The sequence below is a fragment of the Streptococcus sp. HMSC061D10 genome (genome assembly GCF_001808865.1).
Taxonomy (GTDB): Bacteria; Bacillota; Bacilli; order Lactobacillales; family Streptococcaceae; genus Streptococcus.
The window spans coordinates 75,553-132,123 of sequence record NZ_KV795027.1 but is presented as its reverse complement, the minus strand read 5'-3'; the positions used below and the strand labels follow the sequence as shown (position 1 = coordinate 132,123).

The 56,571-nt window shown below is 40.2% G+C and carries 60 protein-coding genes and 1 pseudogene (1 of these 61 only partly in view); 55 read left to right on the top strand and 6 right to left on the bottom strand.

Going from position 1 to position 56,571, the window contains the following annotated elements; genetic code table 11:
- A protein-coding gene (gor, locus tag HMPREF2728_RS09340) for a glutathione-disulfide reductase (RefSeq protein WP_075227746.1) crosses the window boundary here: on the bottom strand, positions 1-1,013 show its 5' portion. 334 nt of this gene lie to the left of the window's left edge; 1,013 of the gene's 1,347 nt are visible here — the first part of the coding sequence; it begins with the start codon at positions 1,011-1,013; its stop codon lies beyond the left edge, outside the window.
- 241 nt (positions 1,014-1,254) lie between these two features.
- On the opposite strand from gor, the gene HMPREF2728_RS09335 reads away from it, so the two are divergent.
- The 20 genes from HMPREF2728_RS09335 (at position 1,255) to HMPREF2728_RS09240 (ending at position 19,585) form a co-directional block, all read left to right on the top strand.
- Positions 1,255-2,442, top strand: a complete 1,188-nt coding sequence (locus HMPREF2728_RS09335) for an efflux RND transporter periplasmic adaptor subunit (protein ID WP_075227745.1) — start codon at positions 1,255-1,257, stop codon at positions 2,440-2,442.
- Complete coding sequence (locus tag HMPREF2728_RS09330; protein WP_060955929.1) at positions 2,426-3,127, top strand: ABC transporter ATP-binding protein; 702 nt, start codon at positions 2,426-2,428, stop codon at positions 3,125-3,127. Before HMPREF2728_RS09335 ends, HMPREF2728_RS09330 begins: the two co-directional genes overlap by 17 nt.
- Before the next feature lies 1 nt (position 3,128).
- Positions 3,129-4,388, top strand: a complete 1,260-nt coding sequence (locus tag HMPREF2728_RS09325) for an ABC transporter permease (protein WP_060955928.1) — start codon at positions 3,129-3,131, stop codon at positions 4,386-4,388.
- Between the two features lie 134 nt (positions 4,389-4,522).
- Entirely contained in the window at positions 4,523-6,520 is a 1,998-nt protein-coding gene (gene metG / locus HMPREF2728_RS09320) for a methionine--tRNA ligase (protein WP_075227744.1), read from the top strand.
- A gap of 100 nt (positions 6,521-6,620) precedes the next feature.
- Positions 6,621-7,547 (top strand): aldo/keto reductase, encoded by a 927-nt coding sequence (locus tag HMPREF2728_RS09315; protein WP_060955926.1) that lies wholly within the window; start codon positions 6,621-6,623, stop codon positions 7,545-7,547.
- A gap of 136 nt (positions 7,548-7,683) precedes the next feature.
- A complete protein-coding gene (locus tag HMPREF2728_RS09310; protein ID WP_075227743.1) occupies positions 7,684-8,502 on the top strand; it encodes an EbhA in 819 nt (272 codons plus the stop codon).
- Between the two features lie 180 nt (positions 8,503-8,682).
- Entirely contained in the window at positions 8,683-9,717 is a 1,035-nt protein-coding gene (locus HMPREF2728_RS09305) for a DNA/RNA non-specific endonuclease (protein ID WP_075227742.1), read from the top strand.
- 108 nt (positions 9,718-9,825) lie between these two features.
- Entirely contained in the window at positions 9,826-10,062 is a 237-nt protein-coding gene (locus HMPREF2728_RS09300) for a DUF2829 domain-containing protein (protein WP_033684947.1), read from the top strand.
- Positions 10,055-10,753, top strand: coding sequence for a 3-oxoacyl-ACP reductase (locus HMPREF2728_RS09295; RefSeq protein WP_075227741.1), 699 nt, complete (start codon positions 10,055-10,057; stop codon positions 10,751-10,753). Before HMPREF2728_RS09300 ends, HMPREF2728_RS09295 begins: the two co-directional genes overlap by 8 nt.
- Positions 10,754-10,789: 36 nt before the next feature.
- Complete coding sequence (locus HMPREF2728_RS09290; RefSeq protein WP_075227740.1) at positions 10,790-11,125, top strand: hypothetical protein; 336 nt, start codon at positions 10,790-10,792, stop codon at positions 11,123-11,125.
- Positions 11,126-11,144: 19 nt separating this feature from the next.
- Positions 11,145-11,564 carry an SMI1/KNR4 family protein gene (locus HMPREF2728_RS09285; protein ID WP_075227739.1) on the top strand — a complete coding sequence of 140 codons (420 nt, stop codon included), beginning with the start codon at positions 11,145-11,147 and terminating at the stop codon, positions 11,562-11,564.
- 18 nt (positions 11,565-11,582) lie between these two features.
- Positions 11,583-11,921 carry a DUF7716 domain-containing protein gene (locus HMPREF2728_RS09280; RefSeq protein ID WP_075227738.1) on the top strand — a complete coding sequence of 113 codons (339 nt, stop codon included), beginning with the start codon at positions 11,583-11,585 and terminating at the stop codon, positions 11,919-11,921.
- 53 nt (positions 11,922-11,974) lie between these two features.
- Complete coding sequence (locus HMPREF2728_RS09275) at positions 11,975-12,346, top strand: Imm51 family immunity protein (protein ID WP_075227737.1); 372 nt, start codon at positions 11,975-11,977, stop codon at positions 12,344-12,346.
- A gap of 48 nt (positions 12,347-12,394) precedes the next feature.
- Complete coding sequence (locus tag HMPREF2728_RS09270) at positions 12,395-13,000, top strand: DUF6707 family protein (protein ID WP_075227736.1); 606 nt, start codon at positions 12,395-12,397, stop codon at positions 12,998-13,000.
- Between the two features lie 39 nt (positions 13,001-13,039).
- Positions 13,040-13,540, top strand: coding sequence for an NUDIX hydrolase (locus tag HMPREF2728_RS09265; protein WP_075227735.1), 501 nt, complete (start codon positions 13,040-13,042; stop codon positions 13,538-13,540).
- Positions 13,518-14,417 (top strand): putative PEP-binding protein, encoded by a 900-nt coding sequence (locus HMPREF2728_RS09260; RefSeq protein ID WP_075227734.1) that lies wholly within the window; start codon positions 13,518-13,520, stop codon positions 14,415-14,417. Before HMPREF2728_RS09265 ends, HMPREF2728_RS09260 begins: the two co-directional genes overlap by 23 nt.
- Positions 14,362-14,802: an ASCH domain-containing protein gene (locus tag HMPREF2728_RS09255; RefSeq protein WP_075227733.1), complete on the top strand. Its 441-nt coding sequence runs from the start codon at positions 14,362-14,364 to the stop codon at positions 14,800-14,802. Before HMPREF2728_RS09260 ends, HMPREF2728_RS09255 begins: the two co-directional genes overlap by 56 nt.
- 122 nt (positions 14,803-14,924) lie before the next feature.
- Entirely contained in the window at positions 14,925-17,471 is a 2,547-nt protein-coding gene (locus HMPREF2728_RS09250) for a M1 family metallopeptidase (RefSeq protein WP_075227732.1), read from the top strand.
- Positions 17,472-17,586: 115 nt separating this feature from the next.
- Entirely contained in the window at positions 17,587-18,258 is a 672-nt protein-coding gene (locus HMPREF2728_RS09245; RefSeq protein ID WP_075227731.1) for a response regulator transcription factor, read from the top strand.
- Positions 18,251-19,585, top strand: a complete 1,335-nt coding sequence (locus tag HMPREF2728_RS09240) for a sensor histidine kinase (protein WP_075227730.1) — start codon at positions 18,251-18,253, stop codon at positions 19,583-19,585. The genes HMPREF2728_RS09245 and HMPREF2728_RS09240 overlap by 8 nt, the downstream gene beginning before the upstream one ends.
- Before the next feature lie 108 nt (positions 19,586-19,693).
- On the opposite strand, the gene HMPREF2728_RS09235 is transcribed toward HMPREF2728_RS09240, so the two are convergent.
- Positions 19,694-19,969, bottom strand: a complete 276-nt coding sequence (locus tag HMPREF2728_RS09235; protein ID WP_075227729.1) for a DUF3270 family protein — start codon at positions 19,967-19,969, stop codon at positions 19,694-19,696.
- A 138-nt stretch (positions 19,970-20,107) separates the two neighbouring features.
- Here HMPREF2728_RS09235 and HMPREF2728_RS09230 point away from each other — a divergent pair, with 138 nt between their 5' ends.
- The 9 genes from HMPREF2728_RS09230 to HMPREF2728_RS09190 all read left to right on the top strand — a co-directional run bounded on the left by HMPREF2728_RS09230 (position 20,108) and on the right by HMPREF2728_RS09190 (position 28,581).
- On the top strand, positions 20,108-21,037 hold the full coding sequence (locus HMPREF2728_RS09230) for a peptidase U32 family protein (RefSeq protein ID WP_075227728.1): 930 nt from the start codon (positions 20,108-20,110) through the stop codon (positions 21,035-21,037).
- A 105-nt stretch (positions 21,038-21,142) separates the two neighbouring features.
- Entirely contained in the window at positions 21,143-21,826 is a 684-nt protein-coding gene (gene rpiA, locus HMPREF2728_RS09225) for a ribose-5-phosphate isomerase RpiA (protein ID WP_075227727.1), read from the top strand.
- A 12-nt stretch (positions 21,827-21,838) separates the two neighbouring features.
- Positions 21,839-23,050: a phosphopentomutase gene (locus HMPREF2728_RS09220; RefSeq protein ID WP_075227726.1), complete on the top strand. Its 1,212-nt coding sequence runs from the start codon at positions 21,839-21,841 to the stop codon at positions 23,048-23,050.
- A gap of 1 nt (position 23,051) precedes the next feature.
- Positions 23,052-23,609, top strand: coding sequence for a DUF1697 domain-containing protein (locus HMPREF2728_RS09215; protein ID WP_060955907.1), 558 nt, complete (start codon positions 23,052-23,054; stop codon positions 23,607-23,609).
- Positions 23,609-24,418, top strand: a complete 810-nt coding sequence (locus HMPREF2728_RS09210) for a purine-nucleoside phosphorylase (protein ID WP_075227725.1) — start codon at positions 23,609-23,611, stop codon at positions 24,416-24,418. The genes HMPREF2728_RS09215 and HMPREF2728_RS09210 overlap by 1 nt, the downstream gene beginning before the upstream one ends.
- Positions 24,419-24,422: 4 nt before the next feature.
- Positions 24,423-25,658: a chloride channel protein gene (locus tag HMPREF2728_RS09205; protein WP_075227750.1), complete on the top strand. Its 1,236-nt coding sequence runs from the start codon at positions 24,423-24,425 to the stop codon at positions 25,656-25,658.
- A complete protein-coding gene (locus tag HMPREF2728_RS09200; RefSeq protein ID WP_075227724.1) occupies positions 25,655-26,365 on the top strand; it encodes a type 1 glutamine amidotransferase in 711 nt (236 codons plus the stop codon). The genes HMPREF2728_RS09205 and HMPREF2728_RS09200 overlap by 4 nt, the downstream gene beginning before the upstream one ends.
- Before the next feature lie 543 nt (positions 26,366-26,908).
- A complete protein-coding gene (gene deoD / locus HMPREF2728_RS09195) occupies positions 26,909-27,619 on the top strand; it encodes a purine-nucleoside phosphorylase (RefSeq protein ID WP_045763751.1) in 711 nt (236 codons plus the stop codon).
- 230 nt (positions 27,620-27,849) lie between these two features.
- On the top strand, positions 27,850-28,581 hold the full coding sequence (locus tag HMPREF2728_RS09190; RefSeq protein ID WP_075227723.1) for an NAD-dependent protein deacylase: 732 nt from the start codon (positions 27,850-27,852) through the stop codon (positions 28,579-28,581).
- A gap of 92 nt (positions 28,582-28,673) precedes the next feature.
- Here HMPREF2728_RS09190 and HMPREF2728_RS09185 read toward each other — a convergent pair whose 3' ends face one another.
- The 3 genes from HMPREF2728_RS09185 to coaA form a co-directional block, all read right to left on the bottom strand.
- Positions 28,674-29,180: a DNA topology modulation protein gene (locus HMPREF2728_RS09185; RefSeq protein WP_075227722.1), complete on the bottom strand. Its 507-nt coding sequence runs from the start codon at positions 29,178-29,180 to the stop codon at positions 28,674-28,676.
- 65 nt (positions 29,181-29,245) lie between these two features.
- Complete coding sequence (gene rpsT, locus HMPREF2728_RS09180; RefSeq protein ID WP_029689628.1) at positions 29,246-29,494, bottom strand: 30S ribosomal protein S20; 249 nt, start codon at positions 29,492-29,494, stop codon at positions 29,246-29,248.
- A 52-nt stretch (positions 29,495-29,546) separates the two neighbouring features.
- The gene (coaA, locus tag HMPREF2728_RS09175; RefSeq protein WP_075227721.1) at positions 29,547-30,467 is read right to left on the bottom strand and encodes a type I pantothenate kinase; all 921 of its coding nucleotides are present in this window, start codon (positions 30,465-30,467) and stop codon (positions 29,547-29,549) included.
- 201 nt (positions 30,468-30,668) lie between these two features.
- On the opposite strand from coaA, the gene HMPREF2728_RS09170 reads away from it, so the two are divergent.
- The 10 genes from HMPREF2728_RS09170 (at position 30,669) to HMPREF2728_RS09125 (ending at position 39,389) form a co-directional block, all read left to right on the top strand.
- Positions 30,669-31,073: a hypothetical protein gene (locus HMPREF2728_RS09170; RefSeq protein WP_075227720.1), complete on the top strand. Its 405-nt coding sequence runs from the start codon at positions 30,669-30,671 to the stop codon at positions 31,071-31,073.
- Positions 31,074-31,242: 169 nt separating this feature from the next.
- Positions 31,243-31,521, top strand: a complete 279-nt coding sequence (locus HMPREF2728_RS09165) for a 1,4-dihydroxy-2-naphthoate prenyltransferase (RefSeq protein ID WP_075227719.1) — start codon at positions 31,243-31,245, stop codon at positions 31,519-31,521.
- A 107-nt stretch (positions 31,522-31,628) separates the two neighbouring features.
- Positions 31,629-32,219 carry a class I SAM-dependent methyltransferase gene (locus tag HMPREF2728_RS09160; protein ID WP_148130306.1) on the top strand — a complete coding sequence of 197 codons (591 nt, stop codon included), beginning with the start codon at positions 31,629-31,631 and terminating at the stop codon, positions 32,217-32,219.
- On the top strand, positions 32,216-33,499 hold the full coding sequence (locus HMPREF2728_RS09155) for a pyrimidine-nucleoside phosphorylase (protein ID WP_075227717.1): 1,284 nt from the start codon (positions 32,216-32,218) through the stop codon (positions 33,497-33,499). The genes HMPREF2728_RS09160 and HMPREF2728_RS09155 overlap by 4 nt, the downstream gene beginning before the upstream one ends.
- 17 nt (positions 33,500-33,516) lie before the next feature.
- Positions 33,517-34,179 carry a deoxyribose-phosphate aldolase gene (gene deoC / locus HMPREF2728_RS09150; RefSeq protein ID WP_075227716.1) on the top strand — a complete coding sequence of 221 codons (663 nt, stop codon included), beginning with the start codon at positions 33,517-33,519 and terminating at the stop codon, positions 34,177-34,179.
- Complete coding sequence (locus HMPREF2728_RS09145; protein WP_000246080.1) at positions 34,166-34,555, top strand: cytidine deaminase; 390 nt, start codon at positions 34,166-34,168, stop codon at positions 34,553-34,555. Before deoC ends, HMPREF2728_RS09145 begins: the two co-directional genes overlap by 14 nt.
- A gap of 90 nt (positions 34,556-34,645) precedes the next feature.
- Complete coding sequence (locus HMPREF2728_RS09140) at positions 34,646-35,701, top strand: BMP family lipoprotein (protein ID WP_075227715.1); 1,056 nt, start codon at positions 34,646-34,648, stop codon at positions 35,699-35,701.
- A gap of 141 nt (positions 35,702-35,842) precedes the next feature.
- Positions 35,843-37,372 carry an ABC transporter ATP-binding protein gene (locus HMPREF2728_RS09135; RefSeq protein ID WP_075227714.1) on the top strand — a complete coding sequence of 510 codons (1,530 nt, stop codon included), beginning with the start codon at positions 35,843-35,845 and terminating at the stop codon, positions 37,370-37,372.
- Positions 37,372-38,430 (top strand): ABC transporter permease, encoded by a 1,059-nt coding sequence (locus HMPREF2728_RS09130; protein WP_075227713.1) that lies wholly within the window; start codon positions 37,372-37,374, stop codon positions 38,428-38,430. Before HMPREF2728_RS09135 ends, HMPREF2728_RS09130 begins: the two co-directional genes overlap by 1 nt.
- A gap of 2 nt (positions 38,431-38,432) precedes the next feature.
- Entirely contained in the window at positions 38,433-39,389 is a 957-nt protein-coding gene (locus HMPREF2728_RS09125) for an ABC transporter permease (protein ID WP_049509105.1), read from the top strand.
- Between the two features lie 30 nt (positions 39,390-39,419).
- Here the strand turns inward: HMPREF2728_RS09125 and plsY are convergent, their stop codons facing one another.
- Complete coding sequence (gene plsY / locus HMPREF2728_RS09120; RefSeq protein ID WP_075227712.1) at positions 39,420-40,061, bottom strand: glycerol-3-phosphate 1-O-acyltransferase PlsY; 642 nt, start codon at positions 40,059-40,061, stop codon at positions 39,420-39,422.
- 215 nt (positions 40,062-40,276) lie between these two features.
- Here plsY and HMPREF2728_RS09115 point away from each other — a divergent pair, with 215 nt between their 5' ends.
- The 16 genes and pseudogenes from HMPREF2728_RS09115 to HMPREF2728_RS09045 all read left to right on the top strand — a co-directional run bounded on the left by HMPREF2728_RS09115 (position 40,277) and on the right by HMPREF2728_RS09045 (position 56,485).
- On the top strand, positions 40,277-40,918 hold the full coding sequence (locus HMPREF2728_RS09115; protein ID WP_075227711.1) for an amino acid ABC transporter permease: 642 nt from the start codon (positions 40,277-40,279) through the stop codon (positions 40,916-40,918).
- A gap of 10 nt (positions 40,919-40,928) precedes the next feature.
- The gene (locus HMPREF2728_RS09110; protein ID WP_049504388.1) at positions 40,929-41,558 is read left to right on the top strand and encodes an amino acid ABC transporter ATP-binding protein; all 630 of its coding nucleotides are present in this window, start codon (positions 40,929-40,931) and stop codon (positions 41,556-41,558) included.
- A 9-nt stretch (positions 41,559-41,567) separates the two neighbouring features.
- Positions 41,568-42,410 (top strand): amino acid ABC transporter substrate-binding protein, encoded by an 843-nt coding sequence (locus HMPREF2728_RS09105; RefSeq protein ID WP_075227710.1) that lies wholly within the window; start codon positions 41,568-41,570, stop codon positions 42,408-42,410.
- Positions 42,411-42,558: 148 nt separating this feature from the next.
- On the top strand, positions 42,559-44,502 hold the full coding sequence (parE, locus tag HMPREF2728_RS09100) for a DNA topoisomerase IV subunit B (protein WP_075227709.1): 1,944 nt from the start codon (positions 42,559-42,561) through the stop codon (positions 44,500-44,502).
- Between the two features lie 18 nt (positions 44,503-44,520).
- A complete protein-coding gene (locus HMPREF2728_RS09095) occupies positions 44,521-45,522 on the top strand; it encodes a hypothetical protein (RefSeq protein ID WP_075227708.1) in 1,002 nt (333 codons plus the stop codon).
- 196 nt (positions 45,523-45,718) lie between these two features.
- Positions 45,719-46,465: a DUF6261 family protein gene (locus tag HMPREF2728_RS10855; RefSeq protein WP_075227707.1), complete on the top strand. Its 747-nt coding sequence runs from the start codon at positions 45,719-45,721 to the stop codon at positions 46,463-46,465.
- 26 nt (positions 46,466-46,491) lie between these two features.
- Positions 46,492-46,866: a GNAT family N-acetyltransferase gene (locus HMPREF2728_RS09085; RefSeq protein WP_075227706.1), complete on the top strand. Its 375-nt coding sequence runs from the start codon at positions 46,492-46,494 to the stop codon at positions 46,864-46,866.
- A 66-nt stretch (positions 46,867-46,932) separates the two neighbouring features.
- Positions 46,933-47,151 (top strand): annotated as a pseudogene (locus HMPREF2728_RS10455) (GNAT family N-acetyltransferase); the annotation flags it as partial.
- Between the two features lie 16 nt (positions 47,152-47,167).
- On the top strand, positions 47,168-47,986 hold the full coding sequence (locus tag HMPREF2728_RS09080) for an aminoglycoside 6-adenylyltransferase (RefSeq protein ID WP_075227705.1): 819 nt from the start codon (positions 47,168-47,170) through the stop codon (positions 47,984-47,986).
- 218 nt (positions 47,987-48,204) lie between these two features.
- Positions 48,205-50,682: a DNA topoisomerase IV subunit A gene (gene parC, locus HMPREF2728_RS09075; RefSeq protein WP_075227704.1), complete on the top strand. Its 2,478-nt coding sequence runs from the start codon at positions 48,205-48,207 to the stop codon at positions 50,680-50,682.
- Between the two features lie 124 nt (positions 50,683-50,806).
- Positions 50,807-51,829 (top strand): branched-chain amino acid aminotransferase, encoded by a 1,023-nt coding sequence (locus HMPREF2728_RS09070; RefSeq protein WP_075227703.1) that lies wholly within the window; start codon positions 50,807-50,809, stop codon positions 51,827-51,829.
- Positions 51,830-51,850: 21 nt separating this feature from the next.
- Positions 51,851-53,818, top strand: coding sequence for a peptide ABC transporter substrate-binding protein (locus tag HMPREF2728_RS09065; RefSeq protein WP_060955886.1), 1,968 nt, complete (start codon positions 51,851-51,853; stop codon positions 53,816-53,818).
- 34 nt (positions 53,819-53,852) lie between these two features.
- Positions 53,853-54,542, top strand: a complete 690-nt coding sequence (locus HMPREF2728_RS09060; protein WP_060955885.1) for a DUF969 domain-containing protein — start codon at positions 53,853-53,855, stop codon at positions 54,540-54,542.
- On the top strand, positions 54,539-55,462 hold the full coding sequence (locus HMPREF2728_RS09055) for a DUF979 domain-containing protein (RefSeq protein WP_075227702.1): 924 nt from the start codon (positions 54,539-54,541) through the stop codon (positions 55,460-55,462). The genes HMPREF2728_RS09060 and HMPREF2728_RS09055 overlap by 4 nt, the downstream gene beginning before the upstream one ends.
- Before the next feature lie 13 nt (positions 55,463-55,475).
- A complete protein-coding gene (gene pcp, locus HMPREF2728_RS09050) occupies positions 55,476-56,120 on the top strand; it encodes a pyroglutamyl-peptidase I (protein WP_075227701.1) in 645 nt (214 codons plus the stop codon).
- Between the two features lie 134 nt (positions 56,121-56,254).
- Positions 56,255-56,485: a DUF2969 domain-containing protein gene (locus HMPREF2728_RS09045; RefSeq protein WP_000037109.1), complete on the top strand. Its 231-nt coding sequence runs from the start codon at positions 56,255-56,257 to the stop codon at positions 56,483-56,485.
- Positions 56,486-56,571: the final 86 nt, after the last annotated feature.

The following is a 56,571-nucleotide window of genomic DNA, read 5'->3' as shown; positions in this document are numbered from 1 at the left end:
GGAATAGTCGTGTAGTCCATTTTGGCATTGGTTTTGCCGTTGAAGAGTCTTTCGGATAGAGTGCGGCCAGCCTTGATTGCGACAGGAGTAAGTTCTTTCTCACCTGTGACATCTCCAAGAGCGTAGATACCATCAACGACAGTGTTTTGATATTCATCAACCTGGATAAAGCCACGTTCATTGAGAGTAACACCAGCTTTTTCGAGTTGAAGTCCTTCAACATTTGGACGGCGACCAGTTGCCCAGATAACTTGACTGGCGGTATGGGTGCTCCCATCTTCAAAATGAATCCTAATGCCTTCTTCGATTTTTTCAAGTTTTGCTGGAACCTTATGGGTGTGGAGGTTTAATCCAGTATTTTCCATTTCTTGAACCAAGCTCTCAACGATATAGCTATCAAATCCACGAAGTGGACGTTCACGACGGACGAATAAATCAGTCTGTACACCAAGGGTATGGAGTACGCCAGCTAATTCGACAGCAATGTAACCAGCACCTAGAATAGCTACCGATTCAGGCAATTCTTCCCAGGCAAAGACATCATCAGAACTACCACCTAGTTCAGCACCAGGAATGGCAGGAATATGAGGATGGGCCCCAGTTGCAATCACGATATGCTTAGCACGGATCAACTCACCATTGACACTGACTGTATGAGCATCAACGAACTCGGCACGTCCTTCAATCAAATCAACTCCGTTACGCTTAAAGCTTCCACCATAAGAAGAACGAGCACGGTCAATATAGGCTTCACGATTCTTACGAAGCGTTGCATAATCAAATTCGTTCCCAGTGCTTGTGAAACCATAGTCAGGTCCATATTTGTGGATACTCTCTGCGATTTGAGCACCGTACCACATAATTTTTTTAGGGACACAGCCGAGGTTGATACAAGTTCCACCTAATTTCTTTTCCTCAATAACTGCCGCCTTAGCACCATGTTCACCAGCACGATTCATGGTAGCAATTCCCCCGCTACCTCCTCCAATGGCGATAATATCATATTCTCTCATAGAAAGCTCCTTTACTTGTTTTCTAGTCATATTCTATCTTTTTTTGGAGGTCAATGCAAAAATCTGCTACGCTTAAAATTTTTAAGAAAATGCTTGCAAAAATAAAAAAGAAAGTGTATTATATAACTAATACAACAATAAAAGATTTTAGCAAATGTTTTTGGATAATGAGAAATTAATTGTCCATTTTTAGGATGTGTGCTATAATCTTAACATATATATTTATAAAAGGGGTATTACTATGAAAAGAAAGTCAAAAGCTAAGAAATGGCCTTTATTTACTGCTATTGGAGTGGCGTCAGTACTTGTAGTGGGAGCAGCAGCTGTTCTTCTATTGAGACAACCAAATCAAGCTGCAGCAAAAGATGAATCTGCTAAGATTGTCCTTGCCAAAGAGGGGTCTGTGGCATCTTCAGTTCTTTTATCTGGTACAGTAACTGCTCAGAATGAACAATACATCTATTATGATGCAAGCAAGGGTGACTTGGATGAGGTCTTGGTTTCTGTTGGTGATCAGGTCAGCGAAGGACAGGCTCTCGTTAAGTATAGTAGCACAGAAGCCCAGGCTGCCTATGATGCTGCCAGTCGTGCTGTTGCTAAAGCTGACCGTCATATCAATGAACTGAATGAGTCTCGAAATACCGCCGCAGCAACACCTAGCCTTCCGCAAGCAGGTTTAGAAGGAGCAACTGGACAAGCGCCAGCTCAGTCATCCGGTTCTGCTACAGCTGCTATTGATTCTCAAATCAGCGATGCTCGTGATGTGCGTGCAGATGCAGAAGCGCAACTCGAAAAAGCTCAAGCCCAGTTGAATGCAGCTACAGTTTTGAGTACGGTAGAGGGAACAGTTGTTGAAGTGAATCGGAACGTTTCAAAATCTCCAACAGGAAATAGTCAAGTTTTGATTCATATCGTAAGTAACGATAACTTGCAGGTCAAGGGAGAGCTTTCTGAGTACAACCTTGCCAATCTATCTGTAGGTCAAGAAGTCACTTTCACTTCCAAGGTTTACCCAGATAAAACTTGGAATGGTAAGATTAGCTATATTTCAAATTATCCAAAAAATAACAGTGAAGCAAGCAGTAGCTTAGCTGGTTCAAACACAGGTTCTAAATACCCATATACAGTCGATGTAACTAGTGAAATCGGTGACTTGAAACAGGGCTTTACAGTCAGTGTTGAAGTCAAGAATAAGAGCAAGGCCTTGATTGTTCCAATTTCGAGTGTAGTTATGGAAGAAGATAAAAACTATGTTTGGATTCTTGATGAAAATCAAAAAGCCAAAAAAGTTGAAGTTGGATTGGGCAATGCAGATGCAGAAAATCAAGAAATCACATCTGGTCTGACAGATGGAGCAAAAGTCATCAGTAATCCGACAGCTTCCTTGCAAGAAGGAAAAGAGGTGAAGACTGATGAAGCAACTAATTAGCCTCAAAAATATTTGCCGTAGCTATCGTAATGGTGACCAAGAACTACTAGTCCTCAAGAATATTAACCTAGAAGTTCATGAGGGAGAATTTGTGGCAATCATGGGACCATCTGGTTCTGGGAAGTCTACCCTCATGAATACCATTGGTATGTTAGATACCCCTTCAAGTGGGCAGTATTTTCTAGATGGAAAAGAAGTAGCTGGTTTGGGTGAAAAACAATTAGCCAAGGTTCGAAATCAGGAAATCGGCTTCGTCTTTCAACAATTCTTTCTCTTGTCTAAGCTTAATGCTCTTCAAAACGTAGAATTGCCCTTGATTTATGCTGGAGTTTCAGCTTCAAAACGTCGCAAATTAGCAGAAGAGTATCTGGAAAAGGTTGAGTTGACTGAGCGTAGCCATCACTTACCTTCGGAGTTGTCAGGTGGTCAGAAGCAAAGGGTTGCCATAGCGCGTGCACTTGTTAACAATCCTTCGATTATCTTGGCAGATGAGCCTACTGGAGCTTTGGATACTAAAACTGGAAATCAGATCATGCAACTCTTAGTTGAACTAAATAAAGAAGGAAAAACCATCATTATGGTTACGCATGAGCCTGAAATCGCTGCTTACGCTAAGCGTCAGATTGTCATTCGTGATGGCGTCATTTCATCTGATAGTGGTTTCGTAGAAAAGGAGGAAAACTAAGATGCAGAATCTGAAATTTGCCTTTTCATCCATTATGGCCCACAAGATGCGTTCTTTCTTAACCATGATTGGTATCATTATCGGCGTATCATCCGTTGTCGTCATCATGGCCTTGGGAGACTCCCTGTCGCGTCAAGTCAATAAAAACATGACCAAGTCCCAGAAAGATATCCATGTCTTTTTCTCACCTACCAAGAGTAAGGACGGATCCTTTACTCAGAAGCAATCTGCTCTAACCCTGTCTGGTAAAGAGGAAGATGTTTTTGTTGAACTACCTAAACCACAAGAAGCCTGGGTTAAAGAAGCTGCTAAACTCAAGGGAGTGGATAGTTACTATGTGACTAACTCAGCCAATGTGACCTTGACTTATAAGGATAAGAAGGTTGAACGTGCCAGCTTGACAGGTGGAAACATCACCTATATGGATGCGGTTGAAAATGAAATCATTGCAGGCCGTAGTTTAAGAACACAAGATTATAAGGATTTCGCTAGTGTTATCATTTTAGATGAAGAACTTGCTAATAGCCTTTTTGGTTCTGCACAAGAAGCACTCAATCAGCTTGTTGAAGTAAATGAAATCAGTTACCGTGTTATTGGTGTTTATGCAAGTAAAGAAGCTAAGGCTGCAAAAGCCTTTGGAGTCGGAGGACTACCAATCACGACCAATATTTCTCTTGCGGCTAATTTTAACACCGACGAAATTTCTGATATTGTTTTTCGTGTTAACGATACGACTCTGACTCAGACTTTGGGACCTGAGTTAGCAAGAAGAATGACGGAGATTGCAGGTCTCCAACAAGGGGAGTATCAGGTAGGAGATGCTTCTGCCGCCTTCCAAGAAGTGCAACAAATGTTTGGCTTTGTAACAACGATTATTAGTGCCATTGCGGGGATTTCTCTCTTTGTTGGTGGTACCGGTGTTATGAACATTATGCTTGTTTCGGTGACAGAGCGTACCCGTGAGATTGGTCTACGAAAAGCACTAGGAGCTACACGAGCTAATATTCTGGTTCAATTTTTGATTGAATCCATGATTTTGACCATGTTAGGTGGATTCATCGGTCTGGTGCTTGCTGCAGGGGTGACCATGCTTGCAGGAGTTCTTCTTCAAAATATGATTGCAGGAATCGAAGTTGGAGTATCCATCCCAATCGCTCTCTTTAGCTTAGCTGTCTCAGCTGGCATCGGTATGATATTTGGTGTTCTACCAGCCAATAAGGCTTCTAAGTTAGATCCGATTGAAGCTCTTCGCTATGAATAAGATAATCAACAGGAAAAACAAGATGGACATCAGTCTGTCTTGTTTTTGTATGGATTTCCTTATCGAAAATCATCAAAATATGATATAATGAAGTGTTAGAAAAACAGGTTTCATTTGCCTGGAAAGGAAAAATTATGTCTGAAAAGAATTTTTATATTACAACACCGATTTACTATCCATCTGGTAAACTTCATATCGGTTCTGCCTACACGACTATCGCCTGTGATGTCCTAGCTCGCTACAAACGCCTGATGGGCTACGATGTCTTTTATCTGACTGGTCTTGATGAACATGGCCAAAAGATTCAACAAAAAGCAGAAGAAGCTGGCATCACACCTCAAGCCTATGTTGATGGCATGGCAGTTGGAGTTAAAGAACTCTGGAAATTATTGGATATCTCATACGATAAATTTATCCGTACAACTGATGACTACCATGAAAAAGTAGTGGCTCAAGTTTTTGAACGCTTGCTTGCTCAAGATGATATTTACTTGGGTGAATACTCTGGTTGGTATTCAGTTTCAGATGAGGAATTCTTTACAGAAAGTCAACTTGCGGAAGTTTTCCGTGACGACTCTGGAAATGTAACTGGTGGTATCGCTCCATCAGGCCACGAAGTGGAATGGGTTTCAGAAGAATCTTACTTCCTTCGCCTCAGCAAATACCAAGACCGTTTGGTCGAATTTTTCAAATCACATCCTGACTTCATCACTCCTGATGGCCGTCTTAATGAAATGCTACGTAACTTCATTGAGCCTGGTTTGGAAGACTTAGCAGTTTCTCGTACAACCTTTACCTGGGGTGTACCTGTCCCGTCAAATCCAAAACACGTTGTCTATGTATGGATCGATGCCCTTCTTAACTATGCGACAGCTCTTGGTTATGGTCAAGATGAGCATGGTAACTTTGATAAGTTCTGGAATGGAACCGTCTTCCACATGGTAGGAAAAGACATTCTTCGTTTCCACTCCATCTACTGGCCAATCCTTCTTATGATGTTGGATGTTAAATTACCTGACCGCTTGATTGCCCATGGTTGGTTTGTCATGAAAGACGGTAAGATGTCCAAGTCTAAGGGGAATGTCGTTTACCCTGAAATGTTGGTAGAACGCTATGGTCTAGATCCGCTTCGCTACTACCTCATGCGTAGCCTTCCTGTTGGTTCAGACGGAACCTTTACTCCAGAAGACTATGTAGGGCGTATTAACTATGAATTAGCAAATGACCTTGGAAACCTCCTCAACCGTACGGTTTCTATGATCAACAAGTACTTTGATGGACAAATCCCTGTCTATGTAGAAGGTGTGACAGAATTTGACACTGCTCTTGCTGACGTTGCAGAACAATCAATCGCTGACTACCATACACACATGGAAGCAGTTGACTACCCACGTGCGCTTGAAGCCGTCTGGTCTCTTATCTCACGTACTAACAAATACATAGACGAGACAGCTCCATGGGTCTTGGCTAAGGATGAAGCTCTTCGTGACCAATTGGCAAGTGTGATGAGCCACTTGGCAGCTAGCCTTCGTGTCGTAGCTCACTTGATTGAGCCATTTATGATGGAAACTAGTCGTGCAGTCTTGACTCAACTTGGTCTAGCAGAAGTTACTAGCCTTGAAAACTTGAGCCTGGCAGATTTCCCTGCAGGAGTAACAGTAGTTGCCAAAGGAACCCCAATCTTCCCACGTCTCGATATGGAAGAAGAAATCGCCTATATCAAGGAACAAATGGAAGGCAACAAACCAGCCGTCGAAAAAGAATGGAATCCAGATGAAGTTGAACTCAAACTCAACAAGGATGAAATCAAGTTTGAAGACTTTGACAAGGTCGAAATCCGTGTTGCAGAGGTCAAAGAAGTTTCTAAAGTGGAAGGCTCTGATAAGTTGCTTCAATTCCGCCTTGATGCTGGTGACGGTGAAGACCGTCAAATCCTTTCTGGTATTGCAAAATATTATCCAAACGAACAAGAATTGGTCGGCAAGAAAGTCCAAATCGTTGCCAACCTTAAACCTCGTAAGATGATGAAGAAATATGTCAGCCAAGGTATGATCCTCTCAGCTGAACATGATGGCAAATTAACCCTTCTCACAGTTGATCCAGCTGTACCAAACGGAAGTGTGATTGGATAAGATTAAAGAACCAGTTTGAGCTGGTTCTTTTCTTTTGTGAGATAGCAGTTGATAAAAGTGTCATTCTGCTTTATAATGAAGAAAAACGGAGGAAATTGCCATGAAATACATTCCATTTGGTCAAGAGAAAAGAGAATTGTCCGAAATCGTTCTAGGCATGATGCGAATCAGTGACAAGTCGGTTAAAGAGGTTGAGGAGTTGGTTGAAACAGCCCTATCCGTAGGAATCAATGCCTTTGACTTGGCAGATATCTATGGTGGAGGTCGTTGCGAAGAATTACTGGGACAAGTGTTAAACAATCGTCCTGACCTGCGAGAAAAGATGTGGATCCAGTCCAAGTGTGGCATTCGCATAGAAGAATTTACCTATTTTGATTTTTCAAAAGATTATATTTTAGAGTCAGTAGACGGGATTCTAAAAAGATTGCAGGTTGATTATCTAGATAGCTTGCTTCTCCATCGCCCAGATGCCTTGATGGAAGCTGATCAAGTGGCTCAAGCCTTTGATATTCTACACAAATCAGGTAAAGTTCGAGACTTCGGTGTGTCCAATCAAAATCCTATGATGATGGAATTACTGAAGAAAGAAGTCAAACAACCTTTATCTATCAATCAATTACAACTAAGCGCAGCTTTCACGCCAGGATTTGAATCAGGTTTCCATGTCAATATGGAAGGTGACAAGGCAGCTTTGCGTGATGGAAGCATCTTTGAATACTGCAAATTAAACGACATGGTTATTCAGGCCTGGTCAGTCTTGCAGTTCGGATATTTCAAAGGGAATTTTGTCGGCAATGAGAAGTTCCAACAATTAAACCAAGTCCTAAATCGATTAGCCTTAAAATACGGTGTGAGCCCATCAGCTATTGCTATCGCTTGGGTGTTACGCTATCCAGCTAAGATGCAGGCAGTAGTAGGAACAACTAACCCTAAACATTTGATAGAAGCAAGCCAAGCAAGTCATGTCAACCTGACTCGAAAAGAATGGTATGAGATTTACCTAGCAGCTGGGAATGATTTGCCTTAGAAACTAAAGAAATATTTTATAAAGAGCGAGGTAGGATCTCGCTCTTTTTATATTTGTAAAAATATTTATATAATTGTTTGAAAATGCAAACCAATGATAGTATAATAAAATAAAAAATTTTTTAGGGGAAGTAAATATGAAAAAAAATATAGCAATCATATCTATTATGATATTTGCAGTACTAGGTGTTAGTTTGGGTTATTATTTTTTATCTTATGTACCTTATAAAACTGCTGTCAGTAACTTTGAGAAGGCTTCTACATCTCTAAAAGAAAAAAATAAAGATATTGAAGACTTATTATCTGAGGCTGAAACGGTGGTTGAAAAAGGAGAAGAAGCACTAGAACCAAATACTTTAGATGATTTAAAGAATTCTGTTGAAGAAACTCAAAAATCAATAAGAAAAGTACCTGAAATAGAGAAAAAAACAAAAGATATTGAAAATCAGACTGATGAAATGAATCAACCGTTAAGTTATACTGAGATTCAAAATGAGTTAAAGGACAAACTTGAAAAATACAAGAATAGCGTCATTCAATTAAAACAAATTACGAATCCATCTAGTACTTTTATTGAGGAACGACTAAAAGAGGTTGATACAATTACAGGAGTACAATCTGTGACAGAAAGTAATGATCCAAATAGGCATTTAAATAAACAAGGTGGCTATACAGCATCGGTTTATTTTGTAGATAATCAAGTAAATCCACCAGTAAACGGATCTGATATTATTCAAAAAGGCAATGATGCTGGAGGAAATATAGAAGTATATAAGACTAAAGAGGAAGCAGAAAAACGTAATAATTATATTAGTACATACGATGGAACCGCTCTTCAACCTGGTTCGCATTATGTTTATGGTACAGTTTTGATTCGAACCTCTTCAAGATTAACAGCAAGCCAACAACAAGAACTAACTAAAAAAATATATCAAAAACTTATAGAAATTAAATAAAATACGATAAAAATATTCTATATCTTTTCATGAATTTGAAATCAAAGAGCGAGGTATGACTTCGCTCTTTTTATCTTTGTTTAAAACTCTATATAATTGTTTGAAAATGCAAACTATATATGGTAAAATTGTATAAAATAACAATATAATAAACATTTTAATAAAATAGGGGCATTTGAAATGAAAAGAATAGTTTTGACTTCTGTTGTTTTACTTTCATTACTGACATCTGTTGGCTGCTCGAAACATAAGGAAGAGGCGAAAGTAGCTGAACCTGTAACGACTGAACAGACTACGCAGGATAATACAAAGTTATACAAGGAAGCTGGCTTACTTACTTTTAAAAATGAAAAACAGCTAGAACTCGGGGAACTTGATTCAAAATCCCGTGCAACTTATGCTCACATTCAGCTAAAAGATAGTGATGAGCCTAAAGAAAAGAGAGAAGCTAAATTAACCTTTGATCCAGTTGGATGGCATAACTATAAATTTTACTACGGAGATGGTTCTAAAGAGGCTTGGCTGATGAATCGCGGTCATTTAGTTGGGTATCAATTTAGTGGACTTAACGATGAAGGCCGCAATCTAGTTCCTATGACAGCTTGGTTAAATACAGGTGCCTTTACTGGAACGGATGACAAAAATCAAAGTAGCATGCTCTATTATGAAAATGGGCTTGATTCATGGCTTGCAAATCATCCAAACTATTACCTTGACTATAAGGTGACAGCTGTCTATAAGGATAATGAATTGATTCCAAGACAGATTATCTTACAGTACGTAGGAATTGATCAGGATGGAAATTTGCTTGAAATTAAATTAGGTAGTAGCAAGGAAAAAATTGATAAGTATTCCGTAACCCATGTCGCCTTGGATAACGTTTCAGCCAATGCTGAAATAAATTATGCAGATGGTACTGCAAAGAATACGGTCAAGTCAGCTGAAGAACGCGCTGCAGAGCTTAAGGCAGCCGAGGAAAAAGCCAAGAAAGAGGCTGAAGAAAAAGAAGCACAAGAAAAAGCTAAAAAAGAAGCAGAAGAGAAGGCTAAAGAAGAACAGACACAGCAGGAAACTGAAGCACCAGCACCAGCAGAAGAAGAATCACAAAGTAGTAATACAGGTGGCTACTTTAGAGATAGAAATGGAAGATGGCATCGACCAAATGGAAAGTTTGCCTCTAAAAAGGAAATTAGAGAAGCTGGATTGCAATGGTGATAGTTTTCTCAAGTTATATAAATCAGAATAATCACAGTCAAAAAGCCGTTGGAAAACGGTTTTTTGTTATAATTAAATTAAGATTCATAGATAACAAAGGAGAAAAACATGACATTTGAAGAAATTTTGCCTGGACTAAAGGCTAAGAAAAAATATGTACGTACTGGCTGGGGTGGGGCTGAAAACTATGTCCAACTTTTTGACACTATCGAGCAAAACGGGGTCGCTCTTGAAGTGACACCCTATTTCCTCATCAACGTATCTGGAGAAGGGGAAGGTTTTTCCATGTGGAGTCCGACACCTTGTGATGTCCTAGCGACGGATTGGGTTGAAGTCTATGACTAAACGTGTCTTAGTTACGGGCGTTAGTTCAGGGATTGGTCTGGCTCAAGCTCGACTCTTTTTAGAAAATGGTTATCAAGTTTTTGGTGTGGATCAGGGTGAAAAGCCTGCCTTGAAAGGCGACTTTCACTTTCTACAACGTGATTTAACACTTGACTTAGAACCAATTTTTGATTGGTGCCCTCGAGTCGATATTCTTTGTAATACGGCAGGTGTATTGGATGGCTACAAACCCTTATTGGAACAATCAGCCCAAGAAATTCAAGAGATTTTTGAAATAAACTATGTAACTCCAGTAGAGTTGACCCGCTATTATCTGACAAACATGCTGGAACATAAACATGGGATTATCATCAATATGTGCTCCATCGCTTCAAATCTAGCAGGCGGTGGTGGTCACGCCTATACCTCTTCTAAACATGCCTTGGCTGGATTTACCAAGCAATTAGCTTTGGACTATGCAGAAGCAGGTATCCAGGTCTTTGGGATTGCTCCTGGTGCAGTCAAAACTGGTATGACCGCAGCAGACTTTGAACCAGGTGGTCTAGCAGACTGGGTAGCTAGTGAAACACCCATCAAACGCTGGATAGAACCAGAAGAAGTAGCAGAGATTAGCCTCTTTTTAGCAAGTGGGAATGCATCTGCCATGCAGGGACAAATCCTGACTATTGATGGTGGTTGGTCTTTGAAGTAATATAGTTGATATTCAGTGAATATGTGGAGGTAAGCTATGAAAAGAGATGAGTTTGGATTTGTCTTGCCCAATCTCTACTATCAGTTTTTATCAGAGTGGGAAGAGATTGACCCCTATGAAATTGGAGATACAGGTATCTGTTTGTATGCTAAGGAGGACCTTCAAGAGCGTAATGAGACTTATCAGATTGAGGAAGTAGAGCCAGATTACTTTATGATTGGACAGGAAGGAGATTTGGCTTACTTTATCAAGAAAAATTCTGATGATTGCATTTATGAAAATGACTTGGGAGCTATAGGTTCCTTAGAAATGCAAAAAGTTGCTAAAAACGTCTATGATTTTATTGACAAGGTACTAAAAGAAGAATTGTAGAAAACTGAAGGGAGTAATCATGTTTAGGATGCTTGATGAAGATTCACCGATTTCAAAAGAAGACCTATTACAATCTGAGGAGATTCTTGGAAAGAAATTGCCAGAAGCCATGAAAAATTTTTATCTCAAGAACAACGGTGGTCAGCCCCAAGTAAGGGGTGTCCACGATGAACATCACCTCTTTCCTTTCAATTCCTTTAATTCACTTGAGGAAATGTGCCAATCTCTTACATGGTATGACGATGAGGCTGTGCCTGCAGGATTTAGGGCTACAGACCTGCTCCATTTCGCCTATGATCCTGGTTCTGGCAACTATGCACTTTCTCTAAGGTCAGAGGATTATGGCAAGGTGTATTTCTATGTTTTAGAAGAAAAAGCTGAGATCTATGGTCAATGGGCTTCTTTTGAGGAATTTTTGAACTCTTTTGTTGAAGAGTGAGATAAAAAAGGAGACGGGATGCGAAAACACCAAGAACTTTCACTAGGGCAGATAATCGAGCAGGTCATAGCGGATCAATTAACTTCAGATAATTTTTGTCTCTATGGCAAGGAGGATGGAGAACTGAAACTAGCTAGACTCTACTGGGTATCTGATTATCCGGATGTAGTGGACGACTCTGATGTCTACCCAGCTGATGCATCGGAGCAAGATTTCCAGATAGTCTACTATGGAGAGCAGTTGATTGATGTTCTTGCAGTCGCACTTGAGGAAAAGTCAGATGCAAGTCACCAAGACTTGGTCGAGGCTTTGAATTATTATCAGCAGCATGATTGCTTTATGCTTTTTGAACCCTAGTTACAAAGCTAGAATGTTTCAGTTCCATTGACAATAAAAAAAGGAGTTAAGAAATGATAGATTACGAAAACATAAATGAAAAAATTTCCCCTTTTAACTTGCTCGTTTATGATGAGGATCCTCAAAATGTTCGCGGGTCGTTTATTTATTACCCTGATGGGGAATACAGACAGGAAGTGTTTGACACTCGAGAAGAGGAGGGATTTGAAGGGAATGGCTATGATTGGGCATCCCTAGCTTTAGTATTTTTGGAGGAAAAAATGCCTGAATTAAGCGATGCTATCGACTTTGATCCTGAAGGAAGTATGTTTTGCGCCTATTCATCCAAGGTAGACGCCTTGGCTAGATTTGCTCTTGGCTTTAAAGAGTTTTGCGATGATATCGAAGCCATGAAAGACTTGTTCAGTCGAGCAGAGTTGGATTAGTTGACAAAAACTCTTTAAATTTTTAAAAAAGAATAGAAAGGATTTCAAATGAAGCTACCAGAAGTAGTTGAACAACTGGAAAAACATCCAGACCTACATCTCTATTTAGATAAAATTTTAAAAAAGAATAAGAAAACCCAAGCTAACTATCTAGAATCGCTTAATCATCTGGCCTATCTACTTTATCTAGATGGTCAAGAGGAAATGGCTAAGAAATTATTGGAGAGTGTCATACAAGTCCCATTTGAAGGAAATTATAACACTTGGACCTTTGTTGATAGTTCTCTGGTTTTATTGGCCTATATGGAAAGAGAAACAGAAAATAATCTATCTGCCTATAAAAAACTCCTTTTGTCTCCGTTAGAACAAGGGGAGGAATCCACTCGAAACATAAGAAGGAAAGTTCATCAGAGATTTTTGAATGGTGATAGCTTGGAGCAAAAGCTTGCAAAAATCGAGCAAGCTTCAAGTCTTGAATCAGAAATGGAACGTCGTCTGCTATACTTGACAGATTTATTGAAGATTCACCTCTTTATTGCTGAGTCAACGTGTGAAGAGACAGATATTCAGGCAAAAATTGAAGAGAATATGGAGATACTGAAGAAGTATATCAAGGAACATGAAATCTATAGCCTCTTTCCTTTTAAGGGATAAGGTGAGCTAGAAATCTTTGACTTTTAGAAAGAGTGGAATATGGAAATCAAAAATCACTTTGGTGTCTATGGCATTTGCTATGAGAAAGGAAAATTACTCTGCATTGAGAAAACGAGAGGACCTTATCAACATCGTTTTGATTTACCTGGTGGTAGTCAGGAAGCAGGTGAAGGGTTGACAGAAACCCTCAAGAGAGAAGTTTTGGAAGAGACAGGCTATACTCTTAGCCGTTCTTCAAATCCTAGGATTTATGATGTAATGGTTCAAGAAGAGGGTCAAGACTTTGCAGTACATCATGTCATGGCCTTTTATGATATAGTACTTGATTTAGAACGCTCTCAAAAATCCCTTCCTCATGAAGTTCTTGACGGAAGCAATGATTCAGCAAAGGCAATTTGGCTTCCTCTTGAGCAGATTACCGAAGAAAATGCCTCCCCCTTAGTATTGAAGGTGAAGGCAGAGTTACGAGGATTTCCAGAATTGGACATGACAAGCTATAATAATTGGAAGGTAAAACATGCAAAATCAACTAGCTCTTAGTGGCGAAAGAATTGTTGAAAAAGTTTACCCACAACTATTGCACCACGTCGGCATGATTCGTGGGGAATACTTGCTGAGAGAGCTTAATCAAAACATCCTATTAGCAAGTTGTCAGCTATTTGTAAAAGATTATCTAGACACTATTTGCCATTTGTACCCAGATGAAGAAGTCTGGTATCGCTTTTCAGAGTTAACAAATGCAGAAGCAAATTATCTAGACGGGACTAAAGAGTATTTTGATGAACGCCACCCCTTATTTGGATATAGAGGAACTAGGCGTTTACTGGCGTGTTTGGATGAATTTCATGCTGAAGCACATGTTGTTACAAAAGTTTTTCAAACCAAACCCAATCTGTCTGTTATTTTTCCTTTTGTCAATGATGCTGAACAATTAAAACAAGCTATTACAGTATTGCGTCAGTATGGTTTTACCGGGAAAGTCGGCACGATGATTGAATTACCATCAGCTTATTTTGACTTGGACAGGATACTGGAAACTGGTATTTCAAAGATTGTAGTGGGAATGAATGATTTGACTTCTTTTGTTTTTGCGACAGTGAGAAACAGTCAATGGCATGATATGGAAAGTCCCATTATGTTAGAAATGCTGAGACAGATGCAGGATAAAGCAAGGATGAAAAAGATAGATTTCGCCGTGGCAGGATATCTGAATGTTTCTTTCATGCAAAGAATGAATCAGATGGATATCAAATGCATTATCCACTACAGTTCTATTCCGGAGATTTTTGATTTAAAAATTGACCATCCAGACCATCTCAAACGTGTAAAAGAAGAAAGTAAAAAAATACAAAGGAGAACCCATGACACCTCAAGAAATGTGGAATGCCTACAAGCAAATCAACCCATCTATCGGTGATGAGATAGATGCCTGGGCTTTTGGAGTGGAACCAGACCTTTTAGCGGATCTGGTCTTTAAAGGAGAAAAAACAGCAACAGCTTCAGCTTACGATCTTTACGCAGTAGAGGACGAACCTCTTCCCCAAGAAGGGACCTTTGATGTTATTTTAGACAGTAAGGATCAAGCTGTTTGCATCGTTGAAATTACAAAGGTTTCCATTCAGCCTTTCCATCAGGTTTCAGCCGACCATGCCTACAAGGAAGGCGAAGGAGACAAATCTCTGGCCTACTGGCATCAGGTTCATGAGGACTTTTTCAAAGACTGGTTAGGAGAAGCAGGTCTGGATTTTACACCTGACAGCAAGGTTGTTTTAGAAGAATTTCGCAAGGTCTACCCTATGTAGACAACTAGAAGGAAGAAAGTTTTGGAAATCACCGTCCAAAGCTTTTTTCTGACTTAAAATATGATAAAATAGGTATGTTTGAACTAGAGCATTTGCTCAGAAATATAGAATAGGAGAAAATGATGCAAGCAGTAGAACATTATATCGAAAAATTTGTTCCTGAACATTATGATTTGTTTTTAGACTTGAGTCGTGAGACCAAGACGTTTTCAGGAAAAGTAACCATTACTGGTCAAGCTAAAAGTGACCGTATTTCCCTTCACCAAAAAGACCTAGAGATTGCTTCTGTTGAAGTAGCAGGTCAAGCTCGTCCATTTACAGTTGATAATGAAAACGAAGCTCTTCATATCGAACTTGCAGAAGCTGGTTCAGTTGAATTGGTTCTAGCATTTTCAGGTAAAATCACAGATAACATGACAGGAATCTACCCATCATACTATACAGTTGATGGTGTTAAGAAAGAAGTTTTGTCAACTCAGTTTGAAAGTCACTTTGCTCGTGAAGCCTTCCCATGTGTGGATGAGCCAGAAGCCAAAGCAACCTTTGACCTAGCTCTTCGCTTTGACCAAGCAGAAGGTGAATTGGCCTTGTCTAACATGCCAGAAATCGACGTTGAAAACCGCAAGGAAACTGGTATCTGGAAATTTGAGACAACTCCACGTATGTCTTCTTACTTGCTAGCTTTCGTTGCTGGTGATTTGCAAGGGGTAACTGCTAAAACAAAAAATGGTACTTTGGTAGGTGTTTACTCAACCAAGGCACATCCACTTTCAAACCTTGACTTCTCACTAGACATCGCAGTTCGCTCAATCGAGTTTTACGAAGATTACTACGGAGTCAAGTACCCTATTCCTCAATCTCTTCACATTGCCCTTCCTGATTTCTCAGCTGGTGCTATGGAAAACTGGGGTCTGGTAACTTACCGTGAAGTTTACTTGGTTGTGGATGAGAACTCTACCTTTGCCAGCCGTCAACAAGTAGCTCTCGTTATTGCCCATGAGCTTGCTCACCAATGGTTTGGTAACCTTGTGACTATGAAGTGGTGGGATGACCTCTGGCTCAACGAAAGCTTCGCGAACATGATGGAATACGTCTGTGTGGATGCCATCGAGCCAAGTTGGAATATCTTTGAAGATTTCCAAACAAGTGGAGTGCCAGCCGCTCTTAAACGTGATGCGACAGATGGTGTTCAATCTGTCCACGTTGAAGTTAGCCACCCAGATGAAATCAATACGCTCTTCGATGGTGCTATCGTTTATGCCAAAGGAAGCCGTCTCATGCACATGCTTCGCCGTTGGTTAGGAGATGCTGATTTTGCTAAAGGTTTGCATGCTTACTTTGAAAAACATCAATACGGAAATACCATTGGCCGTGACCTTTGGAATGCACTCGGACAAGCATCTGGTCGTGATGTAGCAGCCTTCATGGATTCTTGGTTGGAGCAACCTGGTTATCCAGTCCTTACTGCCACAGTTGAAAATGATGTTTTGAAGATTTCACAAAAACAATTCTTCATCGGTGAACATGAAGACAAGAATCGTCTCTGGGTAGTGCCACTTAACAGTAACTGGAAAGGCTTGCCAGATACTCTCGAAACTGAGAGCATCGAAATTCCAGGTTATGCAGCTCTTCTTGCTGAAAACAAAGGAGCCCTTCGTCTTAACACTGAAAATACAGCACATTACATTACAGATTATCAAGGCGACTTACTGGATGCTGTTCTTTCTGAATTAGTAGAACTTGATAACACTAGTAAACTTCAAATCGTCCAAGAACGTCGTTTGCTAGCTGAAGCAGGGCACATTTCTTATGCTGACTTGCTCCCAGTAGTGAATCAATTGGCACAAGAAGAATCTTACCTAGTTGTTGCTGCAGTTTCTCAAGTTATTACAGCCCTTGAACGCTTCATTGATGAAGGAACAGAGGCAGAAAAAGCCTTTAAAGCCCTTATTGCTAAACTGGCTCGTTACAACTATGACCGTCTTGGTTTTGAAGCTAAAGAGGGTGAATCTGATGAGGATGAATTGGTTCGTCAATTGACAATTTCTATGATGATTCGTTCAAATGACGAGGAAGCCAGTCAGGTTGCTAGCCGAATTTTCGCAGCCCACAAGAATAATCTTTCAGGACTTCCAGCAGCTATTCGTTCACAAGTTCTCATCAATGAAATGAAACACCATGAGACTAAGGAATTGGTCGCAACTTATCTCGATCTTTATACTCATGCGACAGATGCCGCCTTTAAACGCCAATTGGCAGCATCCCTTGCTTATGCGACAGATGCAGAGAACATCCAAACACTGCTTGCAACTTGGAAGGACAAATTTGTCGTGAAACCACAGGACCTTTCAGCATGGTATCTCCAATTCCTCGGACACCAAGCAACTCAAGAAACTGTATGGGTGTGGGCACGTGAAAACTGGGATTGGATTAAGGCAGCTCTTGGTGGCGATATGAGTTTTGACAGCTTTGTCATCTTCCCATCACATATCTTTAAAACAGAGCAACGATTGGCAGAATACAAAGCCTTTTATGAACCACAACTTTCTGACCTTGCCCTTAGCCGTAATATCCGCATGGGGATTAAGGATATCGCAGCTCGCGTTGAATTGATTAAGCGTGAAAAAGCAGCAGTTGAAGCAGTTGTAGCTCAATATAGCAAAGCTTAAAAGATTCTAGTCTAAATAGATTCCAAAAACTCAACTTTCTCTTGGAAAAACAAGGGAAGTTGAGTTTTTTTTAAGATATTTTTGCTATAATAGGTATAATAAGGAGGAATTTTTGATGATCAAAATTCTATTAGTGGAAGATGACCTAGGCCTGTCAAATTCAGTCTTTGATTTCTTGGATGATTTTGCAGATGTCATGCAGGTTTTTGATGGAGAAGAAGGTCTTTATGAGGCTGAAAGTGGTGTTTATGACTTGATTTTATTGGACTTGATGTTACCTGAGAAAAATGGGTTCCAAGTTTTAAAAGAATTGCGCGAAAAAGGGATTTCGACTCCTGTTCTGATCATGACAGCCAAGGAAAGTCTTGATGATAAGGGACATGGATTTGAGCTTGGGGCAGATGATTATCTAACAAAACCATTTTATCTAGAAGAGCTCAAGATGCGTATCCAAGCGCTGCTCAAACGTTCTGGTAAGTTCAATGAAAATACCCTCTTATATGGTGATTTGACAGTTAATCTATCTACCAATGAGGTTAGAGTTAATGATACTGTTGTGGAATTATTAGGTAAAGAATTTGATCTCTTGGTTTATTTCCTCCAAAACCAAAATGTGATCTTACCAAAAACACAGATTTTTGACCGTTTGTGGGGATTTGACAGTGACACAACCATCTCCGTGGTAGAAGTCTATGTATCAAAAGTTCGTAAGAAATTAAAGGGCTCAGTCTTTGCTGAAAACCTCCAGACCTTGCGTAGTGTTGGGTATATTTTAAAACATGTTTAAAAAAATTAAAAAGAATTGGTATGCGGAGGATTTTAGTTATTTTATCCGTAATTTTGGAGTATTTACTCTGATTTTCTCTGCTATGACCTTGATTATCTTGCAGGTTATGCACTCCAGTCTCTACACATCGGTTGATGAAAAACTCTTATCACTGAGCAAAAATCCTCAGGACGTTATTCAATTGGCGGTCAATCGTGCAACTGAGGACGTTAAGGATTTAGGTAGTGCCAATGTTGCTCCAGCTTCTGATAAAAAACCAACGGTTAGTTCCAATACGGAAGTGATATTGCTAGATTCAAATTTGAATCAATTAGTGATTGGCAACCGCTTTTTAGGTCTTGATAAGATTACTTTTAATAAAAAGGATTTGAATCATATTCGACAACTTCATGTTCAGAATAGTTATGGTCAGGACGAGATTTACCGAGTGATTCTATCTGAAATAAATATTGATTCTGTCTCGACCAATATTAAGTATGCAGCGGTTTTGATAAATACCAGTCAGATAGAGCAAATTAGTCAAAATCATGAGCAATTAATCGTGGTAGTCATGGCTAGCTTCTGGATTTTATCCATTATTGCCAGCCTTTATCTTGCGCGTGTCAGTGTTAAACCTTTACTTGAAAGCATGCAAAAGCAACAGAGTTTTGTGGAAAATGCCAGTCATGAGCTACGAACTCCATTAGCTGTTCTGCAAAATCGTCTAGAAACTCTTTTCAGAAAACCTGAGGCAACTATTATGGAGTCAAGTGAGAGTATTGCTTCCAGTCTAGAAGAAGTTCGGAATATGCGCTTTTTAACGACTAATCTTCTTAATTTAGCTCGTCGTGATGACGGCATTAAACCGGAATTAGGAGAGGTAGAGCCAGACTTCTTTAACACAACTTTTACCAACTATGAAATGATTGCGTCTGAAAATAACCGTGCTTTTCATTTTGAAAATCGCATCCATCGGACCATCATAACAGATAAGCTTCTTCTTAAACAACTGATGACTATCTTGTTTGACAATGCTGTCAAGTACACAGAAGAAGAAGGAGAAATTCATTTTGTAATCGCTGCGACAGAGCGTACCCTCTATTTGTCAGTGGCTGATGATGGAATCGGTATTTCTTCAGTAGATAAAAAGAAAATTTTTGATCGTTTTTACAGGGTTGATAAGGCTCGTACTCGGCAAAAAGGTGGTTTTGGGTTAGGCTTATCCTTAGCCAAACAGATTGTCGATGCTCTTAAAGGAACCATCAGTGTCAAAGATAACAAACCTCATGGTACTATTTTTGAAGTAAAAATTGCCATTCAAACACCATCCAAGCGTAAAAATAAATAAGAAAAGGCTGTGACTTAGAAAGCGGTAGACCAAGTATCGCTTTTCTAGTCGCAGCTCTTTAGCTATTGTAGAAAAATAGGTCGGGACAAAAATCCCGACCTTTTGAATCTAATATAATTTCTTCTTAATCATCGAACGTTGAACGTTTGATGCTGCTAAACTCAAGGCAATTGCTAGGCTAAAAGCTAAGACTGTATTGAACTTGAGGGCTAAAAAGATAAAGCTAAACAAGGCCAAAAAGACGCAAAAACAAGCAATGTTTACAAAGAAAAGAACTTCCTTCAAACTAGCAACGGAAGTGGTTTCTGGAACATAGTCTTGGTATGGCGTTGTTTGAATTTCCTTTTCTTCAAACTCATACGGTTGATATTTTCTTACGGGCATGATTCTCTCCTTAACAGTACTCTTTCATTTTACCATTTTTCAAGAAAAAAATTATTACAGTAAGGTTACAAAAATAATAAGTAAATTTATCATTTTAGGGAATAGCTGATTTTTCAGAAATGTGGTATAATTTTTCTTATGGAAAAGATTATTATTACAGCAACTGCTGAAAGCATTGAACAAGTAAAAGAATTACTAGAGGCGGGAGTTGACCGCATCTATGTCGGTGAGAAAGATTTTGGACTTCGCCTACCAAAGACTTTTTCTTATGATGAACTGAGAACCATCTCTGGTCTGGTTCATGATGCAGGTAAGAAATTGATCGTAGCGGTCAATGCTCTTATGCATCAGGATATGATGGATCGTATCAAACCCTTCCTTGATTTCTTGGAAGAAATTAAAACAGACTACATTACTGTTGGAGATGCGGGTGTCTTTTATGTTGTCAATCGTGATGGTTATTCTTTTAAAACCATCTATGATGCCTCAACCATGGTAACTAGCAGCCGTCAGATTAATTTCTGGGGACAAAAGGCTGGCGCTTCTGAGGCAGTATTGGCTCGTGAAATTCCATCAGCTGAACTCTTTAAAATGCCTGAAATTTTGGAAATTCCTGCTGAAGTTTTGGTTTACGGTGCTAGTGTCATCCACCACTCTAAGCGTCCACTCCTGCAGAATTACTATAATTTTACTCAGATTGATGATGAAAAAACACGTCAACGCGACCTCTTCTTAGCAGAGCCTAGTGATCCAGATAGTCACTACTCAATTTTTGAAGACAATCATGGAACTCACATTTTTGCCAATAACGACCTCGATTTGATGACCAAATTGCCAGAGTTGGTAGAGCATGGTTTCACTCATTGGAAACTAGAAGGACTTTATACTCCAGGTCAAGATTTTGTTGAGATTGCAAAGCTCTTCATCCAAGCACGTAGCTTGATTCAAGAGGGAAGCTTTACGCATGACCAAGCCTTCTTGTTGGATGAGGAAGTCCGTAAACTTCATCCCAAAAATCGTTTCCTTGACACAGGATTTTATGACTACGATCCTGACATGGTTAAATAAGAATCAGAAACCCGAAATAAAATGTTCGGGTTTTTCTAGTGCAAGGATGAATTTAAAGCGTATTCATGTTATAATAGAAGTAGCTTTTTGTTTGGAGGTGTTTAAGTGGAAAATCTGAAAAAAATAGCAGGCATCAAGGCTGCTGAGTTCGTAACCGATGGAATGGTTGTAGGACTTGGAACAGGCTCGACTGCCTATTATTTCGTAGAGGAGATTGGTCGTAGAATCAAGGAGGAAGGACTTCAAATTACAGCTGTAACGACCTCGAGCGTAACGACAAAACAGGCACAAGGCTTGAATATACCACTTAAGTCTATTGATGAGGTGGATGAGGTTGATGTGACTGTTGATGGAGCTGATGAGGTGGATCGTCAGTTTAATGGTATCAAAGGAGGCGGTGGTGCACTTCTAATGGAAAAAGTAGTTGCGACACCAACTAAACAGTATATCTGGGTGGTAGATGAGAGCAAGATGGTTGAGAAACTGGGCGCTTTCAAACTACCTGTCGAAGTTGTCCAATACGGAGCAGAACAGGTTTTCCGTCGTTTTGAAAAAGCTGGTTATAAGCCAAGTTTTCGTGAAAAAGATGGCCAACGCTTTGTGACGGATATGAAAAATTTCATCATTGACCTTGATTTAGGTGTTATTGAAGATCCGATCGCTTTTGGTCGTCAATTGGATCTTCAGGTTGGTGTTGTTGAGCACGGTTTATTTAATCAAATGGTTGATAAAGTGATTGTTGCAGGACAAGCTGGCGTTCAGGTTTTAACTTCAACAAAAGGGAAATAAAGGAGGCAAACGATGTCAAAATTTAAACGTATTCACTTGGTGGTACTCGATTCTGTAGGAATCGGTGCGGCACCAGATGCTCATAACTTTGTCAATGCAGGGGTTCCAGATGGAGCATCTGATACATTAGGCCATATTTCAAAATCAGTTGGTTTGAATGTACCTAATATGGCTAAGATTGGTCTTGGGAATATTGAACGTGAGACAGCACTTAAAACCGTTCCCGCAGAAGAAAATCCTAGCGGTTACTACACTAAACTTGAGGAAGTGTCACTAGGGAAAGACACTATGACAGGTCACTGGGAAATCATGGGGCTTAATATCACTGAACCTTTCGATACTTTCTGGAATGGATTCCCAGAGGAAATCCTTACTAAAATCGAAGAATTTTCAGGACGTAAGGTTATTCGTGAAGCCAACAAACCATACTCAGGAACAGCTGTCATCGATGACTTTGGACCACGCCAAATGGAAACTGGCGAGTTGATTATCTATACATCAGCTGACCCAGTTCTTCAAATCGCAGCTCACGAAGATATCATTCCTTTGGATGAACTTTACCGTATCTGTGAATACGCTCGCTCTATTACTTTAGAGCGTCCAGCTCTTCTGGGACGTATTATTGCTCGTCCTTATGTTGGGGAGCCTGGAAACTTCACACGTACTGCAAACCGTCGTGACTTGGCCGTATCACCATTTGCACCAACTGTTTTGGATAAATTGAACGAAGCAGGTATTGACACTTACTCAGTAGGTAAGATTAGCGATATCTTTAATGGTGCTGGTATCAATCACGATATGGGCCACAACAAATCAAATAGCCACGGTATGGATACCTTGGTCAAAACAATGGGACTACCTGAGTTTGAAAAAGGATTCTCATTTACCAACTTGGTAGACTTTGATGCTTTATATGGACACCGTCGTGATCCACACGGCTATCGTGATTGTTTGCATGAGTTTGATGAGCGCTTGCCAGAAATCATTGCAGCAATGAGAGAAGACGATCTTCTTTTGATTACTGCTGACCATGGTAATGATCCTACTTATGCAGGTACAGACCATACTCGTGAATACATTCCACTTTTGGTCTACAGCCCATCATTAAAAGGAAATGGACACCTACCAATCGGTCATTTTGCTGATATTTCTGCGACAATCGCTGATAACTTTGGCGTTGATAAAGCTATGATTGGTGAAAGCTTCTTAGATAAATTGGTTTAAGATGACTCGCTTGGCATTACTGGTTAGAGGGATCAATGTCGGTGGGAAACATAAGGTGGTCATGGCCCAGCTTCGTCAAGAATTGACAGAGTTGGGATTGGAAAATGTTGAAACCTACATCAATAGTGGCAATATTTTCTTTGACACAAGTATCTCGAAGACTCAACTAGTGGAGATCTTACAGGCTTTCTTTGACAAGCATTATCCATTTATCCAACATTTTTCCTTGTTAAGTCAAGAAGATTACGAAGAGGAGCTTAGAACTCTTCCGGAATGGTGGTTCCAAGAAATGGCTCGAAAGGATGTTCTCTTTTATACTGAGGGACTGGATATCAAGCAAGTCATCGAGAAAGTCGAAAGTATGGAACTGGTAGATGAAGTGCTTCATTTCGGGAAACTGGGAATCTTCTGGGGCAAATTCTCAGAAGAAACCTATAGCAAAACAGCCTATCACAAGTACCTGCTTAAGATGCCTTTCTATCGTAATATTACGATTCGAAATGCAAAAACCTTTGACAAAATCGGTCAATTTTTAAAACATAAAGAAGGAGATACCTAATGTCATTTTTAGATAAAATCAATGAAACAGCTGCTTTCTTGAAAGAAAAGGGAGTTGAAACACCTGAGTTCGGTCTAATCCTTGGATCAGGACTCGGTGAACTTGCTGAAGAAATCGACAATCCAGTTGTTGTAGACTACTCTGACATTCCAAACTGGGGTCAATCCACAGTAGTCGGTCATGCTGGTAAATTGGTTTATGGTGATCTTGCTGGACGTAAAGTCTTGGCTCTTCAAGGTCGTTTCCACTTCTACGAAGGAAATCCTCTTGAAGTTGTGACTTTCCCTGTCCGTGTTATGAAAGTCTTGGGCTGCGAAGGTGTCATTGTAACCAACGCTGCTGGAGGTATTGGCTTTGGTCCTGGTACTTTGATGGCTATCACTGACCACATCAACATGACTGGTCAAAACCCATTGATTGGTGAAAACTTGGATGACTTCGGTCCACGTTTCCCAGACATGTCAAAAGCCTACACTCCAGAATATCGTGCTACAGCTCATGCAGTTGCTGAAAAGCTTGGTGTTAGACTTGATGACGGTGTTTATATCGGTGTAACTGGTCCAACGTATGAAACTCCAGCTGAAATCCGTGCTTATAAAACACTTGGTGCTGATGCTGTCGGAATGTCAACCGTTCCTGAAGTTATCGTTGCAGTACACTCTGGCTTGAAGGTTCTTGGTATTTCATGTATTACCAACTTTGCGGCTGGTTTCCAAGAGGAACTTAACCACGAAGAAGTAGTAGAAGTTACCGAACGTGTCAAAGGAGACTTTAAAGGATTGCTGAAAGCTATTCTTGCAGAATTGTAAGACTATGAGAGTACGACTCCAAAGTATGCCCTATGGACTGAGAGTGCTTCTAGCCACTTTATCATTAGGAATAGGGACGGGTCTGGTCGGAATTGCCTGTCATTATCTACTAGAAGGGGTGCAAGGGCTGGCTTTTGGCCAAGATGAGTCGGATTTACTCCAGCAATTTCAAGAAGCTGGAGGTCTCCGTAGATTTTTGGTCTTATGTGTGACTGGGTGCTTGGCAACTGGTTTTTGGTATGTCTTGCAAAAGCGTTATAAGATTCTGTCTATTCGCCAGCAAATTGACTTAGCTGGAGACAGGGAACCAGCGCTCTTAGTCCACCTCTTTCATGCAGGGATGCAGGTTGCGATTGTCGGAGCAGGTGCATCGGTCGGAAAAGAAGGAGCACCACGTGAGGTCGGGGCTCTTCTAGCTGGTCGCTTGGTGAAAGGTTTTTCTCTAGCCCTCAAAGAGCGAAAAGTCTTGATTGCCTGTGGTGCTGGAGCTGGTTTAGCTGCGGTCTATCAAGTTCCCTTTGCCAGTAGCTTGTTCGTCTTTGAGACCTTAGGACTCGCCTACAGTTGGCAGAACCTTCTACTGGTTTTGACCAGCACTTATCTGGCCACCTGGGTCGCTCAGTCCATCATTGGTCAGGAGGCTATTTATCACCTGTCCGCAGTCTCATGGTCGGCTAGCAGTTTCTTTCAGGCTATTGTGATTGCTTTCTTGGTTACTCCCTTGGCTCTGGTCTTTGCTTTCCTCGCCAAGCGGGCTAGTCACAAACGGCGGAAGGATGGGACGATTCTTTGGGCTCTTCCTCTAGCCTTTCTAGTGCTGGGGGGCCTAGCAATCTTTTTCCCTATCTTTATGGGAAATGGCCAGGTACTAGCGCAAGCCCTCTTGTCTAGCCAGTCGATTCCTTATCTTCCACTGGCTCTTGCAGTGAAGGGGATTCTGGTTTATCTCCTCTTGCGCAATGGTGCTTATGGGGGAACTTTGACACCATCATTTGCCTTAGGGATTGGCTCTGGCTACCTAGTGACCTTGCTTTTGACAGCAGTTGGGATTCATCTAGATCCTGCTCTAGGGATGTTACTAGGTGCGACCGTCTTTTTAGGGACGACCTTAAAAGCTCCTCTGACAGCCATTGCCCTGAGCCTTGGATTTACAGGCCAAACTCGGAGTTTGACAATTCCGCTTGTACTTGCGGCTGGTCTGTCTTACGTGATTCGAAAGAGATGGGAGAAGAAACGATGAAGGTACATTTTGTACTGCATGAAACCTTTGAAGTGCCGGGCGCTTATCTAAAATGGGCGCAGGAGCGTGGCCATCAAGTGACCACGACCAAAGTCTATGAGAATGAAGCTTTACCAGAGACAGTGGATGAGATCGACTTTTTGATCGTAATGGGAGGACCTCAATCGCCAGATGAAGATCGAGAAGCTTTTCCATACTACGATCCTCAGGCAGAGATTGAGCTGATTCAAAAGGCCATGAAGGCTGATCGTTATATTGTTGGGGTCTGTCTTGGTGCTCAACTCCTATCGGTTGCTTATGGCGCAGAGTATGAACATAGTCCAGAGCGTGAGATTGGTGTTTTTCCAATAACGCTAACTGAAGCTGGATTAAAAGACAATCATGTCAAAGTTTTTGGACAAACTTTAAATACCGGCCACTGGCATGGAGATATGCCGGGATTAACAGAGGATGCTATCGTCCTTGCGACCAGTCAAGGCTGTCCACGTCAAATTATTCGCTTTAGTCCTAAACACTATGCCTTCCAAGCTCATTTGGAATTTGATCCAGAAGCAGTAGAGCTCTTAATTGCTGCGGACGGTGAAGAAGTTTTGGAAGAACAAAGTCAAAAATTGACCTACGTTCAAAAGCCTGGAGTTATTCGTGCATATGATTATCAAGAAATGAATGTAAAACTCTATGCCTTTTTGGATTCATTAACAAAATAAATATAAAAATGAAAGAAAAGGAAAGGGAGTTCGGGTTTGAAATTGAACCCGTAATCGCCTCAACTTTCAAAACTAACTTACAATTGAACCCGCCCTAAAAGCTGTGTGAAAAAGATCGATTGCCTTGCAAGTCCAGTACTTGCTGCGTCAATCCCCTATTTTCACTGTGCTTTTTACGGGCTTGGTATCTTATAGAAAGGTAGAGCGTGTGTTCAGATTTGAACACGAGCGGAAAGCTTTTCTAATTACTCAATTAAAAAAGAAAGGATGGGTTAACCGTATTAGCTGAACTGAATACGGGCGGAGAACTGTGTAAAAAAGATAAACTGTCTAGCATTTACAATGCGTCGCCAGTTTCCTATTTTTACTTTGTTCTCTGTCGCCTGTCTTGTTTATAAAAAATGAAAGGAAGGGTAGTTCGGGTTTGAAACTGAACCCGGGCTAGAGGCTGTGTAAAAAAGATAAATCCTCCTAGATGCGAGGCATCTTTGTCGGATTTCCTATTTTTACTTTGCCTCTTTTACGCCCTTGGTATCTTATATTATGTCTATCCATATTGCTGCTAAGCAGGGTGAAATTGCTGATAAAATTCTTCTTCCTGGGGATCCTCTTCGTGCGAAATTTATCGCTGAGAATTTCCTTGAAGATGCTGTTTGCTTTAACGAAGTCCGTAACATGTTTGGTTACACTGGGACTTACAAGGGCCATCGTGTATCTGTCATGGGAACAGGGATGGGAATGCCATCAATCTCCATCTATGCGCGTGAATTGATTGTCGATTACGGTGTGAAAAAATTGATCCGTGTCGGAACTGCTGGTTCTTTGAATGAGGATGTTCACGTTCGTGAGTTGGTCTTGGCGCAAGCAGCTGCTACCAACTCAAACATCATCCGCAATGACTGGCCTCAATATGATTTTCCACAAATCGCTAGCTTTGATTTGCTAGATAAAGCCTACCATATTGCCAAAGACCTTGGCATGACCACTCACGTCGGAAATGTTTTGTCTTCAGATGTTTTCTACTCAAACTACTTTGAAAAAAATATCGAACTTGGTAAATGGGGAGTCAAGGCTGTAGAAATGGAAGCAGCGGCGCTGTACTATCTTGCTGCCCAACACCATGTGGATGCACTTGCTATCATGACGATTTCTGATAGTTTAGTTAATCCCGATGAGGATACAACTGCAGAGGAACGTCAAAATACTTTCACAGATATGATGAAGGTTGGTCTAGAGACCTTGATTGCAGACTAAAGTCAGATTCCATTTATGAGATTACTCTTGTTCTCAAAATGATAAGCATGTTCATTGCTTCAATCCTATAAATAGATGAGAATAAGGACTTTGAAGAACGTCAAATTGTGTCAAAGAACCGAGACTAGTCAGTTTAATATCTAAATCATAATCAAATAAAGTTGAAAACCTGGTTGACAATAGCTAGAGGTTTTCAACTTTTTTAGAACAAAAACTAAAGGAGGGGTAAAATGGATAAGATTGAACAATTACAGGAACTGATAGATCAAAGTCAGAGAATTGTCTTTTTCGGTGGTGCAGGGGTTTCTACAGAGTCTAATATTCCTGATTTTCGAAGTTCTGATGGTGTTTATAGTCTTAAGTTGGGGCGCCATTTTACTGCCGAGCAACTTGTTTCACGCACCATGTTTGAACGCTATCCAGAGGATTTTTTTGACTTCTACAAAAAGTATCTGGTCTATCCAGATGCCAAGCCCAATTTAGCACATAATTATCTAGCGTCGTTAGAAAAAACAGGTAAATTAAAGGCGATTGTGACGCAAAATATTGATAGCTTGCATGAAATGGCGGGTTCTGAAAATGTTTTGAAACTGCATGGTAGTGCAGATCGTAATTACTGTTTGGGCTGTCATCGCTTTTATGATTTGAATGCATTTTTGGCACTTGAAGGTCCAGTTCCCCACTGCTTAGATTGTGGCAAGGTAGTCAAACCTGATGTAACCCTTTATGAGGAATCACTAGATATGGACGTATTTAGTCGAGCAGTTCGAGCCATTCAGCAAGCAGACTTATTGATCATTGGTGGAACTTCTTTAGTCGTTTATCCTGCAGCTAGCCTAATCAATTATTTTTCAGGGTCAAATCTTGTCGTTATCAACAAGTCCAGCACCCCTCAAGATAGCCAAGCTGATTTAGTTATCGAAGGTAAGATCGGAGAAGTTTTTTCTAAATTGAGACAATAAAAAACTGAAAGAAGTAGGACTATACTTCCTTCAGTTTTTTTGTATCACGCCTCAGAAACTATGAACACGATTCTCTTCATTTCTAGGGAATCTTATATTTGATTTATAAATTGATTGAGTTCTTTTTGATTGCTGATGATTGTGACTTTATCAGCATAGTCACGACAAAGCTGGTTGTACTGTTTTTTGTGAGAAGACGTTCGTCCATCCCAAAGAATCCAACGGATAAAGTCCCAGTTGAATTGCTCGGGACATCCCGCAGCCATACTTTCTCTGACTTTTCCTCTATATTTTAAATAACGCTTAAAGGCTCTTAGCAAACAAGTCCACGCTGAAAAGTTTAAAAAGATAATCTGGTCAGCTTGCTCCATTCTTTCCTCATAGCAACACCAAGAGTAGTTGCCATCAATGATCCAATCTTTGTGTTTGGTAAGGAAAGTCTCCATTTGCTTAAGCATCCAGTCACGGTCACTGTCTACCCAGCCTGGCTGAAATTGAAGTGTGTCCATATGAAGTTTGGGGATGGAGTAGTGCTTAGATAGTTTTTCAGCAAGAGTTGATTTGCCTGATCCTGAATATCCTATAATGGCTATTTTCATAATGACCTCCAGGAAAATGTGCACAAAAAAAGCTCCGAAGAGCTCATTTTGTATGCAGTTAAAGATTAACCAAGTTTAGCTGCAAGACGTGCTTTATCACGGCTAGCTTTGTTTTTGTGGATCAAACCTTTAGTTTCTGCTTTATCGATAGCTGAGCTGGCAGCACGGTAAAGTTCTTCAGATGGGTTTGCTTCAAAAGCTTTGATAGCAGTACGCATAGCTGATTTTTGAGCTGAGTTCTTTTCGTTTTGTTTAACGTTCAATTCAGCGCGTTTGATAGCTGATTTAATGTTTGCCAATGTTCTTACCTCCATTTTTACTAACTATACCATTATATCTGAAAACTTACGTTTTGACAAGGGAAAATTATTTTTTTAAGTAAATTTCATCAATTTCGTGATTTTTAGATTTATGGAGAATGACCTCGGCTCGATTTCGTGTCGGTTCAATGTAATTTTGGAGATTGGTGAGGTTAATACTGGTCCAAACTTGGTGAGCAAAATCCTTGACTTCACTAAGAGGAAGTTGAGTGAAACGGTAGTAATAGTTGCCTGGATCATCTTGAGCAAAGCTCAAAAGTTTTAAGAAACGATCCAAATACCAGCTTTCAATATCCTCGACAGCGGCATCGACATAGATTGAAAAATCAAAGAAATCAGTAATGTAGAGACGAGCATTGTGAGGATTTTGGAATACGTTGATTCCCTCAACAATGACAAAATCAGCGGCTTCTACTCGTTGTTTTTGACCAGGGACAATATCATAGATTTCATGGGAATAAACAGGGATATCAACATCCTGCCCATTTTTAAGTTGGTCTAGGAAATTGAGCAAAGCTTCCATGTCGTAGCTCTCAGGAAAACCCTTGCGGTTGAGAATGTCTTGCTCAATTAAGACACTGTTTGGGTATAAAAAACCATCCGTAGTAACCAGTTCAACACTTGCTCCAGGGACTATACGAGAAAGCAAAATTTGCAAGAGTCGACTAGTAGTTGACTTACCTACGGCAACACTTCCTGAAACTCCAATAATAAAGGGCTGTTTTTTGCTCTCTCTTTGAAGGAAAATGCCTTTTGAAAAGGCAAGGTCTTCTTTGGAACGTTTGTAAATCTGAATCAGATGTGCCAGTGGCAGATAGATATCAGTAACATCTTGTAGGCTAATCTGGTCATTGAAACTCTTGATTGAATCTAATTCTTCCTCGGTTAAGGGAGGAGTTGTTTTGCGATGCAAGGATTGCCAAGTTTTGCGGTTTATCTTTTCAAAATGTAAAAATTCGTTGGTCATTTGTTTTCCCCTAGATATTTTGTCTATCATACCATAAAAAGCTAAAAAAATGAAGCGGTTTCTTGAATGTGGTAAGTCAGTAGTATATACTATAAGTAGATAGAGGATGAACAAATTATTGATGAAGTAGGAGCTGGTTTCTCCTGATTTTATCAGATAATAAAGGGGGCTTTTTAGTTCACAACTTATAGGAGGTGTACTATGAAAATCTTAAAAAGTTACATATTGGAACTCTGTTTTATTTTAAGTTTTGCTTTACCTTTTATAAAAGGAGCCAATGCAGATAATGGCAGACGCTTTGTGGAAACCTATTACGGTTTTACTTTTTTGATGGATCATGCTATTGTAACAGCTGTCTTTATCTGTTCGCTCTTAATTGCTTTCTTACTAAAAAAACGGTGGACGAAATGGCTTGCTGCTAGTAGTTATCTATTTTTGATTTTGTGGATTGCTACAGAGGGTTATTTATTCCGCATGTCAATAGAAGATTTGATACGACTGTGGACAAGTTTGGAAATCCTAACACAAACTTATCAGTTGGGCTTTTATCTAAACATCTTATTAGGAATACTGTTGATAATTAAGTATTTGAAGGTAAAGCAATAGTAATCAAAATGTGTCTGATTATAGACAATAAATTTGTTGTTTTATCCTGACTGTGACACCTTGTAGCTCCCAATGACTTGTCATTCGTTTCCAATAATTGATTGAGATTGAAGAATAGCGCTCTCTTTGTTAAAATATAAGTGGGAAAATCTATAAAGGAGGTGCTAAGATGAAAGCTAGATTAAGAGAAAAAACGCTGGTTTTTATCAGCCTATTTGTAGTTGTTTTATGGTTATCACCAAACTGGGTGCATTTCTCCTTTTCAATAGGACCTTACTCCTATAACTGGACTATTTTTGTCCTTTTTATCTTATTGCCCCTCATAGGTCTTGGCTACCTTGTGCTAGCCTTCTTTAAAAGAAAGTGGTGGCTCTTCTTTTTTGGTTTAGCTTGTATCTTTGCTTTTCCGATTACCATGGCAGTGGGGAGCTTTTTACTAGGTCCCTAATCCTAATCAGAACTTATATTATTTTTGAAAAAATACAATGTGATTTAAAGGCTTGATACCTTTGTAAACGATTTACAAATAACTTATTTTTATGGTAAAATAGTATCATGAGTAAAATGTATTATGCAGAAAATCCAGATGCAGCCCATGATGTTCATGAGCTTAGAGTTGAGCTACTTGGGCAAAAGATGACCTTTTTGACAGATGCTGGTGTCTTTAGTAAAAAAATGATTGACTTTGGAAGTCAGTTGTTGTTAAGATGCCTTGATGTTGAAAAAGGTGAAAAAATTCTTGATGTTGGTTGTGGCTATGGTCCGATAGGTTTGTCTTTGGTTAAGGCTTATGGTGCCCAAGCGACCATGGTGGATATCAATAATCGTGCCCTGGATTTAGCCCAGCAAAATGCAGTAAAAAACAAGGTTCAAGCGACTATCTTCCAGTCTAATATTTATGAGCAGGTAGAAGGACAATTTAACCATGTCATTTCGAATCCGCCCATACGTGCAGGCAAGCAAGTAGTTCACGAAATCATAGAAAAAAGTATAGACTTTTTAGTAGACGGTGGAGATTTGACTATTGTCATCCAAAAGAAACAAGGAGCTCCTAGTGCCAAAAGTAAGATGGAAGATGTATTTGGCAATTGCGAGATTGTAAAAAAAGATAAGGGATATTATATCCTTAGAAGTGTGAAAGAATGAGAGCAGTAGATCTAATCCAGAAAAAAAGAGACGGGCAAGAACTTAGTTCGAACGAAATTCAATGGTTGATTGAAGGCTATGTGGCAGGAGCTGTTCCTGACTACCAGATGTCAGCATTTGCCATGGCAGTTTACTTCCAAGGAATGACCACGAGAGAAATTTCTGATTTAACTATGAATATGGTTAAGACAGGTCAGGAGTTTGATTTGTCAGCTATAGATGGTGTCAAGGTTGATAAACACTCTACGGGTGGTGTCGGTGACAAGGTAACTTTAATCCTAGCACCCTTGGTAGCCAGTTTTGATGTCCCAGTGGCTAAAATGAGCGGAAGGGGATTAGGCCACACGGGTGGTACAATTGATAAATTAGAATCCATCAAAGGTTTTCAGATTGAACGAAGTCAGGATGAATTTATCAAACAAGTTCAAGATATTGGGGTTTCAGTTATTGGTCAGTCGGATCAACTAGTTAAGGCGGATAAGCTTCTCTATGCCCTTCGTGATGTGACAGCAACAGTGGATACTATTCCCTTGATTGCTAGTTCGGTCATGAGTAAAAAAATTGCTGCTGGAGCTGATGCTATCTTACTTGATGTAACAGTCGGTGAAGGTGCCTTTATGAAAACAGTCGACGAGGCACGTCAACTGGCTCAAACCATGGTAAACCTTGGTAAGGCTGTAGGTCGTAAGACAGTAGCAGTTATTACAGATATGAGTCAACCCTTGGGACGCGCCATTGGTAACCGTTTAGAAATCCTAGAAGCTCTGGAAATTCTTCAAGGTAAAGGCCGTCAAGATATTAGCCACTTTATCTGTGAGTTGGCCCAGATTATGCTATCATTAGCAAATGTTGAAAAAACTATTGAGGAAGTAAGGCAACATCTTGAAAATGGTAAGGCTCTCAAGAAATTTGAAGAGATGGTTCTAGCTCAGGGTGGAGACCTAGAAGACCTCTATCGTCCAGTAAAAGTTGACCATGTAGTTGATATTCCTGCTCAAGAGGATGGTGTTATCGTAGAACTTCCAGCCATGGAGTTTGGTCTTTTTGCCATGAGATTGGGTGCTGGTCGTGCCGTTAAAACAGATGCTCTTGACTATGAGACAGGGATTGTTTTTGAGAAGAAAGTTGGAGAATCAGTCAAAAAGGGTGAAATTGTTGCAAAAGTATATGCAAATGGCAAAATTTCTCCGGAACTAGTTACAGATTTCCAAAATTATGTTAAAATTAAGATAAGTGATGAAGCGATAAAAACGCGTGAAATCATTGAAATCATCTCCTAATTTAAGGAAAAACCGAAATGAAATTAAATAAATACATTGATCATACGCTTTTAAAGCAAGATGCTGCCGAACAGCAAATCGATCGTTTGCTATCTGAAGCAAGAGAGTACGATTTTGCCAGTGTTTGTGTCAATCCTTGCTGGGTTTCGCATGCAAAAACTGCACTCGTAGATACTGATGTCAAGGTTTGTACAGTAGTAGGATTCCCTCTTGGAGCTACAACTTCAGCTGTCAAAGCTTATGAAACCAAAGAAGCTATCCAAAATGGTGCTGACGAAATTGATATGGTCATCAATGTTGGAGCGCTTAAGTCTGGGAATGCTGACTTGGTCGAATCAGATATTCGAGCAGTTGTTGAGGCTAGCGGTGACAAACTCGTTAAGGTTATCATCGAAGCTTGCTTACTTACGAATGATGAAAAAGTTTTGGCTTGCCAACTCGCTCAGAAAGCAGGGGCAGACTTTGTCAAGACTTCTACTGGTTTCTCAACAGGTGGAGCGACTTTGCCAGATGTTCAATTAATGCGTCAGACAGTTGGACCTGATATGGGGGTTAAGGCTGCTGGTGGAGCTCGTTCTTATGCAGATGCAGTTGCCTTTGTTGAAGCAGGAGCTACTCGTATCGGAACATCTTCTGGTGTAGCAATCTTAAAAGGAGAGTTAGCAGATGGCGACTACTGAGTTGATTGACTTAGCGATTGAGACTAGTAAAAATGCCTATGTTCCTTATTCACATTTTCCGATTGGTGCTGTTTTGGTTGCCAAGGACGGCAGTGTTTATACAGGATGCAATATTGAAAATGCTAGCTACCCCTTGACCAACTGTGGTGAGAGGACAGCTATTTTTAAAGCTATCTCCGAAGGACAACGGGAGTTTTCAGAATTGATTGTTTACGGTCAAACTGAGAAACCTATTTCTCCTTGTGGAGCTTGTCGCCAAGTTATGGTCGAATTTTTTGAACAAGATCTAAAGGTGACTCTAGTTGCCAAAGATAAATCGACGGTCGAGATGACGGTCGGGGAATTACTTCCATACTCATTTACAGACTTACATTAGTCTGCGTCACTCTTTGAGTGACAAGGGTCCTTGTGGCCAATCAATCCATACTTGCAACTTCGTTGCGCATCTTATTTAGGAGGTTCAGTAATGAACAAGAAACAATGGCTAGGCCTTGGTCTAGTTGCAGTAGCAGCATTTGGACTTGCTGCATGTGGTAATCGCTCTTCTCGTAACGCAGCTTCTTCATCTTCTGATTTGAAGACTAAAGCAGCTATCGTTACAGATACTGGTGGTGTTGACGACAAATCATTCAACCAGTCAGCTTGGGAAGGTCTTCAAGCTTGGGGTAAAGAGCACAATCTTGCAAAAGATAAAGGATACACATACTTCCAATCAACAAGTGAAGCTGACTACGCTAACAACTTGAACCAAGCAGCAGGAAGCTACAACTTGATCTTCGGTGTTGGTTTTGCCCTTCACAATGCAGTTGAAGAAGCAGCGAAAGAACATGCAGATTTGAACTATGTTTTGATCGACGATGTGATTAAAGATCAAAAGAACGTAGCAAGCGTAACATTTGCTGATAACGAAGCAGCTTACCTTGCAGGTGTAGCAGCAGCTAAAACTACTAAAACAAAACAAGTTGGTTTTGTAGGTGGTATGGAATCTGAAGTTATTTCTCGTTTCGCAGCTGGTTTCAAAGCTGGTGTTGAGTCAGTTGACCCATCTATCAAAGTACAAGTAGACTACGCTGGTTCATTTGGTGATGCCGCTAAAGGTAAAACAATCGCTGCAGCTCAATACGCTGCAGGTGCAGACGTAATCTACCAAGCAGCTGGTGGTACTGGTGCAGGTGTCTTCTCAGAAGCTAAATCTTTGAATGAAAGCAAAAACGAAGGCGAAAAAGTTTGGGTTATCGGTGTAGACCGTGACCAAGTTGACGAAGGTAAATATACTTCTAAAGACGGTAAAGAATCAAACTTCGTACTTGCTTCTACTTTGAAACAAGTCGGAACAACAGTTCAAGATATCGCAAACAAAGCTGAAAAAGGTGAATTCCCTGGCGGTCAAGTGATCGTTTACTCATTGAAGGATAAAGGGGTTGATCTAGTAACAACTAACCTTTCTGAAGAAGGTAAAAAAGCTGTTGAAGATGCAAAAGCTAAAATCCTAGATGGCAGCATCAAAGTTCCTGAAAAATAATAGATAAAAGTCATTTCTTAGGGGAGCGGCCTGTGGCCGCTTCTTTAAGAATTGAGACAAATTGTTTTGTCTCAATAGAGCTTGCTAAGATTCTTTAGCAGGTTTTATTGAAATAAAATAAAACTCTGAAAGGAAGAGCACATGGCAAACGAAAATGTCATTGAGATGCGTGAAATTACCAAAGTTTTCGGTGAATTTGTCGCTAACGACAAGATTAACCTTGAACTTCGTAAAGGTGAAATTCATGCACTTTTAGGAGAAAATGGAGCTGGGAAGTCCACTCTTATGAACATGCTAGCAGGGCTTCTAGAACCAACTAGTGGTGAAATTGTGGTCAACGGTCAAGTTGTAAAACTAGACTCGCCATCAAAAGCAGCTAGCTTAGGAATTGGGATGGTTCACCAGCACTTTATGTTGGTTGAAGCTTTCACAGTTGCTGAAAATATCATTTTAGGAAGTGAATTGACCAAAAATGGTGTCCTAGATATTGCTCGAGCAACTCGAGAAATTAACGAACTGTCGGAGCGTTATGGTCTTGCTGTGGATCCTTCTGCCAAAGTAGCAGATATCTCTGTTGGTGCTCAACAACGTGTTGAAATCCTAAAGACACTTTATCGTGGTGCCGATATTCTTATCTTTGACGAACCAACTGCCGTTTTGACGCCATCAGAAATCGATGAGTTGATGGCCATCATGAAGAACCTGGTCAAAGAAGGTAAATCAATCATCTTGATTACCCATAAGTTGGATGAGATTCGCGCAGTATCTGATCGTGTTACAGTTATCCGTCGTGGTAAATCTATCGAAACAGTTGAGATTGCTGGTGCGACTAACGCTGACTTGGCAGAAATGATGGTAGGGCGTTCAGTTTCCTTCAAAACTGTGAAGCAGGCACCTCAACCAAAAGAAGTTGTACTGTCCATTAAAGACTTGGTTGTTAATGAAAACCGTGGCATTCCTGCTGTTAAGAATCTCTCACTCGATGTTCGAGCTGGCGAAATTGTCGGAATTGCCGGTATTGATGGGAATGGTCAGTCTGAATTGATTCAAGCTATCACAGGACTTCGTAAGATTGAATCTGGTAGCGTAGAGTTGAAAGGCCAATCTATCGTAGGTTTGCATCCTCGCCAAATCACTGAACTAAGCGTAGGTCACGTTCCTGAAGACCGTCATCGTGATGGTCTGGTTTTGGAAATGATGATTTCTGAAAATATCGCTCTTCAAACCTACTATAAAGAACCTCTTAGCAAAAAGGGAATTTTAAATTATACGAATATCATTGACTATGCAAAAAAATTGATGCAAGAGTTTGATGTTCGCGCTGCTAGCGAGATTGTTCCAGCTTCAGCCCTTTCTGGAGGAAATCAACAAAAAGCAATCATCGCTCGGGAGATTGATCGAAATCCGGATCTCCTCATCGTCAGCCAACCAACTCGTGGTTTGGACGTCGGTGCCATTGAGTACATTCACAAACGCTTGATTCAAGAACGTGATAATGGAAAAGCTGTCCTTGTAGTCAGCTTTGAACTAGACGAGATTCTAAATGTCTCAGATAGAATCGCTGTTATTCATGATGGTAAGATTCAAGGGATCGTAACACCAGAAACAACCAACAAGCAAGAACTTGGTGTCTTGATGGCTGGTGGTGAATTGGAAAAAGGAGAAGAGTGATGTCTAAAAAATTACAACAAATTTCGGTTCCCTTGATTTCTGTTATCCTTGGAATCTTGCTTGGAGCCATCGTTATGTGGATTTTTGGCTACGATGCTATTTGGGGTTATGAAGAGTTGTTCTACACAGCCTTCGGTAGTGTTCGTGGGATCGGTGAAATTTTCCGTGCCATGGGGCCATTAGTCTTGATTGCTCTTGGATTTGCAGTTGCCAGTCGTGCTGGCTTCTTTAACGTTGGTCTTCCAGGACAAGCACTCGCTGGTTGGGTTATGAGTGGCTGGTTCGCTCTTTCAAATCCAGATTTACCACGTCCATTGTTGATTCTTGCGACAGTTGTCATTGCGCTGGTTGCTGGAGGAATTGTTGGTGCCATTCCTGGTTTTTTAAGAGCCTATCTTGGAACATCTGAAGTTATCGTAACCATCATGATGAACTACATTGTTCTCTATACAAGTAATGCCTTTATCCACTCTTTCCCTAAAGATATCATGCAAAGTACAGACTCATCAATCCGAGTAAGTGCAAACGCAACTTATCAAACACCTTGGCTTGCTGAGTTAACAGGAAACTCTCGTATGAATATTGGGATTTTCTTTGCCATCATTGCAGTTGCAGTTATCTGGTTCTTGCTTAAGAAGACAACTCTCGGTTTTGAAATCCGTGCAGTTGGTCTCAATCCAAATGCTTCTGAATACGCAGGGATTTCAGCGAAACGCACCATTATTCTATCAATGATTATTTCTGGTGCTCTTGCAGGTCTAGGTGGAGCTGTAGAAGGACTCGGTACCTTCCAAAACGTCTATGTTCAGGGTTCATCATTGGCAATCGGATTTAATGGTATGGCGGTAAGTCTACTTGCTGCAAACTCACCGATTGGAATTCTCTTTGCAGCCTTCTTGTTCGGAGTGCTTCAAGTTGGAGCCCCTGGTATGAATGCAGCACAAGTACCATCAGAGCTTGTAAGTATCGTTACAGCCTCAATTATCTTCTTTGTCAGCGTTCACTACATCATCGAACGCTTTGTCAAACCAAGAAAACAACTTAAAGGAGGTAAATAAGGATGTCGATTACAACAATGTTAACCCTTATGGTTTCTTCAATGTTGATTTATTCAGCACCACTTATTTTCACAAGTATCGGAGGCGTTTTCTCTGAACGTGGTGGAGTTGTTAACGTTGGACTTGAAGGAATCATGGTTATGGGTGCCTTTTCTGGAGTTGTGTTTAATCTTGAATTTGCACAAGATTTGGGAGCATTAACTCCTTGGTTGGCTTTGCTGGTTGGTGGATTAGTTGGAGCTATCTTCTCTCTCATTCACGCAGTGGCTACAGTTCATTTCCGTGCTGACCATGTTGTCAGTGGTACCGTACTTAACTTGATGGCGCCAGCCTTGGCTGTTTTCTTAGTCAAAGTGCTTTATAACAAGGGACAAACGGATAACTTAACGCAAACTTTTGGACGTTTTGATTTCCCTCTTTTGGCTAATATCCCAGTTATCGGAGATATCTTCTTCAAGTCAACAAGTTTACTTGGTTACCTAGCAATTGCCTTTTCATTCTTAGCGTGGTTTGTCCTTTTTAAAACTCGCTTTGGACTTCGCCTCCGTTCAGTTGGTGAACACCCACAAGCAGCAGATACTTTGGGGATTAATGTCTACAAGATGAGATATCTTGGAGTTGTGATTTCAGGTTTCCTTGGAGGAATCGGTGGAGCTATCTACGCTCAGTCAATTTCCGTTAACTTCTCAGTTACTACCATCGTTGGACCTGGATTTATCGCACTTGCTGCTATGATTTTCGGTAAGTGGAATCCTGTTGGAGCTATGCTTTCAAGTCTATTCTTCGGACTATCACAAAGTTTGGCGGTTATCGGTTCTCAACTTCCATTCTTGCAAGGAGTTCCAGCCGTTTACTTGCAAATTGCACCATACCTCTTGACCATCGTCGTTCTAGCAGCCTTCTTTGGTAAAGCAGTTGCACCGAAGGCAGATGGTATCAACTATATCAAATCTAAATAAACAAAAAAGCGTCAGTTTCAAACTGACGTTTTATTGTTTAGGTTCTTGGTGTGTGAGGTTTAAGCCCCAGGGAACAAGATTTTCTGTTTTATTACGAATACGATTGATATTATCTTTGTGGCGGATAATAATTAAACCTGCGAGAGCTAGGATAATCGCTACGAATAATAAATCGTAACTTGGCAGTAGGAAACCGATAAGCGGAAAGAGAATCACACCAAGTACAGCAGCGAGAGCAGCAGTAACACTAGAGAGAGAAATCATGCTTCCTAGATATAGAGTTCCGAAGAAGACAACTGCTAGATAGAGGCAAAATAGAGGAGCAAATCCGAAAATGACTCCAGCACTAGTTGCGACAGCCTTTCCTCCTTTAAAGCCTGCAAATACTGGGAAGGTATGCCCAATCACAGCTAAAAGGCCAAATACTAGAGGGGAGACACCTTGAACTTGAAAGATAAGTGGAAGCAAGGTTGCGATGGTTCCTTTGAAAAAGTCTATCACGAAGGTTGCCATACCCGCTTTTTTACCTAAAATTCGAAAGGTATTGGTCGTTCCAGTATTACCTGAACCATGTTCTCTTAGATTGATCTTAAAGAAGATTTGCCCAATCCACAGTCCTGAAGGGATAGAACCCAATAAATAAGCTAAAATTAATAATACTATTGTCATCATGCTTCTATTATACCATGAAATAGGAGAGAAACGGAAAGGAATCTTTTCTCAAATTGTGACATCTGATACTTTATGTAAGTAGAAAAATTTTCTCATGAACACTATTGTTCGGAAATTAAGGCTAAAGTTTTAAAAATTCATGAAAAATTCTGAAAATCTTTGATTTTATGTTTATTTATGCTATAATAGGAACAATTATTTTTAGGAGGTGGAATATGTCTTATTTATTCGAGATATTACCAAGTTTATTGAGCGGTGCTACAATGACTTTACAAGTTTTTGCACTAGTCTTGCTCTTTTCAATCCCTTTAGGTATTTTGGTTGCCTTTTGCTTACAGGTCCATTGGAAACCCCTCCATTACATAATTGATGTTTATATCTGGGTGATGCGTGGAACACCCTTGCTTTTGCAACTAATTTTTATTTATTATGTCCTACCAAGTATCGGAATTCGATTGGACCGGGTTCCAGCTGCGATTATTGCCTTCACGCTTAATTATGCAGCCTATTTTGCTGAAATTTTCCGTGGAGGGATTGCAACGATTCCTCAGGGGCAATACGAAGCAGCTAAGGTTTTGAAATTTAATCCTATCGATACCGTTCGCTATATCATCTTGCCACAGGTGACCAAGATTGTCTTACCAAGTGTATTTAACGAGGTTATGAGTTTGGTTAAGGATACTTCTCTGGTCTATGCACTCGGTATTTCAGATTTAATCCTAGCCAGTCGTACTGCAGCCAATCGTGATGCTAGCTTGATTCCAATGTTTCTAGCAGGAGCTATTTATCTGCTTATGATTGGTATCGTTACAATCCTAGCTAAGAAACTTGAGAAAAAGTTCAGCTACTATAGATAGGAGGTTAACCATGTTAGAGTTAAGAAATATCAGCAAAAAATTTGGAAAAAAAGAAATTTTATCCAATTTCAGTTTAACAATTCCTGAAAAGCAAATTTTGGCCATTGTTGGCCCTTCTGGTGGTGGAAAGACTACCTTGCTTAGAATGTTAGCTGGACTTGAGACCATTGATTCAGGAGAGATTTTTTATAATGGAGAATCCCTACCTTTGGATGAACTTGAAAAGCGCCACTTGTTAGGTTTTGTTTTTCAAGATTTTCAGCTTTTTCCTCACTTATCCGTTATGGAAAACTTGATTTTGTCACCTATCAAGACTATGGGGATGTCTGAAGCAGATGCAAAGAAGAAGGCGGTCGACTTATTAACTCGTCTGGGTCTAGAAGCTCATGCAGATGCTTATCCATACTCATTATCTGGTGGTCAAAAGCAACGGGTTGCCTTAGCACGCGCTATGATGATAGATCCTGAAGTGATTGGGTATGACGAACCAACTTCAGCCCTTGACCCAGAGTTGCGTCTCGAGGTTGAAAAACTGATCCTACAAAATCGAGAATTAGGCATGACTCAGATTGTCGTGACTCACGATCTCCAGTTTGCAGAGAATATTGCTGATCAGATTCTCAAAGTAGAGCCTAAGTAGGAGGTGTCTATGAATCTAAAGAAAATCAGCCTTGTTTTGGTATTCTTACTTGCTTTTTTCCTAGTAGGATGCACACAAAAATCTAGTGATCCCAAAGTCGATAATTGGGACAAATACCAAGAACAAGGTACAATTACCATCGGGTTTGACAATACCTTTGTTCCCATGGGCTTTGAAGAAAAGAATGGGCAATATGCTGGATTTGACATTGATTTAGCACAGGCTGTTTCTGAGAAACTTGGTTTCAAGGCACAATTTCAACCCATTGATTGGGACATGAAGGAAACCGAACTTCAAAACGGCACCATTGATGCTATCTGGAATGGATATTCAGCGACTGATGAACGCCGTGAGAAGGTTGCTTTTACCATTCCCTACATGGAAAATCAACAAGTTCTCGTCTCTAAAAAATCGCAAAATATCCAGTCGGTTTCGGATATGAAAAATAAGATTTTGGGAGCCCAAGCAGGTTCCTCTGGTTATATAGATTTTGAAGCTCAACCGGAACTCTTAAAAAATATTGTAAAAGATAAGAAGGCAAACCAATATCAAAGTTTTACAGAAGCCTTGATTGACCTGCAAAATGATCGGATTGATGCCCTCTTAATAGACCGTGTTTACGCCAATTATTATCTTGAAACTGAAGGAATTTTAGACCAGTATGAGATTTTTCCTGCTGGTTTTGAGAGTGAGTCTTTTGCAGTTGGTGTGAGACCAGCTGATAAGACCTTGTTAGCAAATTTGAATAAAGCTTTTGAAGAACTATATCAAGAAGGTAAATTCCAAGAAATTAGCCAAAAATGGTTTGGTGAAGATATTGCAACAAGTCAAGTTAAAGGAAAAGAAAACTGAGACTCTCGTCTTGGTTTCTTTTTTTAGGGTGGAAATGAGTGCTTTTTTTACTAAAAAGGACTTGTGAATAGGCTTTTTAACTTGAAAATTTTGCAAAATCCCTAGAAAACCTGTAAAATAGTAAAGATGAACAAATAGGAGGTTCCTTGTGTCAAAAAAGGAAATCAATATTAACAATTATAATGATGATGCCATTCAGGTGCTAGAAGGGTTGGATGCGGTTCGGAAACGTCCAGGGATGTATATCGGATCGACTGATGGTGCTGGTCTCCACCACCTTGTCTGGGAAATCGTCGATAATGCGGTCGATGAAGCCTTGTCTGGGTTTGGCGATCGTATTGATGTGACCATTAATAAAGACGGAAGTTTAACGGTTCAAGACCACGGACGTGGAATGCCGACGGGGATGCACGCTATGGGAATTCCAACGGTAGAGGTTATCTTTACCATCCTTCACGCCGGAGGAAAATTCGGTCAGGGTGGTTATAAGACATCAGGAGGTCTCCACGGGGTTGGATCTTCTGTCGTCAATGCCCTCTCTAGTTGGTTAGAGGTAGAAATTACTCGTGATGGTGCAGTCTACAAGCAGCGTTTTGAAAATGGAGGCAAGCCAGTAACAACTCTTGAAAAGGTTGGAACGGCACCTAAGTCTAAGACAGGTACCAAAGTGACCTTCATGCCTGATGCCAGTATCTTTTCCACGACAGACTTTAAGTACAATACCATTTCAGAGCGTCTCAATGAGTCAGCCTTTCTCTTGAAGAATGTAACCTTGTCATTAACGGACAAGCGAACAGACGAAGCAATTGAATTCCATTATGAGAATGGGGTCCAAGACTTTGTTTCCTACCTCAACGAAGACAAGGAAACCTTGACGCCTGTCCTATACTTTGAAGGGGAAGATAATGGTTTTCAAGTAGAAGTAGCCCTCCAGTATAATGATGGATTTTCAGATAACATCTTATCCTTTGTCAATAACGTCCGTACCAAAGACGGTGGAACGCATGAGACAGGACTCAAGTCAGCCATCACTAAGGTTATGAATGACTATGCACGTAAGACGGGGCTTCTCAAAGAAAAAGATAAAAATCTTGAAGGGTCAGATTACCGTGAAGGATTGGCGGCCGTTCTTTCTATCTTGGTTCCTGAAGAACATTTGCAATTTGAAGGACAGACTAAGGACAAACTAGGAAGTCCACTAGCTCGTCCAGTTGTAGATGGGATTGTAGCTGATAAGTTGACCTTCTTCCTCATGGAAAATGGGGAGTTGGCTTCTAATCTGATTCGCAAGGCCATCAAGGCCCGTGATGCCCGTGAAGCAGCACGTAAAGCGCGTGATGAGAGCCGAAATGGCAAGAAAAACAAAAAAGACAAGGGCTTACTTTCTGGTAAATTAACCCCAGCTCAATCTAAAAATCCAGCAAAGAACGAGCTCTACCTAGTCGAAGGGGACTCTGCCGGTGGTTCTGCCAAACAAGGCCGTGACCGTAAGTTCCAGGCTATCTTGCCCCTTCGAGGTAAGGTCATTAATACAGCCAAGGCTAAGATGGCAGATATTCTCAAAAATGAAGAAATCAATACCATGATTTATACCATCGGTGCGGGTGTGGGGGCAGATTTCTCTCTTGAAGATGCTAACTATGACAAGATCATTATCATGACCGATGCGGACACCGATGGTGCCCACATTCAAACCCTTCTCTTAACCTTCTTTTATCGCTACATGCGGCCACTAGTCGAGGCAGGTCATGTCTATATCGCTCTCCCTCCTCTTTACAAGATGTCCAAAGGTAAAGGCAAGAAAGAAGAAGTGGCTTATGCTTGGACAGACGGAGAACTGGAAGAACTCCGCAAGCAGTTTGGCAAAGGAGCCACCCTCCAACGCTACAAGGGGCTTGGTGAGATGAATGCCGATCAACTTTGGGAAACAACCATGAACCCAGAAACTCGTACCCTCATCCGTGTTACGATTGAAGACTTAGCACGCGCAGAACGTCGTGTCAATGTCCTCATGGGTGATAAGGTCGAACCACGCCGTAAGTGGATTGAAGATAATGTCAAGTTTACGCTGGAAGAAGCAACAGTGTTTTAGTATAGTATAGGAAATATTATGGCGAGACAGAATTATTTTGAGTTTATTAAAAGTATGCGCTTTGATGCTAAGAAAGAAATAGAGATAGTAAAAAAAATACTGCAAGAAGATATCTATATAAAAAATTATAAAACTAATCTTCAAGAATTTTTTTCCGATGGATATAAAAAGTATTATCCAGTGGAGAAGAAAGGACAGCATGTTACATTTGAAGAAAAATTTACAGTCATTTACCAACGTTTTACCAGTGTTGATTGCCTTTATACTGTTTTTGAATTTATTATTGATTTATATTCAGAAATAAGAAATAAAGATAAATTTGCAAAAAACTACGTGGCATCTAAAGAACTGGAAAAAATAGAGGATTCAGGCTGGATTCCTGAAGATGATAATGAGTTTGAAATTTGGAAAGAAACTATAAAGCATACTTCTCTAATGGATCAATACGAAAAATTATGTGAAAGATTAGAGTATTCTTTAGATAAAACAAATCATGAACTGATTACTTTAGAAAATGGTGACAAGATCATTGTTGAAAAGAATGCCTATGCCTCGGAAGTTTCTCAGATTTTATCTGAATCGAATATGCAAGATGCGATAAAGCTTTTAGAATATAATCATTTTGCAAATAAGGGAAATATCCATCGTAAGAAAGAGATACTTCTTTCTTTAGCAGGCTATTTGGAGCCATATCTCAAGGAGTTTGAACATCCTGAAACACTACCTAAAGAATTAAAGGATATTTATAATGAATTAAAAATAGTGTTACAAACAAAAGGGGCTGAAACGGATAAGAAAGGCAAAAAGATTCCTAAGAAAATTGCTGTTTTTGATAATCTTTCTGAGATGTATAACAAAGGAGGGTTAAGACATAACAACGATAAGCAATATCATCTAAATATGAATGATGAGGAATTGGAACAATGGTATGATAATATTTATTCTTCCACCTTGTTTGTGATTCTCAGTCTGGAGATGGGAAGAAATTTGTCTAAGTTGAATGAATTGAAAAAGAAATGACTTCATCCCACACGAATAATCACCTTTCCCAGTTTTTAAACAAGAAATCCCACCTGAAGAATATCTTGTCTGGAGGGAAATAACCCAAATCACACATGTGTGTTTTGAGTTATTGGAGTAAAATTCGAATATTTAGATATGTTCTAAATTATTTTAGAGCAAAAACTTAAAAACACATCATTGAAAGAGGTGTTTTATGAAAAAAGGATATGGAATCACGAGTTTAACTGTACGCAATTTAGAAAACAACGAATTCTTCCAACTTCTATCTGAGAGTAAGAACGAGTTGTGGGCTTTTACAAAAGCCAATAAGTCTGAGCAGGTTTATGCAACGAAACTTGGGGATATGGAGAAACTTCTTGAGACCTTGCAAGCTGGTTTGCACCGTTCCAAGGCCAGTCAAACGGTGGCTAGTCTTGAAGCGTTTGATCGTGAGCGTGATGATGCGCTTTCTACCTTGACCGGATTGATCAAGGCCTTCTCTCATGTGAAAGAGGCAAGTAGCAAGGAAGCTTATGACAAACTCAGCAAATTTTTCAAAAATTATGCTGGGCTAACGAGTATGAGCTACGAGAAAGAGACAGAAGCTATTAACCATTTGCTCAAGGAGATAAAAGATACTGACTACCAAACTGCCCTTGCAACCCTGCATTTGACAACTCATGTAGAAACCTTGATAAAGGCGCAGGCTCAGTTTGAGAAAGCCTATAAGGAGCGCTTGGCTGAGCAAAAGGGCAAGGCATCTAGTCAAAACAAGGAAGTCCGAGTGAAACTGCAAGAAATCTATGACTTCCTTGTGGATTTTACTGCAATCAACGCTTATGCTTATCCAGATAAAAAGCAGTATGCCGATCTCCGTGACCATCTCAACGCTATCCGTAGTCGCTATAAAAAACGCAAACCTGCTATGAAGGTAACGGAAGCAGTGGGGAGTGTTAATTAAGTCTGACAGATTTGGAGGAATAGAAGATGATTATAAGACCTGCAAGCAGAAAAGATTGTCAAGCTATTTATAGCCTTTATCAAAGTGAAAAATGGCTTTCTTTTACAGAGGAAAAAGTGACAGATCTATTTTCAACAAATCTGTCTCATTACTTGGTGCTTGAAGAGGACCAGAAAATCCTTGGCTTTGCCCGTTATCTGACGGATGAAGTGCTGACGACCTTTTTAGCTGAAATAATTATTGATAAATCCCACCGCAGAAAAGGAATGGGACAGCAGCTGATTGAGGAGATCCACAAAAAATATCCTTTGACACGGATTGAATTAATTTCTGAAGCAGATGGATTTTATCGGTCAATAAGTTTTAAGCCTGTTGGTACAGGATTTAGAAAATCTGAATGAAAGGAGACAGCCAATGACGCCTGACAACAAACTGGGTCTGACAGATTCGCTTGAACTAGCCAAGATGGTTATGCGACGGAGGCTGCCCAAGCCTGTCTAGACTTTGCTTTTCAGCAAGCTGGCTTGTCAGAAGTTTACTCTTTTACATCCTTACTCAATCAACTTTCGCAAAAAGTCATGCAAAAACTGAGCATGGAATTTGTCAAAGAATTTGATAATGAAAAAGTTCCAGCAGACAGTCCGCTTTATAGACATGTCCTCTACAGAATCAAGAGTTTCCACTAAAAAGGAAGGTATTCCCATGAGAACTGAAACCGAGATGTTTGATGTGATTTTGCAAACCGCAAAAGTGCTACAGGTCGATGCAGTCGCCATGTCCGGCTCGCGGACAAACCCAAAGGCTCCCAAGGACGAGTTCCAAGACTATGATGTAGTCTATATCATGGAGGATTTGGATGGTCTGATAGCCGACCTTGCTTGGTTGGATCGGTTTGGAAAACGCTTGATTGAACAGTATAATGTACTGGAACACCGTCGCCTTTATCTCATGCTCTTTGAAGATGGCAATCGGATCGATTTGACCCTCTGCCTCAAAGAGCACATCAAAGAGTGGGTGGATAGTGAAGCAGATTTCACGGTGCTGAATGACCCGCAGGGGTTCTTTGTCCCTTATGCACCGACGCCTAAGCGCTATTGGACGGCACCCGCCAGTGCGACTGACTTTGACAAATCTTGCAATGAATTTTGGTGGGTTTCTGCCTACGTAGTCAAGGGCATTTGTCGGAATCAGCTCATCTATTCGACTGACCATCTCTACGGTATTTGTCAGCAAGAATTGTTAAAAGTATTGGCCTGGCAGGTAGCAAGTGATAGGGGAATAGTTGATATCGGTAAAAACTACAAGCATCTCTTTAACTATTTACCTGAAGAGAAAGAAAAGGAATTCTCATCTCTACTTGATTTTTCAAGTGTAGAGAAACTTACTCAGTCATTGTTTGCTACGATGCAACTTTTCCACCAGGAAGCTCAATATCTTGCTCAAAAGATGGGCTTTAAGTATGAAAAAGAAGTGGCTGAGAAGATGATGAGATATGCTAAGGAAAAACTTCCTAATCACTAAGCAAATAAAGAACACAATTCAAAACTTTAAACTACAGAGAGGATAGTTTAGTTATATAAAGTAACTGAAATCCTTTTCTATAAAACCTACTCTACTTTTTTTGAAAGGAGTTGAACACGCCCTAAATGCTGTGTGAAAAAGATAAATTCTCTTGTGAGCATCGCTCACTGTAAGAATTTCCTATTTTCACTTTACATTTTACGGGCTTTGTATCCTATATGAGTAACATTCAAAACATGTCCCTAGAGGACATCATGGGAGAGCGCTTTGGTCGCTACTCCAAATATATCATTCAAGACCGGGCTTTGCCAGATATTCGGGATGGATTGAAACCGGTTCAACGTCGTATTCTTTATTCGATGAATAAGGATGGCAATACCTTTGACAAGAGCTACCGTAAGTCGGCCAAGTCTGTCGGGAACATCATGGGGAATTTCCACCCACATGGTGACAGTTCCATCTATGACGCCATGGTGCGCATGTCTCAGGACTGGAAAAACCGTGAGATTTTAGTTGAAATGCACGGTAATAATGGTTCGATGGACGGAGATCCGCCTGCGGCTATGCGTTATACAGAGGCTCGTTTGTCTGAGATTGCAGGCTATCTCCTTCAAGATATCGAGAAAAAGACAGTTCCCTTTGCTTGGAACTTTGATGATACCGAGAAAGAACCAACTGTCTTACCAGCAGCTTTTCCAAACCTTTTAGTCAATGGTTCAACTGGGATTTCAGCTGGTTATGCCACAGATATTCCACCGCATAATTTGGCTGAAGTTATTGATGCGACAGTCTATATGATTGATCATCCGACTGCCAAGGTTGATAAGTTGATGGAATTCTTGCCTGGACCAGACTTCCCTACAGGAGCCATTATTCAAGGCCGAGATGAAATCAAAAAGGCCTATGAAACTGGTAAAGGGCGCGTGGTTGTTCGTTCTAAGACTGAAATCGAGAAACTGAAAGGTGGTAAGGAGCAAATCGTTATCACTGAGATTCCCTATGAGATTAATAAGGCCAATCTAGTCAAAAAAATCGATGAAGTCCGTGTCAATAACAAGGTGGCAGGTATCGCTGAGGTTCGGGATGAGTCTGACCGTGACGGTCTTCGTATCGCTATCGAGCTAAAAAAAGATGCCAATACCGAGCTTGTTCTCAACTACCTTTTCAAGTACACTGACTTGCAAATCAACTACAACTTTAATATGGTGGCTATTGACAATTTCACCCCTCGTCAGGTTGGAATTGTGCCTATATTGTCTAGCTATATTGCCCACCGTCGTGAAGTCATCTTGGCACGTTCTCGCTTTGACAAGGAAAAGGCTGAAAAACGTCTCCATATTGTGGAAGGTTTGATTCGTGTTATTTCGATTTTGGACGAAGTCATTGCTCTTATCCGTTCTTCTGAAAATAAGGCTGATGCCAAGGAAAACCTTAAGGTCAGTTATGATTTTACTGAAGAGCAGGCTGAAGCCATCGTTACCTTGCAACTATACCGTTTGACCAATACAGACGTGGTTGTCTTGCAAGAAGAAGAAGCTGAACTACGTGAAAAAATTGCTATGCTTGCGGCTATCATTGGTGACGAACGAACCATGTACAATCTCATGAAGAAAGAACTCCGTGAAGTCAAGAAGAAATTTGCGACTCCACGTTTGAGTACTTTAGAAGATACAGCAAAAGTGATTGAGATTGATACAGCTAGTCTTATCGCTGAAGAAGATACTTACGTCAGCGTGACTAAGGCGGGCTATATCAAACGTACTAGCCCTCGTTCCTTTGCAGCTTCAACACTTGAAGAAATTGGTAAACGGGACGACGACCGATTGCTATTTGTTCAATCTGTCAAAACTACTCAGCACCTCTTAATATTTACAACGCTTGGAAATGTCATTTACCGACCAGTCCATGAGTTAGCAGATATTCGTTGGAAGGATATCGGAGAGCATTTGAGTCAGTCTATTACAAACTTTGAAACCAATGAAGAAGTGATCTATGTAGAAGTTGTGGATCAGTTTGATGATGCGACAACTTACTTTGCAACGACTCGCCTTGGTCAAATCAAACGTGTCGAACGCAAAGAATTCTCTCCATGGAGAACCTATCGCTCTAAGTCTGTCAAATATGCTAAGTTGAAAGATGATACTGATCAGATTGTAGCAGTAGCTCCGATTAAATTGGATGATGTCCTATTAATCAGTAAGAATGGCTACGCTCTTCGCTTTAATATCGAAGAGGTTCCAGTTGTGGGTGCTAAAGCTGCAGGTGTCAAAGCTATGAATCTGAAAGCAGATGATGTGATACAAGCAGCCTTTATCTGCAACACTTCATCTTTCTATCTTTTGACGCATCGTGGAAGTCTTAAGCGCGTTTCGATTGAGGAAATTCCAGCAACCAGTCGTGCCAATCGTGGCCTTCAAGTCTTGAGAGAATTAAAGAGCAAACCACATCGTGTCTTCCTTGCTGGTGCAGTTTCTGAACAAGGATTTGTTGGAGATCTCTTTAGTACAGAAGTAGAAGATGGAGAGCAAACGCTTGTCATCCAATCAAATAATGGAACGACTTACGAAGCAATCCTACAAGATTTAAATCTATCGGAACGCACAAGCAATGGAAACTTCATTTCAGTTAGCATTTCTGATGAAGAAGTTTTTGATGCTTATCTCAAAGATATCTTTAAAGAAGACAAAGAAAATTAAAAATCAGTCCTAGTGACTGATTTTTTATAAGTAAAATTTTCAGAAAATTACAAATAATACTTGAATTTTTAGGAGAATAGTGTAGAATAGAACACAGAGCTTGATTAGAATAAAGGAGATTGTCATGACAGTTACGATTGATTGGGAAAATCTCGGTTTTTCCTATATGAAACTACCTTATCGTTATATCGCTAATTTTAAAAATGGACAATGGTCTCAAGGAGAATTAACAGAAGATGCAACCTTGCATATTTCAGAATCATCTCCAAGCCTTCACTATGGACAGCAAGCATTTGAAGGATTGAAAGCCTATCGTACAAAGGATGGCAGTATTCAACTCTTCCGTCCAGATGAAAATGCTAAACGACTCCAACGTACCTGTGATCGTCTCTTGATGCCACAAGTTCCAACAGAAATGTTTGTAGAGGCTTGTAAAGCCGTTGTTCGTGCAAATGAAGAATATGTACCCCCTTATGGAACTGGTGGAACTCTTTACCTTCGTCCGCTCTTGATTGGTGTTGGAGATATCATTGGGGTAAAACCAGCTGAGGAGTATATTTTTACCATCTTTGCTATGCCAGTTGGAAATTACTTTAAGGGTGGATTGGTTCCCACAAACTTCTTGATTCAAGACGAGTATGACCGTGCTGCACCAAATGGAACAGGAGCTGCCAAGGTTGGTGGTAACTATGCAGCTAGTCTTTTGCCAGGAAAAATGGCTAAATCTCGTCATTTCTCAGATGTTATTTATCTAGACCCATCAACCCACACCAAGATTGAAGAAGTCGGTTCAGCGAACTTCTTTGGAATTACAGCTGATAATGAGTTTGTAACCCCATTGAGTCCGTCAATTTTGCCATCGATTACCAAGTATTCATTGCTTTACTTGGCAGAGCATCGTTTAGGCTTGAAGCCTGTTGAGGGAAATGTACCAATTGATAACTTGGCTCGATTTGTAGAAGCAGGTGCCTGCGGTACTGCGGCAGTTATCTCACCAATTGGAGGAATCCAACATGGTGATGACTTCCACGTTTTCTACAGTGAGACAGAGGTTGGTCCAGTGACTCGTAAACTATACGATGAATTGACAGGTATTCAATTTGGTGACATTGAAGCACCAGAAGGTTGGATTGTAAAAGTAGATTAAAAATTATTAAAGGAGATCTTTATGAAAACGAAAAAGTGGATGTTAACAGCAGGAGTGGTCCTGAGTACAGCAGTTCTTCTTGTAGCCTGTGGTAAAGCCGACAAGGAAGCAGATGCGCCTACAACCTTCTCTTATGTCTATGGAGTAGACCCATCATCTTTGGACTACAGTATCGCAACTCGTACTTCAACAACTGATATCATCGGTAACGTTGTTGATGGTTTGTTGGAAAACGATGAATATGGAAATTTGATTCCTTCCCTCGCTGAGGATTGGAGTGTCTCACAAGACGGTTTGACTTATACTTATAAACTTCGTAAAGGGGTTAAATGGTACACGTCAGAAGGTGAAGAATACGCTGAAGTAACTGCGCATGATTTTGTTACAGGGTTGAAACACGTAGCTGATGGCAAATCAGACGGTGTCACTCTTATTCAAAACTCAATTAAGGGTTTGAATGAGTATATGACTGGTGAGACTAACGATTTCTCAACAGTTGGAGTTAAGGCAGTGGATGATTATACTGTTGAGTACACTCTAAACGCACCTGAAACTTTCTGGAATTCCAAAGTAACTTCAGCAACTATGTTGCCAGTAAATGAAGAATTCCTCAAAGCTTCTGGTAAAAATTATGGAACGGTCAGTCCAGCTGGTATTCTTTATAACGGTCCATATATTTTGAAGACATTGACTTCAAAATCTTTAATCGAATATGAAAAGAACCCAAATTATTGGGATAAAGAGAAGGTTAAAATCGAGAAAGTTAAATTAACTTACTATGATGGATCAGACCAAGAATCCTTGATCCGTAGCTTCTCTTCAGGTGTTTACACAACAGCTCGCCTCTTCCCAAGTAGCTCAAACTTTGCTTCTACTTTGGAACAATACGGGGATAAAATTACATATAGTCCACAGGATTCAACTAGTTACTACTTTACCTTTAACGTAAACCGTCAATCTTTCAATAAGACAGCGAAAACAAGTGAAGAACAGAAAACTTCTACAAAAGAAGCAATGTTGAACAAGGACTTCCGTCAAGCCATCAACTTTGCCTTCAACCGTCATTCTTATGCTGCCCAACTCAATGGTGAAGATGGTGCGGACAAGATTATTCGTAATAGCCTAGTACCAGACAATTTCGTTCAATCTGGTGGCAAAAACTTTGGTGATATCGCTCAAAAAGAATTGGTCAACTATGGAGATCAATGGAAAGGTGTTGAGCTCGTCGACGGAAAAGATACCATCTACAATCCTGACAAAGCCAAAGCTTCATTTGAAAAAGCTAAGAAAGAGTTGGAAGCAAAAGGTGTAACCTTCCCAATTCACTTGGATGTCCCAGTTGAACAGACAAATACAATTGCTGTTCAGCAAAGCAATTCCTTCAAGCAATCAATCGAATCAACTCTTGGTTCTGAAAATGTCGTCATCGATGTCCTTCAAATGACTGACAATGAAAAGGAAAGTATTACATCACAAGCGCGTGTTCCTGCTCAAAAAGACTATGATTTGAATAATACTGGATGGGCTCCAAGTTATCAAGACCCAGCAAGTTATCTCAATATCATGGATCCTAAGACCGGTTCTGCTATGAAACACCTTGGTATTACTAAAGGAAAAGACAAGGAAGTAGTAGCTCAACTTGGTTTAGACCAATATAAGAAACTCCTAGATGATGCAGTTTCTGAGACAAACGATTTGAATAAGAGATATGAAAAATATGCTAAAGCCCAAGCTTGGCTCACAGATAGCTCTCTCTTGATACCGACAGCCTCATCAGGTGGTTCACCAGTTGTCAGCAACATCGTTCCTTTCTCAAAACCATACTCACAAGTTGGTATTAAGGGTGATCCATACATCTTCAAGGGAATGAAATTGCAAAAAGAGATTGTAACTGCTAAAGAATATCAAGCAGCTCTTGAAAAATGGCAAAAAGAAAAATTGGAATCAAACAATAAATACCAAAAAGAACTAGAAAGTCATGTCAAATAAAACAGACTAGTACTTTTGGAATAAAGGGGCCTATATGGAATGGATTAAACTAATAGGGATACTTATCATTATGGTTGGTTTTATCTATAAGTTAGATACAATCGCAACGGTAGTCTTAGCTAGTTTAGTTACAGCTCTAGTTTCTGGAGTTTCTCTTGTTGAATTCTTGGAAATTTTGGGAAAAGAATTTAGTAATCAACGAGTTCTTACGATTTTTATGGTAACCTTGCCACTGGTAGGTTTATCTGAAACTTTTGGCCTCAAGCAACGTTCGATTGACTTGATTCAAAAGATTAAAGGTCTGACCGTAGGAAGTTTTTATACAGTGTATTTCTTTTTTCGGGAACTCGATAGCTTCTTTGCCATTCGTCTAGGAGGACATCCGCAGTTTGTAAGGCCTTTGGTTCAACCTATGGGACAAGCAGCAGCAGAGTCTCAATTATGTAGAAAATTAACGGAGCAGGAGAGCGAAGCGCTAAAAGCGCGTGCTGCAGCAAATGATAATTTTGCAAATTTCTTTGCTCAGAACACTTTCGTTGGTGCAGGTGGTGTCCTCTTGGTGGGGGGCACTCTGGACCAATTAGGTTATGAAAGTAATTATGCAGGCATTGCTTCGGCTTCTCTTATTGTTGCAGGAGTTGCCCTACTTGTGGTAGGGATTTACAATTACTTATTTGATAGAAAACTGCTAGCGAATAAGATTAGTAAAGGAAAAGAAGAATGACCAATCTAGCAAGACAGTTATTAGAGTTAACCTATATTGTGATTGGTTGTCAATTCCTTCATACGGCTTATTGTAGCTATAAAGATAAAACAAACCCAGTTCGCTTTGGAACAGCTGGGTTTTGGGCTTTATTGGGCATCAGTTTTATCGGTGGCTCTTATCTACCTTCTATCTGTATTGGAGTTATCGTAGTGCTATTAGCCCTGCTAACTCTCTTTAAACAGGTTCGTATCGGAACCTTACCGTCTCTGGATGAAGTCAAGGCAAACATTGAAGCTAAACGACTAAAGAATAAAATTTTTATTCCGGTCATGTTAATGGCTTTGATTGCTTTGGTATTAGCAAAAATGATCCCTGAGTTTAGTAAGATTGCTATCAGCCTTGCAGCATTTTTTGCAACCATCTCTCTTTTATTGATTACTAAGAATTCTCCTAAAAGCTTGTTAGCAGAAAATAATCGCATGGTTCAGCAAGTCTCAACTAGTGGGATTGTGCCTCAACTTTTAGGGGCTTTGGGAGCAATTTTTACCGTTGCAGGCGTTGGAGACTTGATTTCGCATTTAATAAGCGGTTTAGTTCCTTCGGGTAGTCGTTTTATGGGTGTAGTGGCTTATGTCCTTGGGATGGTTCTATTCTCCATGATAATGGGGAATGCATTTGCTGCCTTCACGGTTATTACTGCTGGAATTGGTGTTCCCTTTGTATTTGCCTTGGGAGCTGATCCAATCGTGGCTGCAGCTCTAGCAATGACGGCAGGTTGCTGTGGAACCTTATTGACTCCAATGGCGGCTAACTTTAATGCTTTACCGGCAGCTCTCCTGGATATGAAAGATTCAAATGGGGTTATTAAAGCGCAGGTAGGAGTAGCTATTGTCATGATTATCATCCATGTATTTTTGATGTACTTTTTGGCATTTTAGCAAAGGAAATAAAATGAAAATATTAGTTACAGGTTTTGATCCTTTCGGTGGTGAAAAGGTCAATCCAGCCTTGGAAGCTGTTAAATCATTACCGTCAGAGATTCATGGCGCAGAGGTTCATTGGGTAGCAATCCCAACGGTCTTTTATCAATCAGCAGAGGTTTTAGAAGCAGAAATAAATCGATACCATCCAGATGCTGTGCTTTGCATCGGACAGGCAGGAGGAAGAGCTAGTCTAACTCCTGAGCGAGTTGCCATCAATCAAGATGATGCTAGAATTCCAGATAACCAAGGGAATCAGCCGATTGATACTCCTATTCGCCTAGACGGTCAAGCAGCTTATTTCAGCACTCTACCAATCAAAGCAATGGTACAAGCGATAAAGGAGGAAGGGTTACCAGCTACAGTGTCCAATACAGCAGGAACCTTTGTTTGCAATCATTTGATGTATCAGGCTCTCTATTTAGCGGATAAAAAGTTTCCCAATATGAGAGCAGGATTTATGCATATTCCTTATATGACAGAACAAGTGGTAAATAAGCCTAATACAGCATCTATGAATTTAACTGATATCGTCAGAGGTATCGAAGCTGCAATTGGTGCTATCGTAGATTATAAAGATAAGGACATAAAATTAGTGGGTGGGACAACCCACTAACAATGAGTCTTCCCTAGATTAAAAAAATAGATTCTCTCACAAAAACTCTTTATCAAGGCTGCCCTTATAAAGAGTTTTTTCTTGCCAGTTTTTTAAATTTCTTGTACAATAGGAAGAGTGAAAAGAGGTATGGTATGAGTAAAAAAGATAAAAAAATTGAAATTCAATTAACAGACGCAACTGTTTTAGTTGGTCAGGAAAAGTTTGAAGGCTACACATTAACCATTGGGAAAAAGATTATCGGTGAAATTGCTGAACTAGATAATCAATTCGCAATCATAAAGAATGGAAATGTCGATAGTTTTTATAAAAAACTTGAAAAAGCTGTGGAAATTTTGATTGAAAACTATAATTTAGCAAAATAAAGCTTGTTTTTTGTAAATTTTCATGATATAATAGTTTTTGTTGAACATTGGAGAGATAGCGAAGAGGCTAAACGCGGCGGACTGTA

What these genes read in the sequence shown, in the direction of transcription:
- HMPREF2728_RS09255 (WP_075227733.1), top strand. Translation starts at nt 14,362, where the DNA reads ATGACACCTCAAGAAATGTGGAATGCCTACAAGCAAATCAACCCATCT.
- HMPREF2728_RS09055 (WP_075227702.1), top strand. Translation starts at nt 54,539, where the DNA reads ATGACCAATCTAGCAAGACAGTTATTAGAGTTAACCTATATTGTGATT.
- plsY (WP_075227712.1), bottom strand. Translation starts at nt 40,061, where the DNA reads ATGATGACAATAGTATTATTAATTTTAGCTTATTTATTGGGTTCTATC.
- HMPREF2728_RS09110 (WP_049504388.1), top strand. Translation starts at nt 40,929, where the DNA reads ATGTTAGAGTTAAGAAATATCAGCAAAAAATTTGGAAAAAAAGAAATT.
- HMPREF2728_RS09185 (WP_075227722.1), bottom strand. Translation starts at nt 29,180, where the DNA reads ATGAAAATAGCCATTATAGGATATTCAGGATCAGGCAAATCAACTCTT.
- HMPREF2728_RS09330 (WP_060955929.1), top strand. Translation starts at nt 2,426, where the DNA reads ATGAAGCAACTAATTAGCCTCAAAAATATTTGCCGTAGCTATCGTAAT.
- HMPREF2728_RS09160 (WP_148130306.1), top strand. Translation starts at nt 31,629, where the DNA reads ATGAGTAAAATGTATTATGCAGAAAATCCAGATGCAGCCCATGATGTT.
- HMPREF2728_RS09240 (WP_075227730.1), top strand. Translation starts at nt 18,251, where the DNA reads ATGTTTAAAAAAATTAAAAAGAATTGGTATGCGGAGGATTTTAGTTAT.
- HMPREF2728_RS09135 (WP_075227714.1), top strand. Translation starts at nt 35,843, where the DNA reads ATGGCAAACGAAAATGTCATTGAGATGCGTGAAATTACCAAAGTTTTC.
- HMPREF2728_RS09250 (WP_075227732.1), top strand. Translation starts at nt 14,925, where the DNA reads ATGCAAGCAGTAGAACATTATATCGAAAAATTTGTTCCTGAACATTAT.
- HMPREF2728_RS09080 (WP_075227705.1), top strand. Translation starts at nt 47,168, where the DNA reads ATGAGAACTGAAACCGAGATGTTTGATGTGATTTTGCAAACCGCAAAA.
- coaA (WP_075227721.1), bottom strand. Translation starts at nt 30,467, where the DNA reads ATGACCAACGAATTTTTACATTTTGAAAAGATAAACCGCAAAACTTGG.
- HMPREF2728_RS09325 (WP_060955928.1), top strand. Translation starts at nt 3,129, where the DNA reads ATGCAGAATCTGAAATTTGCCTTTTCATCCATTATGGCCCACAAGATG.
- pcp (WP_075227701.1), top strand. Translation starts at nt 55,476, where the DNA reads ATGAAAATATTAGTTACAGGTTTTGATCCTTTCGGTGGTGAAAAGGTC.
- HMPREF2728_RS09335 (WP_075227745.1), top strand. Translation starts at nt 1,255, where the DNA reads ATGAAAAGAAAGTCAAAAGCTAAGAAATGGCCTTTATTTACTGCTATT.
- deoC (WP_075227716.1), top strand. Translation starts at nt 33,517, where the DNA reads ATGAAATTAAATAAATACATTGATCATACGCTTTTAAAGCAAGATGCT.
- HMPREF2728_RS09140 (WP_075227715.1), top strand. Translation starts at nt 34,646, where the DNA reads ATGAACAAGAAACAATGGCTAGGCCTTGGTCTAGTTGCAGTAGCAGCA.
- HMPREF2728_RS09270 (WP_075227736.1), top strand. Translation starts at nt 12,395, where the DNA reads ATGAAGCTACCAGAAGTAGTTGAACAACTGGAAAAACATCCAGACCTA.
- HMPREF2728_RS09125 (WP_049509105.1), top strand. Translation starts at nt 38,433, where the DNA reads ATGTCGATTACAACAATGTTAACCCTTATGGTTTCTTCAATGTTGATT.
- HMPREF2728_RS09065 (WP_060955886.1), top strand. Translation starts at nt 51,851, where the DNA reads ATGAAAACGAAAAAGTGGATGTTAACAGCAGGAGTGGTCCTGAGTACA.
- HMPREF2728_RS09265 (WP_075227735.1), top strand. Translation starts at nt 13,040, where the DNA reads ATGGAAATCAAAAATCACTTTGGTGTCTATGGCATTTGCTATGAGAAA.
- HMPREF2728_RS09130 (WP_075227713.1), top strand. Translation starts at nt 37,372, where the DNA reads ATGTCTAAAAAATTACAACAAATTTCGGTTCCCTTGATTTCTGTTATC.
- HMPREF2728_RS09145 (WP_000246080.1), top strand. Translation starts at nt 34,166, where the DNA reads ATGGCGACTACTGAGTTGATTGACTTAGCGATTGAGACTAGTAAAAAT.
- HMPREF2728_RS09190 (WP_075227723.1), top strand. Translation starts at nt 27,850, where the DNA reads ATGGATAAGATTGAACAATTACAGGAACTGATAGATCAAAGTCAGAGA.
- HMPREF2728_RS09275 (WP_075227737.1), top strand. Translation starts at nt 11,975, where the DNA reads ATGATAGATTACGAAAACATAAATGAAAAAATTTCCCCTTTTAACTTG.
- HMPREF2728_RS09105 (WP_075227710.1), top strand. Translation starts at nt 41,568, where the DNA reads ATGAATCTAAAGAAAATCAGCCTTGTTTTGGTATTCTTACTTGCTTTT.
- HMPREF2728_RS09170 (WP_075227720.1), top strand. Translation starts at nt 30,669, where the DNA reads ATGAAAATCTTAAAAAGTTACATATTGGAACTCTGTTTTATTTTAAGT.
- HMPREF2728_RS09260 (WP_075227734.1), top strand. Translation starts at nt 13,518, where the DNA reads ATGCAAAATCAACTAGCTCTTAGTGGCGAAAGAATTGTTGAAAAAGTT.
- HMPREF2728_RS09315 (WP_060955926.1), top strand. Translation starts at nt 6,621, where the DNA reads ATGAAATACATTCCATTTGGTCAAGAGAAAAGAGAATTGTCCGAAATC.
- HMPREF2728_RS09310 (WP_075227743.1), top strand. Translation starts at nt 7,684, where the DNA reads ATGAAAAAAAATATAGCAATCATATCTATTATGATATTTGCAGTACTA.
- HMPREF2728_RS09290 (WP_075227740.1), top strand. Translation starts at nt 10,790, where the DNA reads ATGAAAAGAGATGAGTTTGGATTTGTCTTGCCCAATCTCTACTATCAG.
- parC (WP_075227704.1), top strand. Translation starts at nt 48,205, where the DNA reads ATGAGTAACATTCAAAACATGTCCCTAGAGGACATCATGGGAGAGCGC.
- HMPREF2728_RS09235 (WP_075227729.1), bottom strand. Translation starts at nt 19,969, where the DNA reads ATGCCCGTAAGAAAATATCAACCGTATGAGTTTGAAGAAAAGGAAATT.
- HMPREF2728_RS09115 (WP_075227711.1), top strand. Translation starts at nt 40,277, where the DNA reads ATGTCTTATTTATTCGAGATATTACCAAGTTTATTGAGCGGTGCTACA.
- HMPREF2728_RS09205 (WP_075227750.1), top strand. Translation starts at nt 24,423, where the DNA reads ATGAGAGTACGACTCCAAAGTATGCCCTATGGACTGAGAGTGCTTCTA.
- HMPREF2728_RS09300 (WP_033684947.1), top strand. Translation starts at nt 9,826, where the DNA reads ATGACATTTGAAGAAATTTTGCCTGGACTAAAGGCTAAGAAAAAATAT.
- metG (WP_075227744.1), top strand. Translation starts at nt 4,523, where the DNA reads ATGTCTGAAAAGAATTTTTATATTACAACACCGATTTACTATCCATCT.
- HMPREF2728_RS09280 (WP_075227738.1), top strand. Translation starts at nt 11,583, where the DNA reads ATGCGAAAACACCAAGAACTTTCACTAGGGCAGATAATCGAGCAGGTC.
- HMPREF2728_RS09245 (WP_075227731.1), top strand. Translation starts at nt 17,587, where the DNA reads ATGATCAAAATTCTATTAGTGGAAGATGACCTAGGCCTGTCAAATTCA.
- HMPREF2728_RS09295 (WP_075227741.1), top strand. Translation starts at nt 10,055, where the DNA reads ATGACTAAACGTGTCTTAGTTACGGGCGTTAGTTCAGGGATTGGTCTG.
- HMPREF2728_RS09070 (WP_075227703.1), top strand. Translation starts at nt 50,807, where the DNA reads ATGACAGTTACGATTGATTGGGAAAATCTCGGTTTTTCCTATATGAAA.
- deoD (WP_045763751.1), top strand. Translation starts at nt 26,909, where the DNA reads ATGTCTATCCATATTGCTGCTAAGCAGGGTGAAATTGCTGATAAAATT.
- HMPREF2728_RS09060 (WP_060955885.1), top strand. Translation starts at nt 53,853, where the DNA reads ATGGAATGGATTAAACTAATAGGGATACTTATCATTATGGTTGGTTTT.
- HMPREF2728_RS09230 (WP_075227728.1), top strand. Translation starts at nt 20,108, where the DNA reads ATGGAAAAGATTATTATTACAGCAACTGCTGAAAGCATTGAACAAGTA.
- HMPREF2728_RS09085 (WP_075227706.1), top strand. Translation starts at nt 46,492, where the DNA reads ATGATTATAAGACCTGCAAGCAGAAAAGATTGTCAAGCTATTTATAGC.
- HMPREF2728_RS09285 (WP_075227739.1), top strand. Translation starts at nt 11,145, where the DNA reads ATGTTTAGGATGCTTGATGAAGATTCACCGATTTCAAAAGAAGACCTA.
- HMPREF2728_RS09215 (WP_060955907.1), top strand. Translation starts at nt 23,052, where the DNA reads ATGACTCGCTTGGCATTACTGGTTAGAGGGATCAATGTCGGTGGGAAA.
- HMPREF2728_RS09095 (WP_075227708.1), top strand. Translation starts at nt 44,521, where the DNA reads ATGGCGAGACAGAATTATTTTGAGTTTATTAAAAGTATGCGCTTTGAT.
- HMPREF2728_RS10855 (WP_075227707.1), top strand. Translation starts at nt 45,719, where the DNA reads ATGAAAAAAGGATATGGAATCACGAGTTTAACTGTACGCAATTTAGAA.
- rpsT (WP_029689628.1), bottom strand. Translation starts at nt 29,494, where the DNA reads ATGGAGGTAAGAACATTGGCAAACATTAAATCAGCTATCAAACGCGCT.
- HMPREF2728_RS09200 (WP_075227724.1), top strand. Translation starts at nt 25,655, where the DNA reads ATGAAGGTACATTTTGTACTGCATGAAACCTTTGAAGTGCCGGGCGCT.
- HMPREF2728_RS09220 (WP_075227726.1), top strand. Translation starts at nt 21,839, where the DNA reads ATGTCAAAATTTAAACGTATTCACTTGGTGGTACTCGATTCTGTAGGA.
- HMPREF2728_RS09305 (WP_075227742.1), top strand. Translation starts at nt 8,683, where the DNA reads ATGAAAAGAATAGTTTTGACTTCTGTTGTTTTACTTTCATTACTGACA.
- HMPREF2728_RS09210 (WP_075227725.1), top strand. Translation starts at nt 23,609, where the DNA reads ATGTCATTTTTAGATAAAATCAATGAAACAGCTGCTTTCTTGAAAGAA.
- HMPREF2728_RS09165 (WP_075227719.1), top strand. Translation starts at nt 31,243, where the DNA reads ATGAAAGCTAGATTAAGAGAAAAAACGCTGGTTTTTATCAGCCTATTT.
- HMPREF2728_RS09045 (WP_000037109.1), top strand. Translation starts at nt 56,255, where the DNA reads ATGAGTAAAAAAGATAAAAAAATTGAAATTCAATTAACAGACGCAACT.
- HMPREF2728_RS09155 (WP_075227717.1), top strand. Translation starts at nt 32,216, where the DNA reads ATGAGAGCAGTAGATCTAATCCAGAAAAAAAGAGACGGGCAAGAACTT.